The organism is Campylobacter sp. VBCF_04 NA7, from assembly GCF_027737405.1.
Taxonomy (GTDB): Bacteria; Campylobacterota; Campylobacteria; order Campylobacterales; family Campylobacteraceae; genus Campylobacter_B.
In genome coordinates this window covers 1-57,270 of the sequence record NZ_JAOVTT010000007.1, presented here as the reverse complement: position 1 = coordinate 57,270, position 57,270 = coordinate 1, and the positions used below count along the sequence as shown (strand labels likewise).

Genomic DNA, 57,270 nt, shown 5'->3' with positions numbered 1-57,270 from the left:
AGCTTAGTGCTTTGACATAATCAGCGTCCATTTCGTGCGCCTCGTCATCGCCTGCATTTTTCGCGTCTATTTGCGCCTTAAATCTCTCGAATTGATCAAGCGGATCGTTTAGCTCGTTAAATGCGTTTGCAATCTCCTTGCCAGCGATATATAGCTCAAATCTCTCGGCGATTTTTGGATTTTCGTCGCTCCTTCTAGCAAGCGGGCTAATCTCGATAGGAAAATCCACGATAAAGGTCGGATCTATGAGCTTAGCTTCGACATAATTATCGAAAAGTTCGCTTTGCAAGTGACCCAAATCTAGCTTTTCATTGACTTCGAATTTATCGGCTTTAAGCTTTGCTAAAATTTTGTCTTTATCATTTATAATCTCGGAATCCAATCCGCCTATTTCGACCAGCGCGTCAAGGTATTTTATGCGCGCAAAAGGCTTGGTAAAGTCGATTTCAAGCTCATCGTATTGAAGCTTTTTATCAAGCCCTAGCTTATCCATCACAGCCCAGATTAAATTTTGTGTCAGATCCATAACATCGTTATAATCATGCCATGCCCAGTAAAACTCAATGCTGGTAAATTCAGGATTGTGCGTTAAATCCATGCCCTCGTTGCGGAAATTTCTATTGATTTCAAAAACAGCTTCCATACCGCCTACGATTAGGCGTTTTAGATAAAGTTCAGGTGCGATTCGCAGGTATCTATCCACATCAAGAGCGTTGTGGTGCGTGATAAAAGGCTTCGCGTTTGCGCCACCTGCGATTGGGTGCATCATCGGAGTTTCGACCTCCAAAAATCCATGCGCCTCGAAAAAGTTGCGAATTTCACGGATTATGACAGAGCGTTTGATAAAATCACTTCTAACCTCTGGGTTCATTATCATATCGAGGTAGCGTTGGCGGTATCGCATTTCGATATCCACTAGACCGTGGAATTTCTCAGGTAGTGGAGAAATCGCTTTTGAAGCTAGTTTGATATTTGAAGCATGTATCGAAAACTCGCCAGTTTGCGTGATAAAGGCGTATCCTGTAACGGTGATGATATCGCCTACTTCAAGATTTTTCTTAAATTTAGCGTAATCTTCCTCGCCGATACTGTCGCGCGAATAATAAATTTGAATATTTCCGCTTTCGTCTTCGATATTTGCAAATGTCGATTTTCCCGCAACTCTTTTTAGTTTCAAACGCCCTGCTAAAACGACAATCTCATCTGATTTTTTTTCTTCTTTGTTTGCAATATCAGCGAATTTCTCGCGAAATTCTACGATTTTCATATCTCGTTTTAAAAAATGAGGGTATGGATTTACCCCTAAATTTCGCAATTCGTTTGATTTATCTATTCTTTGGATTTCTAATTGTGAGTCGAACAAATTATTTCCTTTTTGCCGCGCAATCAGCGCAAATTCCGTAAAGCTGCATAATATGGCCAGTTAGGACAAAGCCATTTTCTTTGGCGATTTGGATTTGTTTTTTCTCGATACTAGCGTCGCGGAATTCGACGATTTTATTGCAACTTTTGCAGATTAGGTGATCATGGTGTGGTTTATTTGCAAGTTCGAATTTTTTGCCTTGCGCGCCGAAAGTAATCGATGTCGCCATGCCTGATTCTTCGAGCAAATTTAGCGTGCGATACACTGTGGCGATACCTACATTTAGCTCAGGATTTTTCGCCTTGATCTCGCTGTGCAAAGCCTCTGGCGTAAAGTGCGTATTGCTATTATAAAGCGTTCTTAGCAAAACCTCTCTTTGTTTTGTATATTTTAAGCCATTATCGCTAAGTGCTTTTTTAAATTCAAGCAAAAGCGCGTCAAATTCTAAATTTTCGATTTTAGCGTCCATTACAATCTCCCTTCACTTACATTTAAATCCAAGCTTTGATTGATATCAAAAACCTCGTTTGAAATATTGTTTTGAATTTCTGTCGCATTATCTTCGCTTGGGGTTAAAATTTCACTAGCTTTTTGTTCTAAGTTTTGCAAATTTTCTTTGACTACTGGGTCGTCTTTTAAATCCATAATCCACTTGCCCACGCTTAGTAGCACCGGAGCGACTGCGCTAGTTTCGAAAAATTTCTTTGTCTGCTCGTTTAGCATCATAGGACCTCTTGCAAAGGTTACGATAACAGCAAAAATTAAGAAAATTTTAGCCACGCTAAATGCAAATCCGCCGATTCTATCGACAAATCCTAGCCCACTCCATTTAAAGAGTTTTGAGATAATTTCGCCTAAAATCAGGCAGATGATCCACACGCCAAAAAGCACAGCCAAAAATCCGATTAAAGTCTGAGTAGTATCGCCGGAGAAAATTCCATTTGCATTTTGCAATGCAGGGACTTTGCTAGCTATCCACGCACCTGCCATCTCTTTGTAGCGCACAGCGATCCACAAACCACCAATCAAACCTAAAATTCCAAAAATTTCCTTCATAATGCCATTTGTAAGACCCCTTAATCCAAAAAGGATTATCAGGCCCACTACAATGGCGTCAAACCAATTTATACCTTCCATGATTACGCACCCACAACGCCGATAAGCTCTTGTAAATTTGTAGAGTAGCGCAATGCCGTTTCTTTGGCGATTTGATTTGCTCTAATTGCCTTAACCATAGCCTGTGTTTGCGTAATCATACCAGTGCTTTGTTGGTTAAGTTGCATTTGTGAGTAAATTTGATGAACTTTGTTTTCGCGGATTAGGTTGGCAACCGCGTTGTTGTTAATCAAAATTTCATGCACTGCGATACGACCGCCACCAAGCTTTGGAAGCAAAGATTGCGAAATAACCGCAGTTAGCGAAACCGAAAGCATGTTTCGCACTTGAAGTTGCTCGCCGCCGTCGAAGCTATCAATGATACGGTTGATTGTTTGGATTGCTGAGTTTGTGTGAAGTGTGCCAAAAACCAAGTGTCCTGTCTCAGCCGCAGTAATAGCAATAGAAATCGTCTCCCTATCACGCATCTCACCGACTAGGATAATATCAGGGTCTTCACGAAGTGAGAATTTCAAAGCTTGCGCATAAGAGTGTGTATCTGTGCCGATATTTCTGTGAGAAAATAGAGATTTTTTGTTTTGATGCACAAACTCGACTGGGTCTTCAACCGTGATAATGTGCTTGCGCTCTTTTTCGTTGATTTCATTTAGCATAGCCGCCAAAGTCGTTGATTTACCAGATCCTGTCGGACCAGTGACTAAAATCATACCCTTTTCGCGTTTTACAACCTCTTTAAAAATGCTTGGAGCCTTCAAATCATCAAGGCTAGGGATATCGATAGGAATAATACGAAACGCAGCGGCCAAATCGCCGTTCATAGTGTAATAGTAGTTTCCACGAAAGCGTCCGATATTTGGCAACTCAATCGCGAAGTCAAGCTCTTTATTTTCCTCTAAATCGCTTTTTTGTTGATCTGTAATCATCGCATAGCAAATATACTCGATATCACTTCCACTAAGGCTATCCATAGCCAAAGGACGAAGCGTTCCATCTATTCGGATTTGCGGTGCTGAGCGAGAAACTAGGTGCAAGTCAGAAGCTTTATTAAAAACAACTGTCTTTAATAAGGTTTCTATATCTACTAAATTTTTTCTTGGATCTTCCATACTTTTCCTTTCTAATCAATAATTTTAGGCACTACAAAATAATCACCCTCGCTTGAAGGTGCATGCCCTAGGATAATAGAGCGAACATCGCTAGCGCGTGGCTCATCCTCGCGAAACGGAGTTCCGCCCTTTAAAGTAGTTATGGCTACTTCCTCACCATCTAATTTTAATTCGTTTAAAATTTCGACAAAATCTACTACCTTATTTAACTGACCGATAAACTCATTTCGTTTTTCATCAGGGATTTTTAAAGCAGCTAATTTTTCGAGCCTTGATAATAAAATTTCATCTATTATCATAAATTTTCCTTTTCTGATAAATGCGACATTATATCATAAAAATTCTTGTCTTTGGGCATATTTAAATTTTTTTATGCTACAATTACCGCCAAATTTAATCACAAAAGGATACTACTTTGGCTTTAAAAGACGACATCGAAGGCGTTAAAAAAGAAATAGGCACAGAAGAGCAGTTTTTAGAAGGCGTTATCAAAAGCGAAATTTTCATTAAAAAATACAAAAAACCTTTAATCTTTTTCGCTACCCTTATAATGGTGATTTTCGTAGGATACTGGGCGAACGAATTTATCCAAAATTCTCGCATAAACAGCGCGAACGAACTATACTCAGAGCTTTTAGAGGCGCGAGATGACGCAAAACTGGCCAAGCTAAAAGACAAAGATTTCAATCTATACGCGTTATATATGCTAAATCACGGCACAGCCGATGATTTGACAGCTCTTGGAAGCGATAGCAAGGTCGATTACTTGCTAAAAGAGATTATCAGCGTGCAAAACGGCAAGCAAAGCCCGCTTTTGCTTAACGATTACGACGCTATCGTGAAGGGATACGAGCTTTTGAAAACAGGTCAAATCGAGGCCGCAAACGCCGAATTTGACAAAATCGCCATAGATTCGCCAGTGCGAAATTTAGCGTTAAATTTAAAACATTACAAAGGAAATAAATAATGAAAAAATCAATCATATTTACACTTCTGCTTTCGTTTTTATTTTTCGGTTGTTCGACCAAACGCCAGTATTTCGACCCGGGCGATGACAATATCACAGGGGAAATGGCCTTTAATGGCTCGCTTCCAGCAGAAATTATCTATGCTGCCAAAGAGGGCGCCACGCTATCAAACGGCGCAGTTATCACCAAATCAGGCGTAAATGAAAATATCAAACTTAACAAAAACGAGCGATTTTTAGGCGAGTATAATGGAAATTTCATCGCCACAGACACAAACGGCACGACTAGGGTTTTGGGTAGCGATGGCAGTGTGAAATTTGAGCGAGATCTCAAACGCTATGCCCTAAGTGGCGCGATTGACGGCGATGATTTAGCACTTGTGATGAGCGATAATAGCGTAATGCTCTTTCGCCTAAGCTCGGGCGCTATGGTGCTAGATGATAAAATCGGCGACGCATTTGCCATAGATTCACGCACAGCCGCTCCACTTTTTATCAATCAATTAGTAGCCTACCCAGCACTTGATGGCTTAGTAAATATCGTAGAGCGCACAGGTGGTCGCTCTGTGAGGGATTTCGTCGTATCAAATCAACCATTTTTTAACAACATAACCACGCTTCAAGCCCGTGGCGACGACCTTTATGCAGGCACAGGCACAAGGCTAGTTCTCATCAGCCCAAATGGCAACAAAACCTACAATCGCGACATTAGAAATGTCCTATTTGACGGCGATAGAATCTATCTTTTGCTAAAAGACGGCACGGTCGAGCTTTTGGATAAAAACCTAAATTTAATAAAATCTCGCAAATTTACCTTCGCTCAGCTATTAGAGGGTGTATTTAGCGGGGAATACCTTTATATCGTAGAGCGCACAGGTTTTGTTATCCGCACGGATAAAAATCTGCAAAGCGAGGCGATTTTTGAGCTAAATGATGAGATTGACTCTCGCGCATTTAGCGCAAATTCGTCATTTTACTACGATGATAAAGTGCTAAATTTTGCTAAGTAAAATTTCCAATCTCATGGTTAGCCATGAAATTTTGCTTAAAAATTTCAAGACCATAGATTTGAAAATTTTCACTCGCTCCCGCGCATACAGCGCATATTTTGGCGTGGATTTATCTGGGTTTAATACCCTGATTTTCATGCGCGAGGCATCATCTCGCTTCATTATGCGAGATAGCGAATTTTTATTAAATTTAACCGAACAAATTTGCGCAAATTTAGGCAAAACTATCAAAAAACGAGTTTTGTTCCACAACAGCCAAATTTGCTCAAAAAGTAAAAAATTTTTAGAAGAAAACGGATTTAAAACCTATGCTTTTATGTGATATCGGCAACACACATGCCAAATTTTATGATAACGGCACAACCTTTGCTATGGGTATCGATGAGTTTTTGAACTACGAACCAATCGAGAGAGTGTATTGTATAAATGTAAATGCCAGAGTGCAACGCAAGCTAAACAATCCCCTATTTATCGACATTACGCACCATTTCCACATAAACACCACCTACCAAGGGCTAGGAATAGATAGAATAGTCGCATGCAGTATGGTCGAAACTGGCGTCATCGTCGATGCAGGCAGCGCTATCACGGTCGATGTCATGGAAGAAGGCACCCACCTTGGCGGATTTATCCTGCCTGGAATCCACGCTATGCTTCGCACTTATGGCGAAATTTCATCTGTTTTAGATGTCAATCTCTCGACGAAAATTTCCCTAGACTCGCTTCCGCAAAAAACAAGCGACGCCGTGAATTACGGCATTTTCAAACCAACAATCCTAGCCATAGCCGACATTGCTGGCGATAAACGCATACACTTTACCGGCGGGGACGGAGCGTTTTTAATGCGACATTTCAAAAACGGCGTTTATGATAGGGATTTGATTTTCCGCGCTATGAAAAATTTAATCTCACAAAAAGGACTTTTATGATTACGATTGCGCTACCAAAGGGTCGCATTGCCGATGATACACTCAAAATTTTCAAAAGCATTTTTGGGCTAGAATTTGCCTTTGAAGACCGCAAATTAATCATGCAAGAGGGTGATTTTAAATTTCTTTATGTCCGCAACCAAGACATTCCCACCTATGTCGTCGGAGGCGCAGCAGATATCGGCGTAGTGGGGCTAGATGTGCTCGAAGAGCACAAACCAGATGTTTTGCGCCTGCTAGATCTCAAAATCGGCAAATGCAGAGTCTGCGTGGGCGTGCCAAACGAAACCGAGCTTGATTACAACACCCCTGGTATCAAAATCGCAACCAAAATGCCAAATATCACGCGCGAATACTTCGCCACCAAAGCCGTCGCCACTCAGGTCATCAAACTATACGGCTCGATCGAGCTAGCTCCGATTATAGGGCTATCGGACGCTATCGTCGATGTGGTCGAAACAGGCGCTACGATGAAGCAAAACGGCCTTAAAGTCGCCGAGGTCATCATGCACAGCTCAGCGCACCTCATCGCCAACAAAAATAGCTTTGTCATCAAACGAGATGAAATTTTAGATTTGCGCGACAAACTCCAAAGTGCTATCGCCTAAAATTTTAATCTGTCATTGCGAGAATTTTGCGTAGCAAAATTCGTGGCAATCTACGACTTTAAAATTCACAAACGCTCTAATCCGTGTCATTGCGAGACGGCAACGCCGTCGAAGCAATCCAGCACAGCAAGCCGTAACGAAAAATAAAACCAGCTAAATTTTAAAAAATCGTTCAATGCTAAATTTGGGTTGAATTTTGAATTTAAATTTCCCTGGATTGCTTCGAAAACTTCGTTTTCTCGCAATGACAGCAAATTTGCAAAATTTAAATTTTTTACTCATAGATTGCTTCGGCGCTGTAAAACAGCTTCTCGCAATGACAAAATAGGCAAAATTTGCAATTTTTCCCAAAAAATTTTAAAATTAAAAACTAAAAATTTAAAAAAGGAAAAAAATGAAAAACCTAATCCTACCCTGCCTAATCGCGCTAAGCTTCACAGGTTGCGCCTTTTTCGCGCCACGCACCACGCCACTTTGCCCAGACACCACCGCCAGCAAAATGCAGATTTCTAGCTACACAAGACAGAGCAAAGTCGCATATACATATAAATTTATAAATGGTAGCAAGCAATGCAGTGCCAAATCAAATAAATACTTCGCCAACCCAGGCGATGTCGCACTCATCAGCGTTACAAATGGCAGTGTTTCTAGCGCGCAAATACTCTCTCGCAAAATCACCCCGGGCAAAAAAGAGAGCTACACACCGACCAAAATCATCAAAAAACAGCTCCACAAAAACGAAAATATCAAAGCCCCAACCGAGGAAAAAATCAGTTTTTGATAACTTACGCCCGAATTTCGCCCTTTAAATTTAACGAAAAATTAACAAAAAGGGCAAATTTCGCGCCAAAAATTATAAATTTCGCATAAATTTTACGAATTTTATCAGCCAAATTTAGCTTAACTGCAAATTTTTCACTATTAAAAATAATTCTCATTTGTTGCCATATATTTACTCAAATTTAGCTACAATCACCCTATCGAAATCAAACTCCTTTCAATATTTGCGAGGCGCAAGAGCGTCTCGCTTTTTTTTATGCAAAATTCAGCGATTTTGGTTAATACTCGGTAACAAAATGGTTATATTTCAGTAAAATTAAGATTGTTTTAAGCAAATAATTTAGTATTTTGTGCTACTATTACGACCATAACTTTTACAAGGAGTTCAAATGAAATTATTCAAACTTAGTTTAGCAGCTGCATTAGCAGCAGGTGCATTTGCTACATCAGCAAGTGCTGTTGCATTAGAAGATGCAATCAAAGATGTAGATGTAAGCGGTTTCGCTTGGATGCGTATTGATTCTACAAAAACAGATGATGGTCTAAAAACAGAAAACGATCACAGATGGAGATTCAAAAGCGTTGTTAATACAAATGTAAAAATCGATGACAACTTCTTCTTCGTAGCTGGTATTCGCTATGCTCACGACAATGACTGGGCAGAGGGCAGAACAGCTGATGCGGTTACAACAAAATTTGATTTATACCAAGGATACCTAGGATATAAAATCGGTGGCACTACATTCCAACTAGGTCGCCAAAAACTAGGCACATTCTTCACAGATGATATGTTTGGTGATGGTTTGAAAGTCGTTAATCAAGATATCGAGGGCTTAACTCTTGCAGCTCTATATATGGATACATTAGAGAGCGATGGCGATATCGATTTAAATGCGGCAGCAGCAACTCTTGCAGCAGATGGCAAAAGACTAGATCAACACGACCTATGGGGCGTAGCTGCTATCGGTTCTTATGATCCAGTATCTTTCCAACTATGGTATGCTGGCTTAGAGGATGTTGTTGATTTATTCGCAGTTGAAGCTGGTCTAAGCTTCGATGTTACAGAAGATATCAACCTAGGCTTAACAGCTCAATACGCTTACTCAAATTTCAGTGATGAATATGTTGCAATCGGTGCAGATGATGCTGATTTCTTTGGCGTAGAAGCTAGCACAAGCCTATTTGGATTTGATTTAACAGCTGGTTATGTTCAATACGATACAGATTCACAAGTTCATTCAAGAGTATCATTTGAAGACCAAGGCTCTTTCATCAGCCCAGGTGAAGACCTACTTAATTACAGAGATTTCAGAGGCGACAACCACGCTTGGTTCATCACAGCTGCTTATGCTATCGCAGACACTGGTCTAACAATCGGCGATGACTTCGTTAGCGGTGAATTCAACGATGAAGACGCTTGGGAAAATGTTGTTAGAGTTAATTACAAATACAACAAAAAACTTAGCTTCACAACTTTCTGGTCACATGTTAAATATGACGGCAAAGCTGGCGTAAAAGATAGCGAAGAAGATCACATCAGATTCCAAGCTAGATACGCTTTCTAATCATTTACTCTGATTAGTTATAATCCTAGGGCGAGGGCAAAACCTCGCCCTTTTTAAATTCTATCGACAAGGTATCAAATGAAGACTTTAAAACTTTCGTTTTTAGCATGTTTTTGCGCGGGTGCGCTTTTGGGGGCTAATGAGCCAGAAGAAAGCTATGTGTTTGAGGCAAAAGGCGAGTTCGCAAAAGAGCTAAAATCACTCATCGAAAAGCATTCCAAAGACGAAAATATCACAGTCAATGTCTATAAAAACGACGGCTCAAAAGGTGGCGTGCTAAATACTATTAAGCATAGCCCTGCCGCTGCCAAAGAAGAGGGAGCTAAGATTTTCGCTGCTAAATGCGCCTCATGCCACGGCTCAAAAGGCGAAAAGCGCGCTCACGGCGTCTCTAAAAAAATCAAAAATCTATCCGCAGGCGAGATTGCTATGGCTGTGAGCAACTACGGCACAGACCATGAATTTGGCGGTAAAAAAGCGTATTTGATGAACCCTATCGCACTATCTACAACCTCGACAGAGATAGGCTATATCATCGCATTTTTGAAGGGCGACACTTCATTTTTGCCTGGCGGTTCAGGCTCTGCGCGTGGTGGCAATACAGATATTTCGACCACTCCAAGCGAGCAAGGCTCATATCTAAAATAAAGGACAAAAATGAAAGTAGCCGTTATTTTAGCCAATGGCTTCGAGGAAATCGAAGCAATAAGTGTGGTTGATTTACTAAGACGCGCCGGGATCGACGCTAAATTTCTCGGTTTAGAGAAAAAATGCGTTACAGGCTCTCACGGCGTGGAAATCATCGCCGATGATTTGCTCGTAAATTTAGACATTAACGAATACGAAATGATAGTCTTGCCGGGCGGTTTGCCGGGTGCCGAGCATTTGGCAAAAAGCGAAAAACTAGGCGAAATTTTACGCAAATTCGACAAAGCCGGCAAAAAAATCGGCGCAATCTGCGCTGCACCTTGGGCTCTTGGCACAGCCGGTGTTTTAAAGGATAGCTACACATGCTACCCGGGCTTCGAGGGCACGGTCGCGCACGCCGGCTACACCGCTAGCGCAAATGTCATAATAGATAAAAATATCATTACCTCTCGTGGTCCAGCCACTGCAATGGAGTTCGCACTCACAATCGTGCGCGAACTAAAAGGCGAACAGGCTTTTAGCGCACTAAAATCCGAGCTACTTTTTAACTAAAACAAATATTTTCACTAACTCTCAATGACAAATTAGGCAAAATTTACGCTTGATTTGTCATTGCGAGAATTTTGCGTTAGCAAAATTCGTGGCAATCTACAACTTTAAATTTAGAGCATGCGAATTCCGTGTCATTGCGAGGCGACGCAGTCGCCGTGGCAATCCAGTAAAATTCCCTAATCCTAAATCTGTCATTGCGAGAATTTTGCGTAGCAAAATTCGTGGCAATCTACGAATATGAAAATTAAGCTCAGTGTTTTTGCAGAATTTATAAAATTTTGCCTAAAAATTTTAGTATTTATTCAATGTAAAATTCAGGTTGAATTTTGCTTTAAATTTTTCTGGATTGCTTCGCCGTGCAAGCACGGCTCGCAATGACAGCAAATTTAGTGCAAGGAATTTTAAAGTCGTAGATTGCTTCGAAAACTTTGTTTTCTCGCAATGACAAATTAAAGGCAAATAATTGCTTGCTTGCATAACAAATTCGGCGCAGTGTCTGCCAAAACACAACGATAACACAAAGCAAATTCTCCAAATTTCAAAAAGCCAAAATTTAACCCCTTTTTGCTAAAATGAGCGCAAAATCAAAGGACATTTTATGAGCGAATTCACACATTTACACCTACATACAGAATACTCATTGCTTGACGGGGCCAACAAAGTCAGCGAACTAGCCAAAATCCTAGCCGAGCGCGGTGCCAAAGCCTGCGCAATCACAGATCACGGCAATATGTTTGGGGCGATCGACTTTTACCAAACCATGCGCAAAAACGGCATAAAGCCGATAATCGGTATCGAAGCCTATATCCACAACCACGATGATATCGGCGATAAAAGCGACAAAAACCGCTTCCACCTAATTTTGCTAGCCAAAAACGAAATCGGTTACAAAAACCTAATGTATCTTAGCTCGCAAGCCTTTTTAAACGGATTTTACTACTATCCACGCATAAACAAAAAACTACTTCGCGAGCATAGCGAAGGGCTTGTTTGCTCATCTGCCTGCCTTGCGGGTGAGGTTGAGTTTCATCTAAATTTAAGCGAACGAAACCTAAGACGAGGCGCAGGCGGATACGAAGCCGCCAAAAAGGCCGCCGCAGAATACAAAGAGATTTTTGGCGATGATTTTTACTTAGAAATCATGCGACACGGTATCGGCGAGCAACTAAATGTCGAAAAAGATCTAATCCGCATAGCGCGCGAGCTTGATATCAAACTCATCGCCACCAACGACGCCCACTACGCCTACAAAGAGCGCGCCACAGCCCACGATGTGTATCAGTGCATAGCCATGGGCAAAACCATAAACGACGGAGATCGCCTAAAACATGTCGTAAGCGAATTTTATGTCAAATCAGATGAGGAAATGCAAAGGCTCTTTGCCGATATGCCAGAGGTCATCACAAATACGCAAGAAATAGTCGAAAAGTGCGATTTGCACTTTGCTTTCGAGGAAAAGGGCTACGCGCCCACACCGCCAAATTTCAAATTTACCCTCGAATACGCCAGCAAACACGGACTAAGCCTGCCTGAGCCAGAGGCTAGATATAGCTTTGCCAATGATGATTTTTTGTTTGATTATCTATGCCGTGAGGGTTTAAAAGAGAGATTAAAATTTATCGATGAGGCAAAACACCAAATTTACGAAGAAAGATTAAACAAAGAGCTTGAAATCATAAAAAGCATGCACTTCTCAGGCTATATGATTATCGTGCAAGACTTCATCAACTGGGCAAAAGACCACGATATCCCAGTTGGCCCTGGCCGTGGCTCTGCGGCGGGCTCAATTTGTGCGTATGCGCTTCGTATCACCGACCTAGATCCGATACCTTATAACCTGCTTTTCGAGCGATTTTTAAACCCTGCTCGTATCTCTATGCCAGATATTGATGTGGATTTTTGTCAAGCAAGGCGTGGCGAAGTAATCGATTATGTCATAAAGCAGTATGGCAAATACAATGTCGCCCAAGTAGCGACCTTTGGTAAATTGCTAGCTCGTGGCGTAATCCGCGATGTCGCCAGAGTATGCGATATGCCTCTCTCGCAGGCTGATAAAATGGCAAAATTAATCCCAGAAGGCCCTGGCGTAACCCTAACTGGCGTCGGCGATCCAAATAGCGATAAATACAAACCGGGCGCTTATGAGCAAGAGCCAAAAATCGCCGAGCTTTTGCAAAGCGACCCCACAGCCGCGCAGGTATGGGAGTTCGCGCTTCAATTAGAGGGCTTAAACCGCAACGCTGGCATGCACGCAGCAGGCGTGGTTATCTCAAACGAGGAGTTATGGCACAAGGCTCCACTTTTCAAACAAGATAAAGGCGATGACGCGCGTATCGTCACGCAGTATATGAAAAACTACCTAGAAGATGTGGATCTCATCAAATTTGACTTTTTGGGGCTTAAAACTCTCGATGTCATCGACAGCGCGCTAAAACTCATAAAAAGGCGATATGATAAAGACATAATCTGGGAAAAAATAGATTTTAACGACCCTGCGACTTATAAAACAATCCAATCAGGCAACACGCTTGGAATTTTCCAAATCGAGGGCGCTGGCATGCAAGATTTAGCCGTAAATTTAAAGCCAGATAGATTTGAGGATATCATCGCGATGATTTCGCTATATCGCCCAGGTCCAATGGATCTAATCCCGCGTTTTATAGATATCAAACACGGACGCGAGGAAGCCTCGTATATGTTCCCGCAAATCAAGGAAATTTTAGAGCCGACTTATGGAATCATCGTCTATCAAGAGCAGGTCATGCAGCTAGTGCAAACTATCGGCGGATTTTCGCTTGGCGAAGCTGATTTGGTGCGTAGAGCCATGGGTAAAAAGGACGAAAAAAAGCTAGCCCACATGAGAGAGCAGTATTTGGAGGGTGCTAAGACAAACGGCTTTGATGTCGCTAAGGCAAACGAGCTATTTGATATGATTATGAAATTTGCCTCTTATGGATTTAACAAATCCCACGCGGCGGCTTATTCGATGATTACATTTCAAACAGCCTATCTTAAAACCTACTATCCAGCCGAATTTATGGCTGGTTTGCTCACATCTGAGGAGGGAAACACAGATAAAGTTGCAAAATATATCGATGAAGCAAAACGGCTTGGTATCGGGCTAAAACAACCATCAATCAACCAAAGTTTGCGCGGATTTAGCGTAATCGACGATGAGGCAAGTGAATCGGGCCAGTCTATCATCTACGGACTTGGCGCGATTAAGGGCGTGGGTTCGGCTGCGATTGAAAATATCTTAGAGCTTCAAAACGAAAGGCTTTTTGAAAATATCGATGATTTTGCCACCAGAGTGGATAATTTCAAGGTCAATAAAAAGGTCATAGAGTCCCTAACCTACGGCGGTGCGATGGATTGTTTGGGCAAAACTAGGCTTAGCATTATCCAAAACATGGAAAATATCCTAGATGTGATGAAAAAAATCACAGAAATCAAAAAAGACGCTCAAAGCTCGCTATTTGGCGAAGATGAGGAGATGACCGAGGGGATAAAAGTAAGCTTCGTGGAAAATGCTGAGGAATTTGCGCAAAGTGAAATTTTAAAATTCGAGCAACAAACCGTGGGCGTGTATCTCTCTGGCCACCCGCTCGATGATTATAAAGAGCAAATGAGCGGTATAGATTACCTGCTCTCATCGCAATTTGGCGAGATTACAGGCGATAATGCCGAAATTTTAAGCGTTGGGCGGATCGAGGATATCACTACTCGTATCACAAAAACCGGCAAAAAAATGGGAATTTTGACCATTTTGGATTTGCACGGCTCGTATGAACTAGCCGTATTTGACAACACGCTAAAAACTATCGAAAATTTAAGCCCCGCTGAGCTCGAAAAACCATACGCTTTTATGATAAAAATCAGCAAAAGTGCCGCTGGCGAGGGAGCATATCAAGTTTCCTTCCTTTCAATGCTAAGCCTAGAAAACGCCAAAGACGCTGGGTTTAGACCACGCTCTGGCGTATTTTTAGAGGGAAATCCGCTCAAAGTTTTCGAAAGCGAAATTTCGCCTATCGCACACAGTAAATCGAGTGAATTTTATGAAATTTTGCAAAATGAGGGCTCATCAATGAAGCTTTTGTGTGTCGGCAAAATCGAAAGCGTAAATTCTCGCACAACAAAATCTGGCTCGCAAATGGCGAATTTAACCATACTCGATTTATCAGGGAGCTTCGAAGTCGCGGCATTTGGCGATGTGTGCGAAAGCGTGCTAGCCCTAAGCGATAGCGACCTAGAACGCCCGCTGGCATTTTGGGTAAGGCTTGCGAAAAACACAGGAACTTACGGCGGAAAATACCAAATTTACCTAGATGAAATTTTATCGCTCGATGAGGCGCGAAATATCGAAAACTACGCCCCTAGCGAAGCCAAAAGCTATGGCGCCTCTGCGCGCAAAGAGAGGCGAAATTTCGGCGATAACGGCTTTGACAAGGGCGAAAATGCCGCACTTGTGGCCTTGCAACAAAGCAAAAAAGAGCGCGAGGAACAGCGCAAAAAGGCCGTGGATTTCGAGTTTGAAATATGTGCTAGCGAGCTAAACCGCGACAAAATCCAAAAAATCTACTCCCTAGCCTTCAACGACAGGGATTTGAAAAACTCCAAACGGCTAATTTTGCGCGTGAGGTTTGAAAACGAGGTTTTGATATACCCTACCGAATACATCGTCGGCGACGATTTTGGCGAGAAAGTGGGCGAAATTTTAGCTGCGTGAAATTTGCAAAATTTACGAATTTTAAGAATTTTAGAAATTTGAAATTTTGAAATTTAGCCCAAAATTTGGGCTAAATTTATTAAATTTGATTGAATTTGGCTAAGAACGGGCAAATTCCACAATCGCGCGCGCAAGTTCGAGCGTAGCGTCAAGGAAAACCTTATCTGTCTCAATGAGTGGCAAAAACAGCGGGATCTCCGTGCAGCCAGCGATATAAACATCCGCGTCAATGCTATCTAACACGCTTTTAAAAAGCTCCACATATTCTGCGGTTTTGCCAGCTTTCACACCTTTGTAAATGCAATCCATTAACTTAGCTTGATTTTCCTCGCCAAGCTCTACGCTGATTAATCCAGCATTCTCTAAGTGCTCATCATACACCCTAGCCTTTTTCGTGCCAGAAGTAGCCAAAACTGCGATTTTTTTGGCATTTGGATAGCGGGTTTGTATCGTGCTAACTGCGTTTTTTGCGATATGGATTAGTGGCAAATCCACAGCCTCCAAAACCCTTGGCGCAAAATAATGCGCTGTATTGCAAACCATGACAAACGCCTCGCAACCTGCATTTTTAAGGCGAGTTGCGCTTTCGATTAGCTTTGGCGTAGGATCCTCGCCCTCGCCGAAAATACACGCCGTCCTATCCTCGATTTGCGGATAGCTATCGATTAGAAGCGGGATATTTTCTTGATCGCTTCTAGCCCCCGTTAATTCTATCGTTTTTAGATATAAATCAGCACTTGCTAGCGGTCCCATACCGCCGATTACTCCGACTCTGCGCATTTAATTCTCCCATTTTGAGGTATCTAGTTTGCCCTCTGTTTTAGCCACATATAGCGAAGCCACGACATCGCCTGTAACATTCATAGATGTGCGTCCCATATCTAGTATCGCGTCAATGCCTAGTATCATACCATAAGCCACTGCCACGGTTCCAGTTACGCTGATACCTACTGATTCTAGTATCAAAAGTAGCATTAGCGCGCCAGCACCAGGCACACCAGCTGTTCCGATAGCTGCTAGCATAGAAGTGATAATAATCGTAAAATAGTTTTGAGCAGTGAGATCGATACCGCACGCATTAGCGATAAAAAGCGTGCAAACACCCAAATATACGGTCGTTCCGTTCATATTTACAGTCGCACCCACAGGCAAAACAAAACCATAAATCGATTTTGGAATTCCCATTTCCTCATCAGCAGTCCTCATTGTAATCGGAAGCGTGCCGTTCGAGCTTCTGGTAACAAACGCCGTAAGCATAGGCGCGCGAACTTTTTTGAGGAATTTCGCAGGATTTATGCCAATTAGCATACAAACCACGCAGTATATCGCAAACACCTGCACCGCAAGTCCCACATATAGCGCAATCGTAACGGTCAAAAGCGAACTAATCGCGCCAATTCCAGCTTTGTTAAACACAACGAACATTAGCGCAAAAACGCCGATTGGTGCGTATTGCATAACCCAGCGGATAACCTTAAACATAATCTCGCTCATACCATCAAAAAACGCATACACAGTCTCTGCACTACGCGCAATGCGCTCATCGTCGCTACTTTTGCAATACGCTAGGCCAATTCCCACAAAAATACAAAACGCGATAATAGGCAAAATTTCACCCTTAACGATAGCTTCAAACGGATTTGTAGGGATAATATTTAGTAGAATTTGGCTCATCGCAGGAGCATTTGCGCTCTTTTCCACAGCTTTGGCAGCATCTAGCTCCAACCCACTACCAGGGCTGAAAATCAATCCGCACGCCAAACCTATCGCGATCGCAAACAGCGTCGTAATCGCGTAGAAAATTATCGTTTTGACGCCAACTTTACCAAGGTGAGCTGGATCAATCGAACTTGTGCCAATTATCAGTGAGCAGACGATTACAGGCACCATAATCATTTTGAGCATTCGCACAAAAAGATCACCAAACGGCGTTAAAATCGATACCCAAGTGGTATCGCCAACGGTGGCATTTTGCGGTAAAATTATACCCAAAACCGAACCCAAAACAAGCGCAATCATTATGCGCCAAAGTAGGCTTGACTCAAAATACCATGCAAATATACCGCGCTTTTTAGGCGCATTAGCGTCACTTTGCGACATTTTTTCCCCTTTAAAATATAATGTTCTTACGATTTTACAATAAATTTGCATAGAACAAATTTAATTAGGGCTGAATTTATAACGAAAGGTTAAAATTTCATTTGTTTTCTAAATTTTGCACCATAAATTTGGCGAATTTAAAATCGGACAAGGCGGAATAATCCACCCAAGCGACGCTGATCACTGGATTTATGCGATTGAGCTTTACGCAGATGATAAACTCGTAGCCAAAGTCTCGTTAGAACCAGTCGCAAGCAGGGGATTTTTGAGTGCAAGGCTAAATCTAAAAGATATCAAAACCCTCAAAGCAATCTCTCGCTGTAACCTGCACGGAAATTTTACATTTTCGATAAATTTATAACCACTAAGCCCCAAATTCGGGGCTTTGAATTTTATTTTTTAATTTTATATAATCGTTTTTAAAAAGTTTTAAAAAAAGGCTGAAATTGTGTGGTGGTGGGCTCACCAGGACTCGAACCTGGGACCATCCGGTTATGAGCCGGATGCTCTAACCAACTGAGCTATGAGCCCGATTGAATAAATTGGATAAGCTGTAATTTTACAAAAAATTTCTTAAATTTGAGTTAAAGCGCAAAATTTCGCCAAACGCCAAATTTTTTGCCATGCGATACGCAATCCAACCTGCGCACGCAAATTTTGGCACCAAATCATTACACATTATGACGCAAGAACCGCGCACATTTCGGCGCAGTATAATCCACGCAATCCACGCAATCCACGCAATCCACGCTTAAAAATATCGCCCAAATTTCGGCGCAGTATTAGCCCAAACCTAATTTAAGCCCAAACCTAATTTAAGCCCAAACCAAAATCAAGCCCAAAACAAATTTCGGCGCAGTGTTTAAAAACGCAAAAATATTTTAACAAAATTTAACAACAAATTTTAAGGATTAAATTTAAAATTCCCCGCTAAATTCGGCAAATTTAACAAATTTCGCAAATTCGCCAAATTTAATCAGGGAAGGAAGAATTATTTGTTTGCTTTTTCGATATATTCGCCACGCACGGTATCTACGCGGATAACCTCGCCTTCAAGCACATGAAATGGGATTTGCACGACCGCACCAGTTTCAAGGGTCGCTGGTTTTTTGTTGCTTCCTTGTGTATCGCCACGGAAATTTGGCGCAGTTTCGACGATTTTTAGCTCGACTACTTGCGGAACTTCCACGCCGATCGCTTTGCCATTGTAAAACATAATGCTAACCATCATGCCATCAAGCATCCATTTTTTCGCCTCGCCCACATCCTCGTCAGCGATTGCCACTTGCTCGTAGCTCTCTGTATCCATGAATTGGCAATACTCGCCGTCATCATAAAGGTATTGCATATCTTTTTGCTCTAAATTTGGCTCCTCGCATTTATCGCCTGCGTGGAAAGTTTTTTCCAAAACCTTACCGTCGATGAAGGATTTTAGTTTTGCGCGCACGAAAGCAGCACCCTTGCCCGGTTTTACATGTTGATACTCTACGATTTTAAACGGAATTCCATCAACTTCGATTTTAAGACCTTTTTTCAAATCGCCCATTGAATAAGCCATTTTTTCTCCTTAGTTTGGTTGCATAAAACTGCGATTATACTAAATTTAGCTTTAAATTTAGCCAAATTTAATCAAAGTAAAATTTTAAAATCCTCTATATCAAAAAGCAAAATTCTATCATTTTTGATTTTTTCTAGCTCGCCTGAGAACCCAGATTTCGAAAACAGCGCCACCATATCAGGCGCAAGCGCAGAATTTTCGCACTTTGCGAGCAGTTCGTTTAGGACATTTTTTGAGATTTTGCGCTCTTTGTATTTACACTCGCCCACGATTAAAAACCCCTCAAATTTCGCAAAAATATCAATCTCGCTATTTTTATCCCAATAACTCGAAATTTGCGAAATGTCGATATTTAGGTAGTTTGCGAGCAGTTCGCGGCAGAGTATCTCATAGCCAAAACTCGCGTAATTATCGAAATCCTCCCTAATCTCGCCAATGACTTTTTCGTATTCACCCTGCGCCAAAATTTGCAAATTTGGCTCGATAAACCTGAACCAAAACCGCGAGAAATTGTCGTTAAAATGGACTTTGTCTGTGATTTGATAGCGTCTTAAAATTCGTGGCAATTTATCATTTTTATGCAGTTTTACGGGGCGTTTTTCGTGCGATTTTTCTAAATTTAAAAACCCAGCTTCTAGCAAAATTTGCGTGATTTTTTGCGCGGTGAAGCGGGGTAGTATCTTTGCGACACCGATTTTTTTACGATCTGATTTGGCGAATTTCATCAACGCTTGTTTTAGCTCTTTTTCATACTCGCCACCGAAACTAAACCTCTCGCCAATCTCCCTAAAATTCGGCAAAATTTCAGCCTCTATCGCGCTAAATACATCGTCATATTTCGTGCAAATATCAAAAGCATCGAATACGAAGTGAAATTTCAAAATTTCACCCAGTTCCAAATGGCCAAATTTGCTAGCCGTGTGTTTTAACCCTAGAATTTCACCCCTCCTAAAACGGCTAATTTTAGCAAGTTTAGGTATAATTTACAAAATTTTGGAGTAAAAAATGCAAATCGAAAAAATAAAAAATGATTTAATACTAAAAGAAGGAGTCAAATACTTCGATTTCGCCGCGTCTGGGCTAGCGTGCAATAGTGTCGAGCGCGAAATCGAGCGGGTTTTGCGCACTTATGCCAACACGCACTCTCTTGGCGGCGAAAACGCCCACACCACGAGCGAATACTACGAAAACGCGCGCGCCAAAATCAAAGAAATGCTAGGGTGTGCTGGCAAATACTACCTCATCTCGTGCGGATTTGGCGCGACAGCCGCGATTAAGAAGCTATGGGAAATTTTAGGCATTTACCTGCCACCAAACACCAAAAAACGGCTAAATTTGACAAATTTCGCCACTACTGAGCGCGCGAAATTTCCACTAATCGTGATCTCTCCATACGAGCACCACTCGGTCGAAATCAGCCTGCGCCACGCTCTGTGCGAACTCGTGCGCGTGCCACTGGGTGCAGACGGGCTTATGGATTTTGGCAAATTAAATGAAATTTTAGGCGCAAATAAAGGGCGCGAAATTTATGGCGTATTTAGCGCGTGTTCGAACGCCACTGGGATTTTAGTCGATTATAAGCGGGTATTTTTGGCGCTAAAAATGCACGGCGCGAAACTTTTCATCGACGCTAGCGCGCTTGTGGCGCATGATAATGTGGATTTGGGCTTTTGTGACGGGCTGTTTTTTGGCGCACACAAACTCATCGGCGGAGTGGGTGCGTGCGGGATTTTGGCGCTGAAAAAAGAGTTTTTAGAAGGCGCAGAGCCCACATTTGCGGGCGGTGGCGCGGTAAAATACGCTGATTTTAGCACGCAAAACTTCGTCATCGACAAAGAGCGGCTAGAAGAGCCGGGCACGCCGGGGATTACGGCACTCATTAGGGCGTATTTGGCGCTGGATTTGCGCCGCAAGGTGGGATTTGCGGCGATAAAAGAGCGAGAAAGCGCGCTAAATGCGAAATTTATCGATGAAATTTCAAAAATCAAAGAGATTAAAATTTACGGGAATTTGAGCGCGCCAAGGGTGCCGATTTTTGCGTTTAATATGCAGAATTTAGCCTCTGATGCCCTAGCCTCCGTGCTTAGCTCAAAATTCGAAATCCAAACGCGCTCTGGGTGCGACTGCGCAGCGCCGTATGGATTTGATCTGACAGGACTTGCGCCAGATCCCGTAAATCAGACCAAACCAAGCTGGGTGCGAGCAAGCTTCTCGTGGGTCAATGATGAGGACGATATCGCCTACCTCGCCCACGCGCTCAAAGAAATCGTCAAAATCCGCACAAAGATAAATTTCGTAAGCGGAAAATATCGTTGCTAATCGCCCCCGCAAGGCGGAAATACTGCACCAAATTTGAAATAATGATAAATAAAAGATAAAATTCGGTGGGCAAGGATGCCCACCTTACGATACTAATATGGCAATTCCTTTTCTCCGTTTTTATACATGTCATCTTCCATCAATTCGCATTTTGTGCTAAAAATTTTACACCTGCCGTCTCGTTTTCCAAATTTATATTCGCATTCTGATTTTAAACAAGTTCCAAATACACCACTTGTTTCATAAAGATTAAAATCTATTTGATAATCACGAAAAACACCATGTGCAAGTGGTTTTTCATTGTCACTATAAATGTAAAATCCTTCAGTTTCTAAATAATACTCAAAATCTTCTTTACAATGCTCGTTTAGACGACAGCTATGTCTCCCTGTGCATTCATATTCCCTAAAACCATATCCGTTTTCATTATATATCCGCTGTTGTATAGGCTTTTTAAAGCAATTTTTAGCTAATTCTTCTTGATTTATCATTCCACGTTCCATAGCCCAATACATTTTTTTTACAAAATAAATTTCATCTTTTTTTATCTTTCCGTGTTCAAATTCCGTGTAACTTAAAAGCTCTTTTGTATCCTTTAACCACGCCCTTTGATTTCCATGTAGTTTTTTATCTTTATCATAAGCATTTTCTATTATAACTTCAAATTTTTTCATTATCCCATCGTATTTATTTGGTTGTTCAGACCAATCTACTGTTTTGATAGTTCTATTTACATCAACAACTCCTCTTGGCTGTCCCTTGAACTGCTCGGCAAATGCAAAATTCACAAATACAAGCAAAAATGCACTAAATAAAATCTTCTTCATTTTCTTTTATCCTTTTTATGGTTTCTTCTATTTCTTCGACTTTTGCACCATTTTTATCTTTTAGGATTTCCAAGAATTCAATCAATAAGCATTTTTGAATTCTAACCCATAATTTAGCAGGATTTTTATATTTGCATGGATTGAAATTAGTTGGATAGCCTAGTTCATCGCTATGCTCATTTGTATCAATACACCACCTTATAGCAACTATGTTTCTTTTGCTGATTTTATCTTTGCCAACAGCAACATTAAATTCGCTATCATCAAAAAGCATAGTAAATTTATTTTTTTCAAACGGATGCTCAGTATATTTTGCCATTTCCAACTCCTTAATAGAAAAATTCCCGTTATTATGCGCCCCCCCCCCCCTTAATTTTTGCTGAATTTAAGCTTAAAATAAATATAATTTGTTATCGCTTTTAATTTTTGATTATTCTCTTAAAAATTGGCGTAAATGTGTGGTTGGAAAATTTACTATCGTAAATTTTTGGATTGAATTATTTTATAAATTTAACCTTTGGGATTGCTTCGACGGCGTTGCCGTCTTGCAATGACAGATTAAGCAAAATTCTAGGCGCAGTATCCCAAAATTTGCGAAGCGAAATTTGACGAAATTTAAATCACAAAATCACAAACAAAAACAAAATTCCCACGATAATGCGATAAATTCCAAACGGGATAAAGTCAAATTTGGCTACAAAGCTCAAAAATAGCTTGATTGCGATTAGCGCGACCACGAAGGCAACCACACCACCAAGCAGAAAAATCCAAATATTTTGCGAATTTTGCGCGAAGGTGTCGAGGTTTTTGTAAGTATCATACAAAGTCGCCGCAAACATCGTAGGAATCGCTAGTAAAAAGCTAAAACGGGCGGCTAAATTTCGGCTAAGCCCACAAAGAAGCCCAGCGATAATAGTCGCCCCTGAACGCGAAGTGCCAGGCACCATAGCAAAACACTGCGAAAGCCCGATTATAAAGGCTTGTTTGTATGAAATTTCACTGAAATGCTCACTTTCACTCACAGGCGGATTTTTTTTGCGAAGTAGCTCGACCACGATAAAAATCACGCCCCAAATGACAAGCATATACGCGGTCGTGGCGGGCGAAAATAGCGATTTTATCGTCTTATACATCAAAAATCCGATGATCGCTGTGGGGAAAAATCCCACCATTAGCTTAACCCAAAGCGAAAAATCCTGTTTAAGTCGCTCGAAAAACATAAAAACTACCGCTAAAATCGAGCCTAGCTGGATTACGACCTCGAAGCATTTAAGCGTATCGGTTTGCTCCAAACCCAAAAAATGCGACGCCAAAATCATGTGTCCCGTCGAGCTTACGGGCAAAAACTCGGTCAGCCCTTCGACAACGCCTAAAATTATCGCACTAATTATATCCATTGATTATGCCTTGTAAATTTTTTATGTTTTGCGAAATGGTTTTTGGTCTGTAAATCGCACTCACAAGCGCGATATAATCGGCATTAAGAGGCAAAATTTCAGCTAAATTTTGCTCGCTAATCCCGCCAATTATCGCAACTGGAATTTCAAGCTCACGCTTTGCCATTTGCACGATTTCGTGCGGACAAAGCGGGGCTTCTTTTTTGGTGGAGCTTGCAAACATCGCCCCAAACGCAGCGTAACTCGCACCACCCTCTTGCGCCGCTCTCGCTCGCTCTAAATCAGAGTAGCAGCTTACGCCGATGATTGAGCCCGCGCCCAAAAATTCGCGCACATTTTTTATTTCGCCGTCGTCTTTGCCAATATGCACGCCGTGAGCGCGGAGTTTTTTCGCCAAAACGACATTATCATTGATGATTAGCTTCGCGCCGTAATCCTCGCAAAGCGAGATTAGCGAGGCGATGAGAGTTTCGTCTTGGCGCGGGAGTTTGGAGCGATACTGCACGAGTTTGACGCCACTATCTAAAATTTCACGCACCTGCGAAAAAACGCTAGAATTTGGCGTCAAAACATCATCGGTAAGGGCGTAAATTTCACTCATTGATTGACATTTCTATCGTTGGTTTGTTTTGGGTCGGCTCTTCTGTTTTAGGCGCAGGTTGCGCCTCGCTAGGCTCTTTTTTAGGCTCAGAAGGCTTTGATTTTGGCTCATCTTTTATGCCAAAGGCGCATTTGCTTACCTTTGAATATTTTTTGCCAAAAAACCCTTTTTCGCCCTCTATCGCCAAAACGCTAGCCTTCACAAATGCCTCTTTATCGTCGTTTTTAGGCATAGCAAGTCCAGCCCTTACCAAATCTAGCCCCAAATTTGACTTTTCGGTGCTGATATCGCAAATCAGCTCGTTTTTGCCCTCGGCTTTGATTTTTATGAAATATCGCTGGGTTGGGACGATAAATTTTTCGATCATATTTTTTTGATCTTTTTTGAAAGTTTTTAAATCTTTTTTGTCTTTGATACATTTAGCGACTTGCTTTTCGCCAATTAGCGTAACTTCGCTAAATTTGCACATTAGCCTTGTCTTGCCCCGTTTAAAAAGCAATCTATCCTCGTCTTGGACGAAGCCTAGGAATTTCGCCACGATAAAATCGTCATTTCTCGCACATGCACTCGTAACCAAAAGCGATAAAAATATAAAAATCAATTTTTTCATAAAAGCCCTTTAAATAGAAAAAAGCGCAAAATTTAAAAGGCTAAATTTTGCGCCAAATTTGGATTATTTTAGGTTGTATTTTTCTAAAAGTTTGTCGTATGAGCCGTCGCTCTTCATCTCGTCGATTGCTTTGTTGAATTTCTCCACAAGCTCAGGATATTTGCCCTTATCGAAAGCAAAGGCAAATCCGTCGCTTCCGTCAGACTCTCTCATAAACTCCACGATATCGTCGTTTTTCTTCAAATACTCCACGCCCACAGATGAATCCACGCAAAGCGCATCGACCTTTTTGTTTTTTACTAGTAACACGCCAGCAAAGACAGTTTCTGCTGGATTAACATCTGCGCTAGGAATTTCGCGGATTGCGTTTTCTTGGATTGTGCCAAGTTGCGCTGTTAGGCGTTTGCCTTTAAGATCGTCTTTGGTTTTTAGGCTATCGTCGTCTTTGTGTTTGATATATAAATTTTCGACCTCATAGTATGAGTTTGTGAAATCCACAGCGTTTCTTCTCTCTGCTGTCGCGCTCATACCTGATCCTGCTAGATCGATTTTGCCGCTTTTTAGCGCTGGAATTAAGCCATCAAAGCTCATATTTAAAATTTCGATTTTCAAATCGGCTCTTTTTGAAATTTCATTTACCAAATCAATATCAAATCCAGTGATAGTTGAGTTTTCATCTACGAACTCAAATGGCGGATATTCGGCGTTTGTGCCCATTACATAGACATCTTTTGCACAAGCAATTGAGCCAACTAAGCTAGCTGCCAACATAAATTTAAGAAATTTTTTCATTTCTGCTCCTTTTAATGGTTTAAAATTTTATTTAAAAAGTCTTTTAATCTCGGATTTTGCGGATTTTCAAAAACATTTTTAGGCGTATCATCGACTAAAATATTTCCGCCGTCCATAAAAAATATTCTATTTGCCACATTGCGCGCAAAGCCCATTTCATGGGTTACGACAAGCATTGTAATGCCCTCTTTGGCAACCTCTTTCATAAGAGCTAAAACCTCGCCTATCATCTCAGGATCTAGCGCGCTTGTAGGCTCGTCGAAAAGTATCACATCTGGGTTCATCGCTAGACTTCTAGCGATTGCGATGCGCTGTTTTTGCCCGCCTGAGAGTTTGTGCGGGAAAGCCTCCGCCTTGCTCTCTAATCCCACCTTTCGCAAAAGCTCCATAGCCTTTTCTTTGGCTTTTTCTGGGGTATAAATTCCAGCTTTTACCGGGGCTATGGTTAAATTTTGCAAAACATTTTTATTCGCAAAAAGGTTAAAATGCTGAAAAACCATGCTGACTTTTTGGCGAATTTTATTGATATCGGTTTTTTTATCGGTAATGTCTGCGCCACCGATTTTGATACTGCCCTCGCTTGGGGTTTCGAGCAAATTTAAACATCTCAAAAATGTCGATTTTCCACTCCCGCTAGGTCCGATGATTGCGACAATATCGCCTTTGTTTATGGTTTTTGAAATGTTTTTCAAAACACAAAGCTCGCCATAATTTTTGCTTAAATTTGAAATTTCAATCATGTCTATTTAGCCTTGATTCTAAAATTTTAACCAAAAGCGAGAAAAATTTCACACTCGCATAATAAATCACACCCGCGAAAAGTATCGGCTGAACCGTATATAGCGAGGCTTGCAGGCTTTTTGAATAAAATGTCAAATCCGTAATCGCCACAAGTCCCACGACCGAAGTTTCTTTAAAAAGGCTGATAAATTCGTTTGCCAAAGCTGGCAAGATATTTTTTATCGCTTGCGGGAAAACAATGACTTTCATCGCTGTTGAATACGACAGACCCATAGCGCGCGCAGCCTCCATTTGACCGCGATCGACGCTGTTTATTCCACTGCGGACGATCTCACAAACATAGGCTGAGCTGTTAAGACCTAGCGCCACAATTGCGGCGAAAATATTATTTTGCCAAGTCGCAAAAACAACAAAAACAAAAATCATAAGCTGTATGATTATCGGCGTGCCACGGATAATATCAACATACTCGTCGATAATAAAATTTAAAATTTTATTATCCAAAAATTTCAAAAACGCCAAAATAAATCCCAAAACTATACCAAGCGCGATACCGCCACTTGTGAGTATCAGCGTGACGCCATAAGCATTTACAAGCGCCATTTTGCGCGCGTCTGTTAAGTTATCTGGATAGCAAAAATAAATTCCTGCGCAGATGATAATCAACGAAAAAACAATCTTTAAAATTCTCTCGTTCAATCCCCAGCCTTTAAATTAAAATTTAGCCTAAAAGCATACTAAAATTTTGATAAATTTCAAGTAAATTTTGATAAAATCGCACCTTTTAAGGAGTGGAAAATGAGTTATTGGATCTATGCCTCGATCGCTATGTATTTCCTAGCCCTCGTCATCATCGGCAGACACTACTACGACAAAAACGCAAGCCTGAGCGAATACCTCATCGACAATCGCAGATTAAACCCCTTTGTAACCGCACTTAGCGCAGGTGCAAGCGATATGAGTGGCTGGATGCTTCTAGGGCTTCCTGGGGCGTTTTTTGCTACTGGAATTAGCACGGTTTGGATTGCAATCGGGCTTTGTATTGGTGCGTGGTGCGCGTATAAATTTCTCGCAAAAAGGCTTAGAATTTACACCGAAGTCGCAAGCGATAGCATTACAATCCCTGATTTTTTGGAAAATCGTTTTAAAGATAAAACAAAATCTCTTCGCATAATCTCTGGACTTTTGATTATCGTATTTTTCACGCTGTATGTTTCTAGCGGAATTATCGCAGGCGGAAAGAGCTTTGAGACATTTTTCGGGCTAAATTTCGCTTACGGCGCGATTGCAACGATTTGTATCGTTGTGTTTTATACATTTTTTGGCGGATTTAAAGCAGTAGCGATAACAGACGCTTTCCAAGGCGCACTGATGTTTATCGTGCTCATTATGATTCCAGCATTTTCGTTTAATGCTCTACAAATCCCAGATAGTTCGAGCTTTTGGGGCGAGGTATCAAAAATCAGTCCGTCGCATTTGGATCTGTTTGAGGGACAAACTTTTCTTGGAATTTTGGGGCTTTTGTCATGGGGGTTTGGCTATTTTGGACAGCCTCATATCATCGTGCGATTTATGGCGATTAGAAATTCAGCCGAGATGAGTTCTGCGCGCAGAATTGGCATTTCGTGGATGGTTTTTGGACTGCTTGGGGCGATGGCAAGTGGTCTAATCGGCCTAGTGTATTTTCACCAAAACTCCCTATCTATCAGCGATCCAGAGAAAATTTTCCTAGAACTTGGCAAAATTTTCTTCCACCCATTTATCCTTGGCGTGATTATTTCGGCTGTGTTAGCTGCGATTATGAGCACGATTTCTAGCCAGCTTTTGGTCAGTGCTAGCTCGGTTACGAAAGACTTTATTTTCGCATTTTATAAAAAAGAGGTCTCATCAGCCACGCAAACCCTAGTCTCCCGCCTCGCTGTCGTTTTCATCGCGGTGCTAGCTACGATTGCGGCGTTTTTGTGGGACGATAGCGTCTTAAATGTCGTCGGACACGCTTGGGCGGGCTTTGGCGCGAGTTTTGGCGCGGTGCTGCTTTTTAGCCTGTATTCTAAGCACATGAGCGCTTTAAGCGCGCTGTGTGGCATGCTAGTGGGCGGAATCACCGTCATAATCTGGATAATTGCCGATTTATCGGGCTATATTTATTCGCTTTTGCCTGGATTTACATTTTCGATGATTGCCATAATGCTAGTCAATAAATACAACTCCGTGCTAGATAAAATGGCGGACGAGCCAAATTTAAACGAAATTGCAATCGAATTTGAAAAAATGAAAGCACGAAACGAAAGCGAGAAAAAATAATGCTAAATTTGAAAATGGCAAAAGATTTAATCTCAGGCGCAATTTCACAGCCAAATTTAATCGCGCATTGCGAAAATGTAATGGCCGCAATGGGGGCTATGGCGGAGCATTTCGGCGAGGATAAAGAATACTGGCAAGCGATCGGCTATCTGCACGATTTCGACTACGAAAAATTCCCGCACGAGCACCTAGCGCACACAAAGGGGCCACTTTTGGGCGCCGGCGTAGATGAAGCTAGCGTGCGGGCGATACTCAGCCACGGATACGGCATTTGCACTGATGTCGAGCCGATTTCAAATTTAGAAAAAAGCCTATTTTGCGTCGATGAGCTAACAGGCATAATCGATGCCTGCGCCAAAATGCGCCCAAACGGCTTTGCGGATTTAGGCGCTAGCAGTGTAATGAAAAAATTTAAAGATAAAAAATTTGCCGCCAAATGCGATAGAAGCGTGATTTTAAAGGGTTGTGAAATGCTTGGCATGGATATCAAAGAGGTCGTAGAAATCTGCATAAAAGGCATGAGAGAACTGCACCAGGCTTAATTTTCACTGCAAGACGACAAGGCGAAGCGTTAAAACGCTTCGCCAGAGCCGAGCAATCCAATAAATTTGAATAATATCCACTCGTAGCACAAAATTCACAAATTTTGATTATTTTTCAAATTCTTTTTTGATTTTTCGTAAAAATTCTATCAGCTCGGCAGAGCAGTTTTGTTTTATAATAGTAAAGGCTAAAATATTTCCGACAAATAGATAAAAATTTGTCTTTGTTTCTACAATTTTATATAAATCTTCGTATTTTATCTGCGAGAAATCGGCGCTTACATTTTGGTTAAAATCATTTGTCTTTTGGGTAAAATAATCTTCAAAAAATTCAAAAAATGAGTGCTGATTTGCCGATAGTTTATTTGAATAAAATGTTTTTTTGACAAAATAAAAATTTGCGTAGTAATAAAGTCCGCCAAGCCAAATCAAAGCCGCCAAATTTATGAAAAAATTTTCGCTAAAAAATCCTTCTTCTATGAGAAAACAAAAGTCCCAAAATAGCAAATATAAAATCCAAATTCCGAATATTATAAAAATTATTCTAGTTAGCCATTTGCCCTTAATCGAGTTATTAAATTTTTTATATTCGTCAAAAGTAAAAATCGTATCGGTTTTGTATGGCATTTTTGTGTCCCTTGATTTGAAAATTTGCAAATTTGATTATAAGAAATTTTGGCTTAAATTTTTATCTAATTTCCCATTGCAAGGGGCATTTGATGATTTTTAAAATTTATATGAAATTTTAAAATTTCCCAAAACACTGCCCCGAAATTTTAAATTCATAGATTGGCACTAATTTTGCCTGCGTAAAATTTTCGCAATGACAGATTATGCAAAATTTACGCTCAATTTGTCATTGCGAGAAAACGGAGTTTTCGAAGCAATCCAGGGAAATTCAGATAAATTTCAATTCAAATTTCTAACACTCCCTAAATTTTACTGGATTGCTTCGTCGCTTTGCTCCTCGCAATGACACGGAATTCACATGCTCTAAATTTAAAGTCGTAGATTGCTTCGAATTTTTGCTTCGCAAAAAATTCTCGCAATGACAAATTGGAAGTAAAATTTAAGTTGAAGTGTGCTGAAAATTTTACTGGATTGCTTCGCTTTGCTCGCAATGACAGATTATACAAAATTTACAAATTTCGGGGCAGTGTTTAAAAGGTTGCGCTAGCGGGTTATGCTAAATTTAAAATTCTATCAAATTTCGCTTCAAAAGCCTAGCTAAATTTCGCCCAAGCCTCTCGTAGCCCCCAGCTTCTAAGTGGATTTCATCGGGTCGGATTAGCCCCATTTTGCGCCAGCCCTCCCAGCCTCCGTCCTCGCTCATCGCCATATCAAAATCATAAAACATAAGCCCCATATCGCTGGCTAGGTGCCTTATCACGGCTGCGGCGCGCGCAGCGTTTGGCACTTTGGGGCTGCGAGGCGGGGCAACGAGCAGGATTTTTGCCCTGCGCGAGCCTTTGCGAAGCGAGCGCACTAGCCCCCGCAGAGTCGCGTAAAATTTCGCCTCGTCAAAGTTGCTATCAAGGGCATCGTTTGTGCCATAAGCGATGATAAAAAGCTCGTAATCAAGTCGTGCCAAATCCCTAATAAAGGCGTTTTTGCCCCATTTTTGATACACGCTCGAATACGCGCCATTGCTAGCGCAACTATCGGCGAAACTGCCATTTTTGCGGTAAATTTTATACCCGCCAAGCTCCGCGCCCTCGCGCAAAGAGCGGATTTGCACCGGAAAAGCGAGCGTAAAGCGCGTATATTCCCAAGAATTTCGCAAAAGATGATTTATGCGAAATTTCCGCCCATTAGCGTCGATAATCTCGAAAATTTCGCCATTTCCGCCCACTCTATGAAGCACTTCGACCTCAAATTCGCCACTTAGCTTTTTAAGCTCGATTTGCAAACCAGCCCCATTTCTCGCCCTTGCGATGACCCCGCATAGCGGGAAATCCGGGTCTGTATCCCTGCGCGATGAGATGATCTCAAAGCCCTCGTTTTTAAATCTCACTGCCTCACTAGCGTGAAATTTAGGCATTAGCGGGGCGATAAAGCCCACACTATCGTCGCTTCCGCCGAAAAATTCATCTCTAAATGCCTGTATTAGCGCGTCGCTTCCAAGGTGTGAATCGCCCAAAAACTTCACCCCAAAGCCCTGCGCTAGCGCGCCACTAATGCAGAGTAAAACCGCAAAAAGCGCGCGCACAAGGCTATTCAACACTAATCCTTGCTAAAATTTTTTGGGTTATGATTTCGCAGCCTTTTTTGCTGATGTGGATTCCGTCGTCTTGGCGGACGCGAATTTGGCTTTTGCCATTTTTCAAATAGACCTTGTATGCGCCGTTTTCGCACACAAATGGGCTTGTAGGCATGTAAATTTCGCCGAATTCTTTATTTACACTTTTATAGACTTTGTTAATCGCCTCGGTTTTTTGCTCAAATTTTGCTTCGTTCATGCACGGAAGCCCCAGCCACAGCACCTTTGCGCCGTATTTTTCGGCAGTATCGTAAATCTCCCTGACCCTGCTAGCGTAAAATTCGCTCCAAACCTCGCTTCCTACGCTTCGCACAGCTCCATTAATCTTGCGCGGGTGAGTATCGTTCGCACCCAAAAACACCACCACTAGCCCGATATTTTCGTTATTTGCTAGATTTTCGGATAAAACCTGCTGCCAGTTGTGCCCCTTTTTATCGACTAGGCCGGTTGATTGCTTGCTAAGATCAAGCACTTTTAGCCCTGATTTTGGGAAAAATTTCTTAGCACTCATACCCACATACTGCATTAGGCTATCGCCGATAAATAGCACGGTTTGACCGGCTTTAAGCGCGATTTTTTCATTAGATTTTTTTGCAATTTTTGGCGCGAGAGCAGGAGCTGTTTCGTTCGCCTCGCTAGGCTTTGGCGCGGTTAAATTCGCGCTTTTGTTGTTATCAATTTTAGGCAGAGTTGTATCGGTTAGCTTGACTGCTTCGATTTTTTTAAGCTCACGCTCGATGATTGCGTCTTTATCGCTTGGAGCGATAATAGGCGCAGTGTTACTAGCGAGTGTGTAAGTGGCTGTTTGCGGGGAGAGGCTCTCTATTTTCGCCTTTAAATTTGGCGTGAAATTTTGGATTTTTTGGCTAATGTTTGATTGCAATTCGCCCCCAAATCTCAAAGGCGAATTCGCCAAATACTCTTCCAAACCGAAATTCGAGCCAAAGCGCGAATTCGCGTAATAAATCAAGGAATTTTGCGCAAAAAAAGCCAAAATCAAAAATGCCACAACCAACGAAAACAAAAATTTAATCATCTAAAAACTCGCATAAATAAAATTTGGAATTCCACTTGGCATCAAAAGATAAATCGCGCAAAAAACCGCGCCCAAAACTACCCCTTTTAACCAAAATGGCAATCTCTTTAAAAAGCCCTCAATTAGGCGGTTTGTAACCAAAAATTTAGGATAAATCAAAACAAAAATCAAAACAGCCAAAACTAGCAAAATTTCAAATTTGCTCTGATAAAGTGGAGATGAAATAAGAGCCGAGAAAATCGCGCCAATCTCGCTAAAATCAGTGTTTGCGAAAAACACCCACGCAAAACTGACATAGATAAATGTAATCAGCCTAGAAAAGTGTAAATTTAGTGACTTTACTTTGCAGGCGCGTAGGCATTTTAACCACACGCACGCTAAGCCATGTAACGCCCCCCAAATGGCGAAATTTAGCCCCACTCCATGCCAAATTCCAGAGAGCAAAAATGCTAACATTATATTCAAATTCATACGCCAAAACTTCCACATACCGCGCACTTCGACAAATTCGATTATCTCTTTTTTAGCTTTTTTCTTTTTCTTTTTCTTTGCGCCGATTTTGAGCTTTACTGGCAGTTTTTTGCCCCAGCCACAATTCCCGCCAAGCGGGATATAGATGTAATCGCGGATAAAGGTAGAAAGGCTGATATGCCACCTATCCCAAAACTGATCGATATTTCGCGCAGTATATGGCATGTGAAAGTTGCGTGGCAAAGCAAATCCAAGTGCGAGTGCTAGGGCGCGCGCAATGTCGATAAATCCGCTAAAATTAGTATAAATCACAAAAGAATAAAGCAAAATCGCCAACACAATTTTTAGCGCGCTAACCTCGCTAAAATCGTAAATATTGCTAAAAATCTCACCCACAAACGGCGTAAGATGACCGCAAATGACAAGAACTTTAAAAGCGCCGATGATAAAAAGCGCGAGAATTTTATCGCCGTTTTTAAAGCTCTTTTTTTGGTTAAATTGTGGCAAAACTGGATAAATTTTAATGTATCCTTTGGAGTTTTTATGCGCGGCTGCCCTGCCTATGGGGCCCATTACCACGCTTGGGAAAAACGCCAGATAGCAAAGCAAACTCAAAAAATCCGCCCCCTCGCACTGCTTTTTGCTCACGGCCACGAGATAGGTTATCGACATAAAAGTATAGTATGAAATGCCCAGCGGCAGGGCGATTGACTCGATTGGGGAAAGTCCAAAAAAATTTGTAACAATGGCGAAAAATTCTCTAATATGGCTAAAATATTTGAAAAAACACAAAAAACAAATAGAGCCAAAAACTGCCGATAAAATGGCGGAATTGCTGGAATTTCGCCTCAAAAATTTCCCAGCAAAATAGACAAAACACGAGTAAGCAAACAAAATCGCGCCAAATTTTGGGCTTACAGAGCAGACGAAGCCGTAACTTGCAGCCAAAATTAGGATTTTTTGGATAAAGACGCTGTCTTTTTGCGACCAATACAGGGCAAAAAACAGCGTAAAAAGCAAAATAAACTCGGGCGAAAAAAATGTCATTTTGGTTGATTATGAAGCGCGCAGGGCTTTGCACTGCCCTGCTCGCGCCACATTACTCCTATCCTCTCACGATTTTTACAGCTTCCACCATATTTTTTAGGCTTGGTTTTACCTCTTCCCATTTGCGAGTTTTAAGCCCACAATCAGGATTTATCCAAAGCTGACTTTTTGGTAAAACTTCTAAAAGTGCGTTGATTTGCGCTACCATTTCCTCCACACTTGGCACGCGAGGGCTATGTATATCATACACGCCAGGTCCTACTTCTTGTTTATAGCCGACCGATTTAAAAATTTTAAGTAACTCGTTGCCAGAACGCGCCGTTTCTATACTGATGACATCGGCATCCATAGCTTCGATAGTTTTGATAATATCATTAAATTCAGAGTAGCACATGTGAGTGTGAATTTGCGTTTTCGCTTCCGCACTTGACACGGCTAGTTTAAACGCACCGACCGAGAAATTTTCGTACTGGCTGATATTTTCCTTACGAAGCGGATAGCCTTCTTTAAAGGCTGCTTCATCGACTTGGATTATCTTAATCCCTGCAACTTGTAAATCAGAAATTTCATCACTAATTGCCAAAGCTAGTTGCTTGACAACCTCGCTTCTAGGCTTATCATCACGCACAAACGACCAGTTCATAATGGTTACTGGACCAGTTAGCATACCCTTCATAATCTTGCTTGTTTTGCCTTGCGCGTATTTTATCCACTCCACGGTCATCGCCTTTGGACGGCTAACATCGCCAAATAAAAGTGGCGGTTTTACGCAGCGACTGCCGTAGCTTTGCACCCAGCCGTTTGCGCTAAATGCGTAGCCTTTGAGCTGTTCGCCAAAATACTCAACCATATCGTTTCGCTCAGGTTCGCCATGGACTAAAATATCAAGCCCAATCTCTTCTTGAAACGCCACACACTCATCGATATAGGCTTTTATATCTTTTTCGTAGGCTTCCTTGCTAATTAAACCCTTTTTATAGGCGTTGCGAACTTGGCGAAGTTCGGTTGTTTGCGGGAAAGAGCCTATCGTCGTGGTCGGTAAATCGCCGTAAGCAAGGGCTTCGCGCTGAATTTTAATGCGGTCTTCAAATTTATCACTTCGCTCAAATTTTGTTAAATTTTTCACGCGATTTTGCACCGCTATATCGTGGATCAACGGCGAATTTAAGCGTGTTTTGGCAGATTTTTGATTTTCTTCATATTTTTTGATACCGCTGTCGCAGATTGGAATTTTAAAGAAAAGGTGCGTTAAAATGCAGACTTCTTCGAGTTTTTCACACGCAAAACTTAGCCACGATTTAATCTCAGGGCTTAGTTTTTCTTCATATTTTAGCGTAAATGGCACATGCAAAAGCGAACACGAAGTTCCCACATAAAGGCGATCTTTGCTGACATACTGAGATACAAATTCCAAAAATTCTAGCTTTTTATCAATGTCGCTTTTCCATATATTTCGTCCGTCGATTACCCCAGCAAATAGCGTAGTTTTCGCATCTTTTAGGATTTCAAGCTCGGCTTTGATATTTTCTTTACTCGCATAGACAAAGTCTAACCCCACAGCCCAAATGTCCGTTTTAACGACTTCTTTCAAAGCTTCTGTGGCGTGTTCGAAATATGTCATAAATACGATTTTAATGTTTGAAGCGACCGAATTTAGCTTGTTATAAACGGGTGCGATTTTTCCCGTTAGCTCCACGCCCCTATCGGTTACGAAAATCGGCTCGTCGATTTGGACGACGACTTCGCTATCAAGGGCTGAAATCTTGCCTAGAAGCTCGGCGTATTTTTCTACTAGCTCATCAAGTTTAGCTAGTGGTTCGCCCCCGTCCGTGCTTTTTGAAAGTGCTAGATAGGTTATTGGTCCGATTAAATTTATCTTTAACGCGCAACTATCCTTAAAATCGTTGTTTTTAGCGGCTTTGTATTCGTTTAGAATTTTGTCAGCATTTAGGCTAAATTTTGTGTTTTTGCTGATTTCAGGCACGATGTAGTGGTAGTTTGTGTTAAACCATTTTGTCATTTCCATTGCCACGGCATCTTTGTTTCCACGCGCCATCGCAAAATACTGCTCCATGCCACTCAAAGATGCAAATCTTTGGGGCACTGCGCCAAAAAGCACGCTATTATCAAGCATTAAATCATAAAATGAGAAATCATTTACGCTAATTAAACCAGTCCAAGCATCAAGCTGATATTTTATGTGGCGATCTTTTAGTTCGTCTGCTACCTTTTCTAGTGCGCCAAATTCGCACTTTCCTGCCCAAAAACTCTCTAATGCTTTTTTTAATTCTCGTTGCTCGCCAATGCGCGGAAAACCTGTGATATAACTTTTCATTTTTATCCTTTTTGTTTTAAAATTTTATAAATTGTATTGAGAAAAAGTCTGAATTTTGCGCCGCTAGCGCGGCATGAATATGCGTGAATAAATGATTAGCCCTAGAAAAACACCGATAATATCAAGTCGCCATGGGACAGTGCATTTATTGCTTCCTTTAAATTTCAAATTAATCTGAGCATTTTAGCCTTATTTTGCTTTGATATAGATAAAATTTTGAAATTTTAATTTTCACAAACACTGCCCCAGAATTTTGCACTAAATTGCAAGGAAATGCGAAGCATTTCAGTAAAAATAAAACCAGCTAAATTTAAAGCGAAGCTTTAAATTTAGCCACTTCTAAGGTTTTACAGGGGTGGGGGTTGGTAAGGGGGAGGGTAGCGTCTCCTAAAAAGCGCGCCCTCCCCCTTACAGAGAATTTCACGGTGCAGGTTAAATTCAAAAAATCGTTCAATGCTAAATTTAGGTTGAATTTTAAATTTAAATTTTACTGGATTGCTTCGCTCGTTACACTCGCTCGCAATGACAGCAAATTTATCGGTGGGAATTTTTTACTCGTAGATTGCCACGCAAGCAAGACTTGCTCGCAATGACAATAGCTAGCGTTGCAAATTTAAAATTTTACTCAATAAACCCGCTGGCTAGCACGCGGTCTTCTTCGTCGTAAAAAACCGCCAGCTGTCCCCCAGCTACGCCATTTGCTGGCTGAGAGAGCGTGCCACTAACCCCGCCACGCTCATTTAGCGCGATTTTTACAGGGATTTTTGTGCTTCGATATCTAAGTTTTACGCCCAAATTTGGCGCATTTAAAATTTCATCTACGCTCACAAATGCGTTTAAATTTCGCGTCGAAAACTCGTAAGTATCGAGCTCATCGCGCCCGCCGACGATAATTTCGTTATTTTGCGCATCGATTTTGAGCACGAAATGTGGCTCATGCGCGCCGTCTATGCGAAACCCGCGCCTTTTGCCGATTGTATAGTGCATATAGCCCTCGTGAGTGCCGATGATTTCGCCATTTGCGTTTTTTACCACGCCCGGGGTTTTGGTGTTTGTGTGGCGCTGTAAAATTTCGATATATGTTTTATCCACGAAGCAAATCTCGCTACTTTCGCTCTGTGCGGCAATTTCGATGAGCTCTGGATACGCGCTAGCCTTGGCTTTGACCTCGCTTTTAAGCATTTCGCCAAGCGGGAAAATCATAAATTTTAGCGATTCTGGGCGGATATTCGCCAAAAAATAGCTTTGATCTTTGCTCTCATCGCGCGCCTTTTTTAAAAGTCCGTTTTCCACGCGCACATAATGCCCAGTGGCTAGGCGTTCGCAGCCGTTTTTATGGGCAAATTCCAAAAGCTTGCCAAGCTTGATTGTGCGGTTACACAGCGCGCAGGGATTGGGCGTAAGGCCGTTTTGGTATGTGCGCACAAATGGCTCATAAACCTCGCGCCTAAACTCATCTTGCAAATCCAAAATATGCGTTTTTATCCCCAAAAACTCCCCTACTTTGCGCACTTTTTCGATATTTTTCTCGTGATAGCCCGGCTTTTCGTGTAGCTTCATATAGCAGCCCTCGATCTCGTGCCCAGCGTCCTTTAAAAGCTTCGCGCTCATCGAGCTATCCACGCCCCCGCTTAGGGCGACCATGATTTTCAAATTTTCTCCTTTTTGATATGCTCTATTATCTCTTCTATGCTAGAACAGAGCCTAAATCCCGCCAAATCACCCTCATCAATCGTTCCCAAAGCTAACATTGAGCTTTTGAAAAACTCCACCAAAGGGGCGTAAAATTTGGCGTCGTATAGATAAATTTGGGCTGATTTAAAGCCTGTTTGTTTGAGTGTTAATACCTCAAACAGCTCGTCCATCGTTCCAAACCCGCCCGGGAAAATGACGAAAATTTCGCTATTTGCGATGAGCGCACCTTTTCTAGGGGCAAAGGTTTTGAAATGCACATCGTGAGTCAAAAACGCATTGCTTTTTTGCTCGAAAGGAAGTTTAATATTAAAGCCCACGCTTGGGGCTTTTGCGCGAGCAAATGCGCCTTTGTTTGCCCCGCGCATTATGCCTCCACCGCCACCTGTGATTACAGCATATCCCATATCAGCGAGCGCCGCGCAGAGTTTTTCTGCGTCTTTGACATATTGATTGCTCGCATTTAGCCTCGCTGAGCCAAAAATCGTAACGCCTGGTTCCATGAAATTTAGGCTATTTTTCGCCGTTCTGATATCTTGTAAAATTTCTCGTATTTGCATTGTGTGATTAAAATTTAGATTAAATTACTAAGCTTTCCTAGAAAGCCACCGAAAGCACCGCGCTTTGGCAAAGCTTCAAGCCCAAGTGCCACCAGCGTCCTGCTTACGCTATCACGAAGCGCGATACTAGCCTTGCAAAACGGGCGCGAAATGCTGAAAAGCTCCCTGTTTTGGGCGTTTATAAAGACATATTTATCATAAGGCATGAAGCCAACTAGCCCAAATTTCACCTCGCCCAAATTCTTTTGCGCCACAGATTTTAGATTTTCGAATATCCCCACAGCCTCGTCCTCGCAAGAGGCGAAATTCATCAAAAACAAAATCTCTTTTTGTGGCAAATTTAGCGATTTCAAAAACGCGTAAGTGTTGCTGATAGCGCAGGGTTCGTTCGCGCACACCACAATCGGCTCAGTGTCAAATTCTACTAGTTTTTTCGCATAATCTAGCGAAGCGTCGATTAAGATGAAATCAAACATATCCGCGCCAAGCGTTGCGCCCAAAAAGCTCTCTATCGCACCATCTTCGCTTAAAAACACGCCGTCATTTGGCGCAATCAGCGTCAAATTTGGCAAAATTTTAAGCCCCTTAGCCTGAGAGTTTGCGAAAACAAAAATTTGGTTTTTGTCGATTTTAGCGTTTAAGATTATCTCTTGGTTATTAAAATTTGGCACTTCTAGCACAGCCACAGCGTATCCTGCGTTAGCTAAAATTTGAGCGAAATTCGCCACAATTTGGCTCTTGCCAACTCCCCCTTTTGCGCTTAGAAATGTTAGAATTTTATTTTTCATACCAAACCTTTTTCAATCATACTTCCAAGTGGATAAATCACGCTTATGCGCTCTGCTGCGCCCCTGTGCGGCACGATTAAGCGCTCGTTTCGCCTAACTTTCGCGCTAGAATACAAAATGTCAATATCTAGCGTGCGCGGGGCGTTTTTGAAGCTTCGTTTGCGCCCAAATTTAAGCTCGATTTTTTGCATAGTTTTTAGCATTAAATTCGGCGCGAGCGAGCTTTGCACGCACAGCGTAGCGTTTAAAAAATTGCTCTGCTCTAAAAACCCAAATGGCTTGTTTTCTAAAATTTGCGACGAGGCACAAACGAAAAAATTCGGATTTTTTTGTAGCAGATGATACACACGCTCGAACCTCGCCCTGCTGTCGCCGATGTTTCCGCCAAGCCCTAAAATATAGCAAAATTTAAAATTCTCTTTTTTTGGGAATTTGCGCGGAAAATTCGGGCTTTTTATGACCCTCACAGCCTCATTTAGCCTTAAAAATCCGTTTTTTTGCGCTAGAATTTGCATTATTCGCTCATGACCTCGCAACCATTTTTTGTCACGATTACGGTATCTTCGATCCTCACGCCAAACTCGCCTTGTAAATAAATCCCAGGCTCTACGCTAAAAATCATACCCTCTTCCAAAATCGCTTGCGAGCGCGGGCTAATAATCGGCAGTTCGTGGATATCCACGCCCACGCCATGCCCTGTGGAGTGGAAAAACTGCGCCCCGAAGCCCTCGCTTGCGATATAATCTCGCGCGATTTTATCTATTTCGCGCGCAGCGACACCGGGTTTTACGGCGTTTATGGCGCGTTTTTGGGCTTCTTTGACAATGGCGTAAATTTTATCTTTTTTCGTATCGCCAAAATTTTGATTTTTGCTAAAATTTATGCCGTTTTGTGCGCTAAATTTTGCTGTTCTTGTGCGATCCGAGCAGTAGTTTTTATACCTCACCCCAGCGTCCAATAAAAGCAAATCGCCGTCTTTTAGCCTCTCATCGCTAGGCAGAGCGTGAGCCTTGGCGGCGTTTTGGTTAATCGCTACGATTGGCTCGAAGCTAAGGGCTAAATTTCCGTTATCTTTGAAAATCAAAGTCGCGTTATAAAATAGCTCTTTTTCGCTCATACCAAGCCCATTTTCGCTCACAAATTTGGCAAATTCATCAAATTTCTGCGCGCCGATTGCAGCAGCTTTGCGCAAAATTTCAAGCTCATTTTCGCTCTTTATCGTGCGACGAATTTGACTAAAATTTGGCTTTGGGATAAAGTGCGTTTTTAAATTTTTACTTAGTGCGTTAAATGCGCCAAAACTAAAATCATTAGGATCAAAAATCACAGCTCTCACCTTGTAAGAGCGCAAAATTTTACGCGCAGAAAGGGTTAAATCCGAGCTTTGCACGATTTGCACATTTTTGGCTAACTCGCTAGCTTCGAGGCTGTATCTAGCGTCTGTGATAAAAAACCGCGCGCCATTAAGAGCTAGAAATATGCAGTTATCGCACGCATATCCACACTCCCAAAATACGGCGTTAGTATCCCTTAAAATGTAGTTCATCTGCTTTGATTACGCCTCTTTTTTCGCCTCTTTTGCAGCCTTGATTTGCTCGAAAATTTGAAGCATACCAATCATCGCTAAATGGTATCCCACAGGGCCAAAACCGATGATTTGACCAGCTGTAACAGGGGCTATCATTGATTTTTCGCGGAATTCCTCTCTGCGGTTGATGTTTGAGATATGCACCTCGATCGTAGGCAACGCCACAGCCATAAGCGCGTCTCTCATAGCGATTGATGAGTGAGTGTAGGCGGCTGGGTTGATGATGATTCCATCGCATGTGCCGTAGCACTCTTGGATTTTATCGACTAGCTCGCCTTCGAAATTGCTTTGGAAAAACTCGATTTCTACGCCACTTTGCTCTGCTACGACTTGCATTTGTCTGTGGATATCTTCCATTTTCATACGGCCGTAAATCCCTGGCTCGCGTAGTCCTAGAAGGTTGATATTTGGTCCTTGGATTACCATAATTTTCATTTTTTGTCCTTTTTAAAAAAATTTAATCGTTCATTATAGCCAAATATTGCTTATTTTTGACTATCTTAAATTTTTACTAATTTATTGTAAAATATTTCATCACAAATCACAAGGATTAATTATGAAAATTTTAAAGGCGAAGTGGATTTTAACCTGCGATGAGAAATTTAAAATTCACCGCGATAAAGCCGTAGTTTTCGACGAAAAAATAGAAGAAATTTTAAAACCAAATGAAGCTAGGGAAAAATACCCCGAGGCTGAATTTATCGATTGCGGAAGCGATATCGCTATGCCAGCGTTTATCAACACTCACACGCATTTAGAATTTAGCGCGAACCGCACGCACCTAATCTACGGCGATTTCGTAAAATGGGTCGCCTCTATCGTAAATGCCAGAGAAGAGCTCTCCAAACAGGCCTTAGAAACGATAATCGAAAAAGAAATTTTAACCATGATGAAATCAGGTGTGGCTACAATCGGCGAAATTTCTAGCTTTGGCACAGAGACTCAAATTTGCGCCAAATCACCTGCGCGCTTCGTGTTTTTCAACGAAATTTTAGGCGCAGATAAAAACACAATCGACGCAAATATAGATAAATTTAGCGAACGCTTCACAAGGTCCGCTGAGCTTGTAAGCGATCTGTTTATCCCGGCAGTCTCCGTGCATGCACCATACTCCACGCACCCAGAAATCACGAAATTTGCCACTGATTTTGCCCGCGATAACGAGCTTTTGATGAGTTCGCATTTCATGGAGAGCAACCACGAGCGCGACTGGCTCAAACACGGCAAGGGCGCGTTTAAAGAGTGGCTTGGGGCATTTTTGCCAAACCCAAAACCATTTTATTCGCCAAAAAGCTATATCGAGTATTTCAAGGGCGTGCGCACGCTCTTTACGCACTGCGTCTTTGCAGATCTCAAACTTTTTGATAAAAAACTCCACTCTATCACGCACTGCGCGGTCTCAAACCGCCTTTTAGGCAGGGATAGATTAAAGCTAACTAGCGTTATCAAAAACGGCTATTTATTTTCTATCGGCACAGACGGGCTAAGCTCGAATATCAGCCTAAATTTCCTAGACGAGCTTAGGGCAAATCTCTTTGTGCATGATGGATTGGAGCTTAGCAAGCTTGCGCGCGAACTTTTGCTAGGTGCGACAAACCGCGCGGCAAAATCGCTGGATTTGAATTTAGGCGAACTAAGTAGTGGCAAAATCGCAGATATCGCCGTATTTGAGGGATTTGAGTGCGATGAGAGCCAGCTAGCGTTACAGCTGATTTTACAGAGTAAAAACGCAAAATCACTATATATCAAAGGCAAAAAATGCAATTTCTAAAAAACCTTTTTACGCCCATTTTAGCGGTGCTTGGCTTTATAAATAAATATTTTAAATCAATGATATTTTTGCTCATTGTGTTTTTGATTTTTAGCGGAGATAAGAGCGCGCAAAGTCCAAATGCAAATTTAGCCACGATAAATTTGACCGGCGCGATTATGGACGATAGCCAAATTTTAGAAAAAATCAAAGAAATCGAAAACAACGGCGCAATCAAGGGCGTTTTGCTCATCATTGATAGCCCAGGCGGAGCTCTAAGCCCAAGCGTAGAAATCTCACAAGCGATAAAATCCCTAAACGCCAAAAAGCCAGTCGTAGCATACGCCAAGGGCGCAATGGCGAGCGGAAGCTATCTTAGTGGCGTGTGGGCTAGTAAAATTTACGCAAACCCGGGCTCGTTTATCGGCTCAATCGGCGTGATTATGCAAGGGCTTGATGTTTCGAATTTAACCGAAAAAATCGGCATTAGCGAGCAGGTCGTAAAGGCCGGGGAATTTAAAGAGGCTGGAACCATGATGAGGCCGTGGAGCGAGGCTGAGAGGGAAAGTCTGCAAAATTTGGTAAATCAAAGCTACGAGCTATTTGCGCGCGAAGTGGCAAGTGCGAGAAAGCTTAAATTCGACGAGCGCGAAATTTGGGCGAACGCTAGGGTATTTTTAAGCGCGCAGGCCAAAAAACTAAGCCTAATCGACGAGGTCGGCTCACTGCAAAGCGCCAAAACAGCGTGCGAAAAGCTAAGTGGCGTATCAAATCCAATCTGGCTAGAACCAAGCCCGTATGAAAAAATGCTAAATAAACTCGCCACACAGGGCTCTGCGATGATTTATAATCTTGCGGGCGCGCGTTTAATGGCGTTTTAAGGGCTTTTTGCGCATGCTGATAATTCGCAAGATAATTTTCGCGGTTTTGATTTTTATGGCTATCGTTACGACCGCGGTGTTTTCGATGTTTGTTTATAATGTCTTTTTCTCTGACGAGAAAAGCCCTAGCGAAATTTTATTTGAAAAAAAAGAAATCAAACGACTTTAAAGGAGAAAAAATGCCGCTGCTTGATAGTTTTTTAGTAGATCATACCAAGATGAAAGCCCCTGGCGTGCGGCTCGCCAAAAAAATGACCACAAAGGGTGGCGATAGGATTTGCGTTTTTGATTTGCGATTTTGCAGGCCAAATTTAGAGATTATGAGCGAGCGCGCCACACACACGCTCGAACACCTTTTTGCGGGCTTTATGAGAGCGCATTTAAACAGCGCTGATGTCGAAATCATCGACATTTCGCCAATGGGGTGCAGGACTGGATTTTATATGAGTTTAATCGGCGAACCGCGCGAAGAGGAGATAATTCATGCGTGGAAAAGCTCCATGCGCGATGTGCTAGCAGTAAAATGCCAAAGCGACATACCAGAGCTGAATAAATTTCAATGTGGCACCTGCGAAATGCACTCTTTGCAAGGCGCCAAGCAAATCGCACAAAATGTGCTAAACAAGGGCATTTGCGTCATCAAAAACGACGAAATCAAACTTGATTTATCTTTGGTGAAGTAAATCTGCAAATCTCTCATCAAAAGCGCGCTTTGCTCGCGCAATAACCCAGCTAAATTTAAGGCTTTGCTTAAAATTTAGCTGATTTTATTTACAAAACACTTCGACTTTATCTGCAAACAGAATTACAAGTGTTAAAATTTGTAAATTTTAAAATTTATATTTGAAAAATTAAAAGACACCCTAGGGTATCTTAAAATCATTGAAGATCTTGGGTGATTTTGGCCAACCAAGCTTTTATGCGACCTTCTGTGAGGGCGCTTTGGTTGTCGTTATCGAGGGCAAGACCTACGAATTTGCCGTCTTTTATGGCTTTGCTTGCGCTAAATTCATAACCCTCGGTCGGCACTGCGCCTATGATTTTTGCGCCAGCGGTTTTAAATCTGGCATACAACTCCGCCATTGCGTTGCAGTATGCGCCAGAATAGCTCGAACTATCGCCCATGCCAAAAATCGCCACTGTTTTGCCGGCTATGTTAATCGCAAGCGAATCAAAATCAAAGCTCGCCCAATCGTCTTGGAGTTCGCCATCGTTCCAAGTAGAGCTTCCTACGATGAGCGCGGTGTAGTTTGCGAGGTCCGCTGGCGTGATATCTGCTACATTTTTGATTTCATTTACTATGCCTAAATTTTCGCTTATGAGTTTCGCGGCTGCTTCTGTGTTTCCCATCGAGCTACCGTAGATAATGCCTATCATTTAAAATCCTTTATAAGCTAAATTTCGAGGATTTATATTACTAATTTTGCTATGAATTTATACTTAAATTTGATGATTAATTCGCATACAAATCGCGCAAAAATACGAAAATTGGATTTCGCAAAAAGTGCGATAAAATCGCGGTTTGGTTAAATTTAGCAAATTTTAAAAGGGCTAAATTCGGGGTTTCGCAAAAGCTAAATTTCACCCAAAATTTCAGCGAGAAATTTGGGCGAAATTTTAGATTAATCGTTTTTGTCTTTGTCACAACAAAATGTATTTTTCAGCCCGAAAATCTTGCAATACTCGCAAAATACACAGCTCACGCTTCGTTTTGCGCACACAAGCGGGATATTGCGTTTTTTGACTTCGCTTTTTATTTTTTTCATCGTGTTGTGGTTTAAAAAACTAGTTAGCATTACCACACAGTCGGTATTTTGCGGGATTGGTTTGCGATTGACGCGATTTTCGTTGCGTGCGTCCCAATGCTCGATATGCGTCGCGCCAAGATTGTGCAAAACAGCCTTTATCGGAGTGATTTCATCCGCGCCTATTACTAAAACACTCATTTTATCCCCTTTTGTGTTGATATTGGTTATTATAACACAAAAAATTTAAAACTTTCTGATAATGGATATAAAAATCTCAGAATTTTTATAAATTTAAAAAGGCTAAATTTGGGGAAATTTGAAGGGATAAAGAAAAAAGGTTGCGGTAAATTTACCGCAACCTGCGAGATTAAATCTCGTCTGAATAATCAGAATTTGCTAAGCGTTTTAGCTGTCTGTATCGTTTTTGAGAGTCTTGTTTGTTTTTAGCATAAAGCTCGTCAGCGTGCTCTGGGTTGTTTTTCCTTAGAGCGTTGTAGCGAACTTCGTTCATCAAAAAGCTCTCGTATAGATCCCAATCAGGCTCTTTTGAGCTGATTTTTAGTGGGTTTTGACCAGCGTCTGCTAAGCGTGGATCGAAGGTATAAGTTGGCCAGTAACCGCATTTTGTCGCAAGCTCAGCTTGTGCGCCAGAGTGGTTTAGACCGCCTTTGATACCATGAGCGATACAAGGGCAGTAGCAGATGATGAGTGATGGACCATCATAAGCCTCTGCTTCCAAAATCGCTTTGATTGTAGCAGCTTGGCTAGCGTTTGAGTTGATTTGAGCTACGAAAATATTTCCGTAAGTCATAGCGATTTGTCCCAAATCTTTCTTTTGAACTGCTTTTCCGCCAGCTGTGAATTGAGCGATAGAACCGCGGCGGCTAGCTTTTGAGCTTTGGCCACCTGTGTTTGAATAAACCTCAGTGTTTAGAACCAAAACATTTACATTTTCGCCACTAGCTAAAACATGATCAAGTCCGCCGTATCCGATATCATAACCCCAGCCGTCGCCACCGATAATCCATTGTGATTTTTTGCTTAGGTAAGATTTTCTCTCTAAAATTTCACTAACGCCCTTAACGCCTTTGTTTTGCTCTAAAATCGGGATTAGTTTGTCTGTAACTTCGCGAGATTTTACAGTGTCGTTGCGATTTTCGATCCAGTCATTGTATAGAGCTTTTAGCGCGTTTGGAGCTTCGTCCATTGTATTTAGCATAACATCTTCGATTTTATGGCGAATTGTCTCTGTTGCTACCTTCATACCAAGGCCGAATTCTGCGTTGTCCTCAAATAGTGAGTTTGCCCATGCAACACCGCGTCCGTTTGCGTCTTTGCGGTATGGAGTCGAAGGAGCAGAACCGCCATAAATCGAGCTACATCCTGTCGCATTTGCTACGATCATGTGATCGCCAAATAATCTTGTGATAAGTGTGATATATGGAGTCTCACCGCAACCTGGGCATGCGCCGTGGAATTCGAAATATGGTCTAGCAAAGCCGACATTTTTGACATTGTTTTTCGGTGCCAAATCATCTTTGTAGCGAACATTTTCAAATAAATAATCAGCGCTTGTTTGCTCGCCTTTATCCATTTCTTCGCCAAGCGGAACCATAACCAAAGATTTCTCTTTGCTTGGGCAGTTTTCAGCACACAATGCACAACCGGTGCAATCTAGCGGGCTTACTTGAATTTTATATTTCATACCTGCAAAATCTTTGCCTTTTGCGTCAAGTAGGTGCTCTTTTGTGTATTGTGGAGCGTTTGCTACATCGTTTTCATCTAGCAAGAACGGTCTGATTACAGCGTGTGGGCAAACGAACGCGCATTGGTTACATTGGATACAATTTGCCTCGATCCATTTCGGCACAAGCACGCCTACACCGCGTTTTTCGTATTTTGTAGTGCCTGCTTCAAATGAGCCGTCTTCGTGTCCGATAAATGCTGATACTGGCAAATCATTTCCTCTGGCTGCATTTACAGGTTTTACGATTTTTTCGACGAATTCTGTGCCTTTGTATCCTACGCTATCAGATTTTACTTCGTCTTTCAAATTTGCCCATGCAGGATCGACTGGGACTTGGACTAAGCCGTCAGCGCCCTTATCAATCGCATCGTAGTTCATTTGCACGATTGCGTCGCCTTTTTTAGCGTATGATTTGTATGCAAATTCCTTCATATATTTTTGAGCTTCTTCAAACGGAATAATTTTTGCTAGTTTGAAAAATGCTGATTGCATAATGGTATTTGTGCGGTTGCCTAGTCCGATTTCGTGGGCTAGTTTAGTAGCGTTTAAAATGTAGAATTTAACATTTTTTTGCGCTAGGATTCTTTTTACTTTGTTTGGTATTTTTTTGATAGTTTCCTCTGCGTCCCAGATTGAGTTTAAAAGGAAAGTTCCGCCGTTTTTAATACCGTCGATTACATCGTAAATTTCAAGATACGCTGCTACTGAACAGGCTACGAAATTTGGATTTGAAACTAGGTAAGTTGAGCGGATTGGTTTTTTACCAAATCTTAGGTGTGAGCGTGTGTAACCGCCTGATTTTTTGCTATCGTAAGCGAAATATGCTTGCGCATAAAGATCTGTTTTATCACCGATGATTTTGATTGAGTTTTTGTTCGCACCGACTGTGCCGTCTGCGCCAAGTCCGTAGAAAAGACACTCGATTTCATCTGCTTCGCCAAGAGAAATTTTCTCGCCGACTTTTAGTGATAGGAAGGTGACATCGTCTTCGATACCCACAGTGAAGCCATTTTTTGGTTGGTCTGATTTTAGGTTGTCAAATACAGCGATCATTTGAGCTGGATCGACATCTTTTGAGCTTAGGCCATAGCGTCCGCCGATGATTAGTGGAGCTTTTTTGCTACCATAAAATGCTGATTTGATATCTAGGTATAGTGGCTCGCCGATACTTCCTGGCTCTTTTGTTCTATCTAAAACGCAAATTCTCTCTACTGATTCTGGTAAAACAGCAAATAGGTGTTTTACGCTAAATGGTCTGTAAAGATGAACTTTGATAACGCCAACTTTTTCGCCTTTTGAATTTAGATAATCAACTACCTCTTCAAGAGTTTGATTGACTGAACCCATTGCGACTATGACTCTTGTAGCGTCTTTTGCGCCATAGTAAGTGAAAGGCTTATACTCTCTGCCTGTGATTTTTGAAATTTTTTCCATATAATCAGCTACGATATCTGGCAAAGCGTCGTAGAATTTGTTTGTTAGCTCTCTTGTTTGGAAGTAAATGTCATCGTTTTGCGCAGTTCCGCGAGTTTTTGGGTGCTCTGGGTTTAGTGCATTATCACGGAAAGCCTTAACTGCGTCATAATCGAGCAATTTGTCAAATTCAGCATAATCCATAACCTCGACTTTTTGAATTTCGTGACTTGTGCGGAAGCCGTCAAAGAAGTGTAGGAAAGGAACGCGACCTTTAATCGCTGCTAGGTGAGCGATACCGCCTAAATCCATTACTTCTTGCACGCTGTCGCTTGCTAGCATAGCAAAGCCTGTTTGGCGACATGCATAGACATCTTGGTGATCACCAAAGATAGAAAGAGCTTGCGCTGCAAGGGCTCTGGCTGCTACATGGATAACGCCTGGTAGCATTTGACCAGCGATTTTATACATATTTGGAATTTTAAGTAGTAAGCCTTGTGAAGCTGTGTAAGTTGTAGTAAGCGCACCAGCTTGTAGTGAGCCATGCACTGTTCCAGCGGCACCTGCCTCGCTTTGCATTTCTACGACTTTAACTGGCATACCAAAAAGGTTTTTCATGCCTTTTGCAGCCCACATATCTGTATAATCAGCCATTGGTGAGCTAGGTGTGATAGGGTAAATTCCTGCAACCTCGGTAAAAGCGTAAGAAACATAAGCCGCGGCTTCGTTTCCGTCCATAGTTTTCATAACTTTTCCCATAATTTCTCCTTACTGTTCGGGATTGTGTAAAACCTGTAAATTTTAGCTAAAAGTTGCTTAATTTGTTGTAAGTAATTAAAATAAAAATAGAATTTTATGGATACAAATTCAACTGAATTTAAGTAAAAGGAGTAAAATTTACTCCTCTTTTTTGCGCTCCCAAACGCGCTTTTTACCGAAGGTTACGACATTATCGGTTAGCTTCATCCAATCAAGCCTAATAGCAAAAAGCTCAGGGTTCATTGCCTTGGCCACGGCAAATCTTTTGAAGTAAATTTTAGCTTCGTTTTCATCTGCGCTACGAATTTTGCCCTTAAACTGAATTCCTTTAATCCTAGAAATGATTTTGGTATCCAAAGCAATCGTGCCAGAGACGAAACGATTGGTAAAAAGCGCTTTGATATGCGTAGAATCCTCATGCCCTGAAAAAATCAAGGTCTTATTATCTTTATCGTAAGCGTAAAATGCGTTCGAGCAATACGGCAGATTTTCGACTAGCACGGCGATTGACATAAGCTTCATTTTGCTTAAAAATAGGTCAAATTTATCCATAAATCCCCCTGTAAAATTTAAAATTTCAAAAATTTGAGTAATTATACCTACATTTTCTTTTATGCGCTATAATTTCGCGCTAAATTTAGGAGAAGTTATGGAAAATTATAAAAAAATAAAAGAGATGTTTTTAATGCAACAACGCCTAAACGACGAAACTAACGGCGTGGGCTGGGAGGACGGATACACCAAAAACGGCAAACTAATCAACTGGAAGCGTTGCATTTATATGGAGTGTGCTGAGCTAATCGATAGCTTTGCGTGGAAGCATTGGAAAAACATCGCCGCAGCCCCTGATATAGATAATATCGTCATTGAAATCGTGGATATTTGGCACTTTGTGATGAGTTATGTTTTAGAACAAAACAAAAATTTAAAGAGCATTGATGAGATTGCTAGCGAAGTAATCAGCGTAAGTGCGTTTAGAGAATTTAGCGCGCACCGCGCAAATATCGAGGATTACTCGATTTATGAAATCGTAAATGATATCGAGCTTTTGATCCATGAGACGAGCGGATTTAATTTTAGCGTGGGTTCGCTTTTGCAGGATTATTTCAGAGTGGCGATTAAGTGCGGGGTAAATTTGGAGGTGCTTTTCGCCAAATATATCGGCAAAAATGTGCTAAATAAATTCCGCCAAGACAACGGCTACAAAGAGGGCAGCTACCGCAAAATTTGGAACGGCAAAGAGGATAATGTCGTTTTGGTCGAAATTTTAAATAGTGGCGTTTTGGAAGTGGGCGAAATTTACGCAAATTTAGAAAAAGCCTATAAAAACAGCGAAATTTAAAGAAATTTAATGGGTAAAATTTTTCGCCTTTCAATCAAAGATTTTTTTACGAAAAAATTCATCACCCTTTCGCTTTTGCCGTTTTTTTGCGCGCTTTTGGTGCTTGGGTATTTTATGTATTTTGGCGGAAGTGAGATTTTTGCCCTGCTCGAAGAGGGAGCAAAAAGCGGTGATTTTAGCTTTTTGGACGAGGAGCGATTTCCGCTGATTGCAAAACTGCTAGCTTATGGCGCGACAAAATGGATAATCAGCGTGATTTTTTACACCTTTGGGACATTTTTGGTGCTAATGCTAAGCGTGTTTTGCGCGCTTTTTATCGCTGGATTTCTTACGCCGATTGTTACAAAAGAGATAAATTTAAGACACTACCATTTAGAGCGCGCCGATGAGCCAAATTTGGGGCGAGTGCTAACCCTAATGGCGATTGAAATTTTAAAATTTATTGGAATTTTACTGCTTTGCTTGCTACTTTTAACAGTTCCCTTAATAAATCTTTTTGTGATAAATATACCATTTTTTTATATTTATTATAAACTCATTTTAATCGATGTCGCTTCAAACACCCTAGATAAAAAAAGCTTTGAGAAGTGCTATAAAAAGGGCGGTGGGTATAAATTTATGCTTAGCGTATTTTTGTTTTATTTAGCGTGTTTGATTCCGCTCGTGGGTCTGTTTTTCCAGCTGTTTTTTATCATATACTTATCGCATATAATATTTTTATCGCAACTAAAATTTAAAAAAATTAATGCAAATCAATGAAATTTATGCCAAATTTCTATAAAATAGCGGTTTAGTTTATTTCAAAGGATTTCTCATGAAAACTGGCAATGTCTATATCTGCAATATCTGCTCACTCAAAAGTAGCGATGACGAAAACGCTGTATTCATCAAAGCCCACAAAAACGGCGAAACCGTGCATATTTGCACCGCCTGTATGCCAAGCGTAATACACGGCTCTGGTATGATTGTAAAAAGCAATGCTGAGCTAGAATCTGAATTTTTCGAAGAGTTTAAAAAACACACAAAATAAAAATTTGGCAAATTTTAAATTTGCCAAATTTAGCCTAAAATCCCTTTAATTTTTTTAGCTCTGGATCGATTACGAGTTTGTTGCCCTCGCTATCGACGGCTACATAGGTTACTTCTGCGCTTGTTACATGCTGGCAAATGCGAGAGCGCGACTCTTTGCAATACCTCTCGGCTGTGACATTTACCAAAACCGTAATCGAAGTGTTGCCGATTTTGGTCACGGTTGCGTGGCAAGTGACTAAATCTCCCACGAAAACAGGCTGTTTGAAAATCACCTCTTTCATCGATATCGTGACCACGCGCTCAGGCGCGAACTCCCTTGCTGCGACCGTTCCAGCCAAATCAATCTGCGATAAAATCCACCCGCCAAAGATATTTCCGGCTGGGTTAGTATCTGTTGGCATAGCGATGATTTTTATAACTGCTTCGCCCATGTGTTCCATATTTTCTCCTTATTTGTAAATTTAAGTTTGGCATTGTAGCAAAGCCAGATTAAATAAAAAGTTACTAAAACTCTCTTAAAAAAAATTTTGCTAAAATTAGCCAAAATTTTAAAGGGAAAAATTATGAATAATTTCGATCGATTAAATGAATTGGTGAGCGAAACGAAGGCAAATTTAAACGCACTTTATGCAAATTTAGATAGCGAAATCATAAAACAAGGTCTGCAAATTTGCGAATTTAGCGACACGCAAAGCGCGAAAATCACGATTTTAAGGCGTATTGTGGATTTAAAAGAAGAAGCGATGATGCAAGAATTTCGCCGATTAGGCTATGACGCGAACAAACAAAGCCTGCTACGCGAAAAAATGTATGATTATGTCAGGCAAATACACTCTGACATGCACGCCGCGCTTATCGCAAAAATTGAAGAGGAAAAAATTTTAAATCCATTTTATTTAGAACTTATCAAAAGCGTGCATAAAATCGGACTTGTAATCAATCAAATGCAAAAAAGCTGGCAAAAACTCATCATCGACACTAACAACAAACGCTTAGAGATGAATTTCGCCAGTATCGCGGACGCCAAAGAGTATCTTTTTGAAAACGAGCTTTTACAGCGCACGCCACACGATGAAATTTGCGATCGTTGCTATGGCGCGATTATCCAAGATAGCGAAGGCAAATTTGTCATGGCGCCCTATGCTGTGGCGTTTGAAGAGGATAGCAAGGAGCTAATCGGCACATTTAATAAAGCTATTTTAGAACTCGAAGAATTAGCAAGTAACGCCGAGGAGCGGGCATATATCTACTACCTAGCCAAACTTCGCACAGCCTTTGCCGAGCGCAACAATGTCTTTGTAATCGGCGCGTGGCGGGACGCTGAAATGGCGTGGATGGAGACCAAATCCCCGATACAAATCGGCCACCCGCTTGAATACTACGAGGATAACTACACACACGCAGTCGCGCTAGAATGGGACATCAGACTATCTCAACCAACTAGGTTTGACGCGGATAAATTTAAGGCCGAAATAAGTGCTAGTTTTGATAAAATTTACAAACAAATCGGCGCAAATAGCCCTGTAATGCGCTCGCTCGTGCTTTCAAATATTGATAAAACTCAGCTTTATATCTCCACGCCGATGATTTATTATGGTGCGGATTTAAATGGGCTATTTTCAGCCCAAGTCGTGCCAAATGACGAATTCGTCAGCACAAACTGCGGAAAGAAAATTTTCGCATTTGTAAATTTTGTCTATGAAAGTGCCAAAGCCAAGCCATTTATGAAAATTTCATCGCAAATTTTTGATTTAGATTATCTAAATTTTGGGCGCGAAATTTTATTCAAACAGCCTAAAATTTGGCGTATGGTCTATGAAATCTCCACAATCGGCCACGAGTTTGGCCATATATTTTTCATCGACGAGGACACAGAGTCGCTGATGAATAAATCAGGCGCTTTCAAGCTCGTCGAAGAATACAAGGCCACCACGGGCGGATTAATCAACTTCTTTTTCAACGAAAAACCAGAAATGCGCCTACCGGTCCTTGACGAGCTAATCCGCCGTAGCGTGGGGCTCATCGCGTGGCAAAGGGTAAATGATGTGAGGCCGTATTATTGCGAGGGGCTAATTCATCTGACGCTACTATTCCGCGCTGGCGTGCTGAAATTTGACGGCGCGAAGCTCGCGGTCGATTTCAGCGAAGCGGGGTATGAGAGATTTAAGGAAATTTGCTTGAAAAATTACGAAATTTTAGCGAGCACTTATTACAAAAAGCTCGACGCTTACGACTTTTTGGACGGATTTGTCGAAAATACTAGCGGCGTGTATCTGCCAAAAGACGCGGTGTGTAGGGAGTTTGTGGAGTATTACTACGCGCTTTATGAAAAAATCGGCAACGAAATCGATGAAAGTGGCGAGCGTGAAAAATGGGTAAATTAGGGTCAAATTTAGCCTTTTTGAGTTTTTAAACACTGCGCCCGAGATTTGAAATTTGCAAATTTGTCATTGCGAGGAGCGACAGCGACGAAGCAAAACAAGCGTAGCGGTGGCGTGCGTAGCACGGCAGGTTTGGACGAGCCGTAGGCGAAGTCAATTTACAAGTTTAAAATTTAAAGTATGCGAATTTGCTGTCATTGCGAGCTTTCGTAGAAAGCGAAGCAATCCAGTAAAATTTAAAGCAAAATTCTACTTAAATTTAGCATTGAATTATTTTTTAAATTTTAAGCAAAATTTTGCTTTTCTCGTAAGGGGGAGGGCGCGCTTGTTTGCTCTGCTTCGCGCGTTGCGCTCGCAAGAAACCTGCTTCGGCTTCCGCCTCGCACCGCTACGCTGGTTTTGGAGACGCTACCCTCCCCCTTACCAACCCCCACCCCTGTAAAACCTTAGAAGTGGCTAAATTTAGAAAAACGAAGTTTTTCTAAATTTAGCTGATTTTATTTTTCGGAAATGCTTCGCATTTCTTTGAAATTTCAAACCATAAAAAAACCAGGGATTGCTCCCTGGATAGGGTTAAATTTTAAAAATTTGGCAAAATTTTAAATTTTGCCAAATTTAACTAAAACGCAATGCTAAGCGCCATTTGTGCGCTTACACCTTCTTGTTTGCCAGCGTATCCTTTTACGCCAGCGTCGAATTTAAGCGTTTCGGTTTTGTATTGATAGCCGATTTCGCCAATTCCTGTTAGGCCTTTTAGATCTGGGCTTAGTATCTCGCCTGTGCTACCATTTGGCACGATAAATCGTCCTCCTGCTTCTGAGCTAAACTCATATTCGCCAGCCAAACCAACGAAGAATTTATTATGCTCATCTATTTTGAAGTTATCTTGCAAGCCGGCTCTAATCTTGTGTGATTGTAGGGCGTCGAAGTGAGTATCATCGCCATCTATTTTGATATCGGCTGCGTCTATATGAGTGTAGAAATATCTAGCGTAGAAATCTAGGTCGTTGCTTTCGCTTAGCGAGACGATTTTGCCGCCACCTACATGCACAGCATAGTATGTAGAGTCTATACCCCAATCATAGTATTTGCTAACGCCGTTGAAATTTAGAGTGCCGTCGAAATTCGTAGTTAGCTGGCCTACTCTAAATGAGCCCTCATAGTATGAGCCAGTGGTGTTTTCTTGTTTGCCAAATGCGCCCACACCAGCGTAGTATGCGTCCCCGCTACCCTTAGTGCCGTCATCTAGGTAGGCATCATAATCTACATTGCCGTATTCGATGAAAATACCCATTGTAAATTCGCCCTTGCTATTTGGTGCTTTGCCTGCAAGACCTGCGTTTGCGTTAAAGCCCAAACTATCTACATGAGAGCCTGTGTTGTAGCGTTTGTCGTAACCCTCAAAGATAACATAAGGGAAAAGCTCGGTATATCCATCAGGTATAATGCGCTCTAAGTGGTTTGAGATGAGATACGAACCCTCCCAAACAGCCGCCATACCAGCAATCCTTGCTTCGTTGAAAATTTTGGTTTGGTCAGTTGGCGTAATCGGTGTCGTTTTATCCACAGATAAATCTAAGGAATTTGTTACATCTATCATTAAAATTGAACCGATTTGATAGTTTGCACTTTTTGGCTTATTATTTGCCAATTCGTTATTACCGTCAAACAAATGCGCTCTACCGCCTTGTTTCTCCAAATCATCCAAATTATCGACATATATCATTACATTTGAATTTGATAAGTCCGTATTAGAACCGTCACTTAGTTTGACAGCAGTTGTGCCGACGCCCGGATTTTTAGGCAAGTAGAAATTGATTTTTTCAAAATTTTGCACATCTTTTACTGTGATTTTATCCATTTCGATAGTATTGCTTGAATCTTTACCTATGTTTAGGGTATTTCCGCTTGGGTCGCTACCACCGATTGTGACATTGCTTAAATCAAGCGGTTTGCTCGGGTCTTTTGGATCGATTGTGATTGTGTTATCTATGATATCACCTCCGAATTTTGTAAATTCCTCATCTCCAAGCGAGTTTTTCAACTCCTCTTCCATCTCGTTTTCAGCCGTGATATAGATATGGTTTTTGTCGCTATCGGCAAACATACCTTGTAAATTTCTAGTGTAAGTTTGGCTATCAATTATGCGGTATTCTTTATTTGTTTGGATGACATTGATTGCGGTTGAGCCGTCTTTTATAGTTTTAGTCTCTTTGCCGTAAGCGTAGTTTTTAAGATCGTTGAAATTTACATTTTCTGCACTATCTGCACTACTAGTGTGAGCGATGAGATACGCTTTTTGATTTGCACTTAATCCATAACTATTCTCTGGATTATATGTGGTGTCATTGATTTGAATTTCAGCCTTGCTTAAATCAGTATTATCATCAGCTGTTAATTTTAAAGCTGCATTATCAGCAGAAGTCGTTTTAGTAATATCGCCTGTAAAATTCATAACCTGAAAGTTAGCTACATTTCCAGCTTCTAGCTTAGTAGAATTTACATTTAGAGTATTGCCTGTGCCATTGTTTCCGCCATAGATTGTTCCTGTAACTTCACCTTTTTCAAAGTTTGCGATATTGTTATTTGTATCTCCTGATTGGCTATATCCTACATAAATATTACCATCTACTTTATCGCCTTTTATGTTGATAGTATTATTTGAAACTTCGCCGCTACTGCTTTTTCCTACATAGATATTTGTAGCTTTTACATTTGTTACATCTAGTGTATTGTTTGAAATATTTCCGCTATTGCTATTAGCTAAGATGAAATCCCCTGTTATTGTTATGTTCTCAGGCATTGTATAGGTAGCGTTTTCTAAATTTGCAGAATCTGATTTAGCTACTGTTAAAGAGCCTGTTATTTTTTGATTATCTGCATTAATTAATTTAGTTGTAGCTATATCTATGCTTCCGCTATCAGTCTGAGCTAGTGTAATATCTGCTATTACACTAGTATTGTTTAAATCAACAGTGTTGTTTGAAACTTTACCTGATATAGAATATCCACCTATGATTGTAGCGTTACTTAAATTTGCACCTTGATTGATATAGATATTGTTGTTATTTACATCTTCGCTATCGCTATATCCGCCATAGATTGTTTTTCCACCTAAATCACCAGCGTTTGCTTCTATAAAGATATGGTTATCTTTGTTATCAGGTTTGTCAAATTTGGCAAATTCATCGGTATCAAATTTATCGTTTTCCCAAGTTTCTTTGAATTCTTTTGCACCTGTTATATAAAGATCTTGTTTATTTTCGCTTACAAACATAC

General features: G+C 41.4%; 57 protein-coding genes, 1 tRNA gene and 1 pseudogene (1 of these 59 only partly in view). 23 read left to right on the top strand and 36 right to left on the bottom strand.

The window, feature by feature from the left end; all coding sequences use genetic code 11:
- The 5 genes in view from lysS to gatC are tightly spaced (at most 11 nt apart) and all read right to left on the bottom strand, a layout consistent with a single transcriptional unit that may run on beyond the window.
- A protein-coding gene (gene lysS, locus OFO00_RS06645; protein WP_270865391.1) for a lysine--tRNA ligase crosses the window boundary here: on the bottom strand, window positions 1-1,363 show its 5' portion. Its footprint begins 131 nt before the window's first position; the window shows 1,363 of its 1,494 coding nt (coding positions 1-1,363); the start codon lies at window positions 1,361-1,363; the stop codon falls past the left edge of the window.
- Window position 1,364: 1 nt separating this feature from the next.
- The gene (locus OFO00_RS06640; RefSeq protein ID WP_270865390.1) at window positions 1,365-1,832 is read right to left on the bottom strand and encodes a Fur family transcriptional regulator; all 468 of its coding nucleotides are present in this window, start codon (window positions 1,830-1,832) and stop codon (window positions 1,365-1,367) included.
- Window positions 1,832-2,500 (bottom strand): CvpA family protein, encoded by a 669-nt coding sequence (locus OFO00_RS06635; protein ID WP_270865389.1) that lies wholly within the window; start codon window positions 2,498-2,500, stop codon window positions 1,832-1,834. The genes OFO00_RS06640 and OFO00_RS06635 overlap by 1 nt, the downstream gene beginning before the upstream one ends.
- 2 nt (window positions 2,501-2,502) lie before the next feature.
- On the bottom strand, window positions 2,503-3,585 hold the full coding sequence (locus OFO00_RS06630) for a type IV pilus twitching motility protein PilT (protein WP_270859742.1): 1,083 nt from the start codon (window positions 3,583-3,585) through the stop codon (window positions 2,503-2,505).
- Window positions 3,586-3,596: 11 nt separating this feature from the next.
- Window positions 3,597-3,884: an Asp-tRNA(Asn)/Glu-tRNA(Gln) amidotransferase subunit GatC gene (gatC, locus tag OFO00_RS06625; protein WP_270859743.1), complete on the bottom strand. Its 288-nt coding sequence runs from the start codon at window positions 3,882-3,884 to the stop codon at window positions 3,597-3,599.
- Window positions 3,885-4,000: 116 nt separating this feature from the next.
- On the opposite strand from gatC, the gene OFO00_RS06620 reads away from it, so the two are divergent.
- From OFO00_RS06620 to OFO00_RS06595, 6 genes are all read left to right on the top strand, one after another.
- Window positions 4,001-4,552, top strand: a complete 552-nt coding sequence (locus OFO00_RS06620; RefSeq protein WP_270865388.1) for a hypothetical protein — start codon at window positions 4,001-4,003, stop codon at window positions 4,550-4,552.
- A complete protein-coding gene (locus OFO00_RS06615; RefSeq protein WP_270865387.1) occupies window positions 4,552-5,562 on the top strand; it encodes an L-seryl-tRNA selenium transferase in 1,011 nt (336 codons plus the stop codon). Before OFO00_RS06620 ends, OFO00_RS06615 begins: the two co-directional genes overlap by 1 nt.
- Window positions 5,552-5,884 (top strand): hypothetical protein, encoded by a 333-nt coding sequence (locus OFO00_RS06610; protein WP_270862751.1) that lies wholly within the window; start codon window positions 5,552-5,554, stop codon window positions 5,882-5,884. The genes OFO00_RS06615 and OFO00_RS06610 overlap by 11 nt, the downstream gene beginning before the upstream one ends.
- A complete protein-coding gene (locus tag OFO00_RS06605) occupies window positions 5,871-6,491 on the top strand; it encodes a type III pantothenate kinase (protein WP_270865386.1) in 621 nt (206 codons plus the stop codon). The genes OFO00_RS06610 and OFO00_RS06605 overlap by 14 nt, the downstream gene beginning before the upstream one ends.
- Entirely contained in the window at window positions 6,488-7,099 is a 612-nt protein-coding gene (gene hisG / locus OFO00_RS06600; RefSeq protein ID WP_270865385.1) for an ATP phosphoribosyltransferase, read from the top strand. Before OFO00_RS06605 ends, hisG begins: the two co-directional genes overlap by 4 nt.
- 394 nt (window positions 7,100-7,493) lie before the next feature.
- Window positions 7,494-7,880 carry a hypothetical protein gene (locus tag OFO00_RS06595; RefSeq protein ID WP_270865384.1) on the top strand — a complete coding sequence of 129 codons (387 nt, stop codon included), beginning with the start codon at window positions 7,494-7,496 and terminating at the stop codon, window positions 7,878-7,880.
- Between the two features lie 4 nt (window positions 7,881-7,884).
- Here the strand turns inward: OFO00_RS06595 and OFO00_RS06590 are convergent, their stop codons facing one another.
- Entirely contained in the window at window positions 7,885-8,037 is a 153-nt protein-coding gene (locus OFO00_RS06590; protein ID WP_270865383.1) for a hypothetical protein, read from the bottom strand.
- A 231-nt stretch (window positions 8,038-8,268) separates the two neighbouring features.
- On the opposite strand from OFO00_RS06590, the gene OFO00_RS06585 reads away from it, so the two are divergent.
- The 4 genes from OFO00_RS06585 to dnaE all read left to right on the top strand — a co-directional run bounded on the left by OFO00_RS06585 (window position 8,269) and on the right by dnaE (window position 15,370).
- Window positions 8,269-9,444 carry an OprD family outer membrane porin gene (locus tag OFO00_RS06585; RefSeq protein ID WP_270865382.1) on the top strand — a complete coding sequence of 392 codons (1,176 nt, stop codon included), beginning with the start codon at window positions 8,269-8,271 and terminating at the stop codon, window positions 9,442-9,444.
- 78 nt (window positions 9,445-9,522) lie between these two features.
- Complete coding sequence (locus tag OFO00_RS06580; protein ID WP_270865381.1) at window positions 9,523-10,092, top strand: cytochrome c; 570 nt, start codon at window positions 9,523-9,525, stop codon at window positions 10,090-10,092.
- Between the two features lie 9 nt (window positions 10,093-10,101).
- Window positions 10,102-10,644, top strand: a complete 543-nt coding sequence (locus OFO00_RS06575) for a DJ-1 family glyoxalase III (protein WP_270865380.1) — start codon at window positions 10,102-10,104, stop codon at window positions 10,642-10,644.
- Between the two features lie 598 nt (window positions 10,645-11,242).
- Complete coding sequence (dnaE, locus tag OFO00_RS06570) at window positions 11,243-15,370, top strand: DNA polymerase III subunit alpha (RefSeq protein ID WP_270865379.1); 4,128 nt, start codon at window positions 11,243-11,245, stop codon at window positions 15,368-15,370.
- A gap of 99 nt (window positions 15,371-15,469) precedes the next feature.
- Here the strand turns inward: dnaE and OFO00_RS06565 are convergent, their stop codons facing one another.
- The gene (locus OFO00_RS06565) at window positions 15,470-16,150 is read right to left on the bottom strand and encodes an aspartate/glutamate racemase family protein (protein ID WP_270859755.1); all 681 of its coding nucleotides are present in this window, start codon (window positions 16,148-16,150) and stop codon (window positions 15,470-15,472) included.
- Window positions 16,151-17,470, bottom strand: coding sequence for a dicarboxylate/amino acid:cation symporter (locus tag OFO00_RS06560; protein ID WP_270865378.1), 1,320 nt, complete (start codon window positions 17,468-17,470; stop codon window positions 16,151-16,153).
- A gap of 115 nt (window positions 17,471-17,585) precedes the next feature.
- Here OFO00_RS06560 and OFO00_RS06555 point away from each other — a divergent pair, with 115 nt between their 5' ends.
- The gene (locus tag OFO00_RS06555) at window positions 17,586-17,831 is read left to right on the top strand and encodes a desulfoferrodoxin family protein (RefSeq protein ID WP_270865377.1); all 246 of its coding nucleotides are present in this window, start codon (window positions 17,586-17,588) and stop codon (window positions 17,829-17,831) included.
- A gap of 93 nt (window positions 17,832-17,924) precedes the next feature.
- Here the strand turns inward: OFO00_RS06555 and OFO00_RS06550 are convergent.
- Window positions 17,925-18,001 (bottom strand) — tRNA-Ile (locus tag OFO00_RS06550).
- Window positions 18,002-18,093: 92 nt separating this feature from the next.
- Between OFO00_RS06550 and OFO00_RS06545 the strand changes: the two genes are divergently transcribed.
- Complete coding sequence (locus OFO00_RS06545) at window positions 18,094-18,225, top strand: hypothetical protein (RefSeq protein ID WP_270865376.1); 132 nt, start codon at window positions 18,094-18,096, stop codon at window positions 18,223-18,225.
- A 236-nt stretch (window positions 18,226-18,461) separates the two neighbouring features.
- Here the strand turns inward: OFO00_RS06545 and efp are convergent, their stop codons facing one another.
- Both efp and OFO00_RS06535 read right to left on the bottom strand, forming a co-directional pair.
- Window positions 18,462-19,028, bottom strand: coding sequence for an elongation factor P (efp, locus tag OFO00_RS06540; protein ID WP_270859759.1), 567 nt, complete (start codon window positions 19,026-19,028; stop codon window positions 18,462-18,464).
- A gap of 71 nt (window positions 19,029-19,099) precedes the next feature.
- Complete coding sequence (locus tag OFO00_RS06535; protein WP_333721410.1) at window positions 19,100-19,927, bottom strand: DUF234 domain-containing protein; 828 nt, start codon at window positions 19,925-19,927, stop codon at window positions 19,100-19,102.
- Window positions 19,928-20,033: 106 nt separating this feature from the next.
- On the opposite strand from OFO00_RS06535, the gene OFO00_RS06530 reads away from it, so the two are divergent.
- Window positions 20,034-21,347, top strand: a complete 1,314-nt coding sequence (locus OFO00_RS06530; protein WP_270865375.1) for an aminotransferase class V-fold PLP-dependent enzyme — start codon at window positions 20,034-20,036, stop codon at window positions 21,345-21,347.
- Between the two features lie 92 nt (window positions 21,348-21,439).
- On the opposite strand, the gene OFO00_RS06525 is transcribed toward OFO00_RS06530, so the two are convergent.
- The 8 genes from OFO00_RS06525 to OFO00_RS06490 form a co-directional block, all read right to left on the bottom strand.
- Window positions 21,440-22,174 carry a hypothetical protein gene (locus OFO00_RS06525; protein WP_270865374.1) on the bottom strand — a complete coding sequence of 245 codons (735 nt, stop codon included), beginning with the start codon at window positions 22,172-22,174 and terminating at the stop codon, window positions 21,440-21,442.
- Window positions 22,155-22,493: a hypothetical protein gene (locus OFO00_RS06520; protein ID WP_270865373.1), complete on the bottom strand. Its 339-nt coding sequence runs from the start codon at window positions 22,491-22,493 to the stop codon at window positions 22,155-22,157. The genes OFO00_RS06525 and OFO00_RS06520 overlap by 20 nt, the downstream gene beginning before the upstream one ends.
- Window positions 22,494-22,794: 301 nt before the next feature.
- Window positions 22,795-23,571: an undecaprenyl-diphosphate phosphatase gene (locus tag OFO00_RS06515; protein ID WP_270865372.1), complete on the bottom strand. Its 777-nt coding sequence runs from the start codon at window positions 23,569-23,571 to the stop codon at window positions 22,795-22,797.
- On the bottom strand, window positions 23,558-24,172 hold the full coding sequence (thiE, locus tag OFO00_RS06510; RefSeq protein ID WP_270865371.1) for a thiamine phosphate synthase: 615 nt from the start codon (window positions 24,170-24,172) through the stop codon (window positions 23,558-23,560). The genes OFO00_RS06515 and thiE overlap by 14 nt, the downstream gene beginning before the upstream one ends.
- Window positions 24,165-24,782, bottom strand: coding sequence for a hypothetical protein (locus OFO00_RS06505; protein WP_270865370.1), 618 nt, complete (start codon window positions 24,780-24,782; stop codon window positions 24,165-24,167). Before OFO00_RS06505 ends, thiE begins: the two co-directional genes overlap by 8 nt.
- Window positions 24,783-24,845: 63 nt before the next feature.
- Entirely contained in the window at window positions 24,846-25,574 is a 729-nt protein-coding gene (locus tag OFO00_RS06500) for a basic amino acid ABC transporter substrate-binding protein (protein ID WP_270865369.1), read from the bottom strand.
- A gap of 11 nt (window positions 25,575-25,585) precedes the next feature.
- Window positions 25,586-26,314 (bottom strand): amino acid ABC transporter ATP-binding protein, encoded by a 729-nt coding sequence (locus tag OFO00_RS06495; RefSeq protein ID WP_270865368.1) that lies wholly within the window; start codon window positions 26,312-26,314, stop codon window positions 25,586-25,588.
- Window positions 26,307-27,014 carry an amino acid ABC transporter permease gene (locus OFO00_RS06490; RefSeq protein ID WP_270859767.1) on the bottom strand — a complete coding sequence of 236 codons (708 nt, stop codon included), beginning with the start codon at window positions 27,012-27,014 and terminating at the stop codon, window positions 26,307-26,309. The genes OFO00_RS06495 and OFO00_RS06490 overlap by 8 nt, the downstream gene beginning before the upstream one ends.
- Before the next feature lie 99 nt (window positions 27,015-27,113).
- Between OFO00_RS06490 and putP the strand changes: the two genes are divergently transcribed.
- Together putP and OFO00_RS06480 are read left to right on the top strand one after the other, a co-directional pair.
- The gene (gene putP, locus OFO00_RS06485; protein WP_270865367.1) at window positions 27,114-28,619 is read left to right on the top strand and encodes a sodium/proline symporter PutP; all 1,506 of its coding nucleotides are present in this window, start codon (window positions 27,114-27,116) and stop codon (window positions 28,617-28,619) included.
- Window positions 28,619-29,161, top strand: coding sequence for an HD domain-containing protein (locus OFO00_RS06480; RefSeq protein ID WP_270865366.1), 543 nt, complete (start codon window positions 28,619-28,621; stop codon window positions 29,159-29,161). The genes putP and OFO00_RS06480 overlap by 1 nt, the downstream gene beginning before the upstream one ends.
- A 108-nt stretch (window positions 29,162-29,269) precedes the next feature.
- On the opposite strand, the gene OFO00_RS06475 is transcribed toward OFO00_RS06480, so the two are convergent.
- The 11 genes from OFO00_RS06475 to aroQ all read right to left on the bottom strand — a co-directional run bounded on the left by OFO00_RS06475 (window position 29,270) and on the right by aroQ (window position 41,373).
- Entirely contained in the window at window positions 29,270-29,788 is a 519-nt protein-coding gene (locus OFO00_RS06475) for a YcxB family protein (RefSeq protein WP_270865365.1), read from the bottom strand.
- Between the two features lie 565 nt (window positions 29,789-30,353).
- Entirely contained in the window at window positions 30,354-31,382 is a 1,029-nt protein-coding gene (locus tag OFO00_RS06470; protein WP_270865364.1) for a GDSL-type esterase/lipase family protein, read from the bottom strand.
- Window positions 31,375-32,457 carry an SGNH/GDSL hydrolase family protein gene (locus OFO00_RS06465; RefSeq protein ID WP_270865363.1) on the bottom strand — a complete coding sequence of 361 codons (1,083 nt, stop codon included), beginning with the start codon at window positions 32,455-32,457 and terminating at the stop codon, window positions 31,375-31,377. Before OFO00_RS06465 ends, OFO00_RS06470 begins: the two co-directional genes overlap by 8 nt.
- Window positions 32,458-33,975: an MBOAT family O-acyltransferase gene (locus tag OFO00_RS06460; protein WP_270865362.1), complete on the bottom strand. Its 1,518-nt coding sequence runs from the start codon at window positions 33,973-33,975 to the stop codon at window positions 32,458-32,460.
- A 58-nt stretch (window positions 33,976-34,033) separates the two neighbouring features.
- Entirely contained in the window at window positions 34,034-36,310 is a 2,277-nt protein-coding gene (gene metE, locus OFO00_RS06455; protein ID WP_270865361.1) for a 5-methyltetrahydropteroyltriglutamate--homocysteine S-methyltransferase, read from the bottom strand.
- A gap of 621 nt (window positions 36,311-36,931) precedes the next feature.
- Window positions 36,932-37,963, bottom strand: a complete 1,032-nt coding sequence (gene mnmA / locus OFO00_RS06450; RefSeq protein WP_270865360.1) for a tRNA 2-thiouridine(34) synthase MnmA — start codon at window positions 37,961-37,963, stop codon at window positions 36,932-36,934.
- Window positions 37,960-38,562 carry a TIGR00730 family Rossman fold protein gene (locus OFO00_RS06445; RefSeq protein WP_270865359.1) on the bottom strand — a complete coding sequence of 201 codons (603 nt, stop codon included), beginning with the start codon at window positions 38,560-38,562 and terminating at the stop codon, window positions 37,960-37,962. The genes mnmA and OFO00_RS06445 overlap by 4 nt, the downstream gene beginning before the upstream one ends.
- A gap of 14 nt (window positions 38,563-38,576) precedes the next feature.
- Window positions 38,577-39,350 carry a nucleotide-binding protein gene (locus OFO00_RS06440; protein ID WP_270859777.1) on the bottom strand — a complete coding sequence of 258 codons (774 nt, stop codon included), beginning with the start codon at window positions 39,348-39,350 and terminating at the stop codon, window positions 38,577-38,579.
- Window positions 39,347-39,865 carry a 2-amino-4-hydroxy-6-hydroxymethyldihydropteridine diphosphokinase gene (folK, locus tag OFO00_RS06435; protein ID WP_270865358.1) on the bottom strand — a complete coding sequence of 173 codons (519 nt, stop codon included), beginning with the start codon at window positions 39,863-39,865 and terminating at the stop codon, window positions 39,347-39,349. Before folK ends, OFO00_RS06440 begins: the two co-directional genes overlap by 4 nt.
- Window positions 39,865-40,896: a M24 family metallopeptidase gene (locus OFO00_RS06430; RefSeq protein WP_270865357.1), complete on the bottom strand. Its 1,032-nt coding sequence runs from the start codon at window positions 40,894-40,896 to the stop codon at window positions 39,865-39,867. The genes folK and OFO00_RS06430 overlap by 1 nt, the downstream gene beginning before the upstream one ends.
- Window positions 40,897-40,905: 9 nt before the next feature.
- On the bottom strand, window positions 40,906-41,373 hold the full coding sequence (aroQ, locus tag OFO00_RS06425) for a type II 3-dehydroquinate dehydratase (protein ID WP_270859780.1): 468 nt from the start codon (window positions 41,371-41,373) through the stop codon (window positions 40,906-40,908).
- Window positions 41,374-41,494: 121 nt separating this feature from the next.
- Between aroQ and mqnF the strand changes: the two genes are divergently transcribed.
- From mqnF to luxS, 4 genes are read left to right on the top strand one after another with little or no spacing between them, the layout of a single operon-like run.
- Window positions 41,495-42,709 carry an aminofutalosine deaminase family hydrolase gene (gene mqnF, locus OFO00_RS06420; RefSeq protein ID WP_270865356.1) on the top strand — a complete coding sequence of 405 codons (1,215 nt, stop codon included), beginning with the start codon at window positions 41,495-41,497 and terminating at the stop codon, window positions 42,707-42,709.
- A complete protein-coding gene (gene sppA, locus OFO00_RS06415) occupies window positions 42,697-43,569 on the top strand; it encodes a signal peptide peptidase SppA (RefSeq protein WP_270865355.1) in 873 nt (290 codons plus the stop codon). Before mqnF ends, sppA begins: the two co-directional genes overlap by 13 nt.
- Window positions 43,570-43,582: 13 nt before the next feature.
- Window positions 43,583-43,738, top strand: a complete 156-nt coding sequence (locus tag OFO00_RS06410; RefSeq protein WP_270859783.1) for a hypothetical protein — start codon at window positions 43,583-43,585, stop codon at window positions 43,736-43,738.
- 10 nt (window positions 43,739-43,748) lie between these two features.
- Complete coding sequence (gene luxS / locus OFO00_RS06405) at window positions 43,749-44,252, top strand: S-ribosylhomocysteine lyase (RefSeq protein ID WP_270862793.1); 504 nt, start codon at window positions 43,749-43,751, stop codon at window positions 44,250-44,252.
- 196 nt (window positions 44,253-44,448) lie between these two features.
- Here the strand turns inward: luxS and fldA are convergent, their stop codons facing one another.
- From fldA to OFO00_RS06385, 4 genes are all read right to left on the bottom strand, one after another.
- Window positions 44,449-44,946 (bottom strand): flavodoxin FldA, encoded by a 498-nt coding sequence (gene fldA / locus OFO00_RS06400; protein ID WP_270865354.1) that lies wholly within the window; start codon window positions 44,944-44,946, stop codon window positions 44,449-44,451.
- 245 nt (window positions 44,947-45,191) lie between these two features.
- Window positions 45,192-45,515, bottom strand: coding sequence for a DUF2325 domain-containing protein (locus OFO00_RS06395; protein WP_270865353.1), 324 nt, complete (start codon window positions 45,513-45,515; stop codon window positions 45,192-45,194).
- A 169-nt stretch (window positions 45,516-45,684) separates the two neighbouring features.
- Window positions 45,685-49,236, bottom strand: coding sequence for a pyruvate:ferredoxin (flavodoxin) oxidoreductase (nifJ, locus tag OFO00_RS06390; RefSeq protein WP_270865352.1), 3,552 nt, complete (start codon window positions 49,234-49,236; stop codon window positions 45,685-45,687).
- 138 nt (window positions 49,237-49,374) lie between these two features.
- Window positions 49,375-49,788, bottom strand: coding sequence for a hypothetical protein (locus OFO00_RS06385; RefSeq protein WP_270862801.1), 414 nt, complete (start codon window positions 49,786-49,788; stop codon window positions 49,375-49,377).
- 97 nt (window positions 49,789-49,885) lie between these two features.
- Here OFO00_RS06385 and dut point away from each other — a divergent pair, with 97 nt between their 5' ends.
- The 3 genes from dut to OFO00_RS06370 are packed head-to-tail and all read left to right on the top strand — an operon-like array spanning window position 49,886 to window position 51,608.
- Window positions 49,886-50,578: a dUTPase gene (dut, locus tag OFO00_RS06380; RefSeq protein ID WP_270859920.1), complete on the top strand. Its 693-nt coding sequence runs from the start codon at window positions 49,886-49,888 to the stop codon at window positions 50,576-50,578.
- Between the two features lie 9 nt (window positions 50,579-50,587).
- Entirely contained in the window at window positions 50,588-51,337 is a 750-nt protein-coding gene (locus OFO00_RS06375; protein WP_270865351.1) for an EI24 domain-containing protein, read from the top strand.
- Between the two features lie 55 nt (window positions 51,338-51,392).
- On the top strand, window positions 51,393-51,608 hold the full coding sequence (locus tag OFO00_RS06370; RefSeq protein WP_270859918.1) for a hypothetical protein: 216 nt from the start codon (window positions 51,393-51,395) through the stop codon (window positions 51,606-51,608).
- Between the two features lie 34 nt (window positions 51,609-51,642).
- Here the strand turns inward: OFO00_RS06370 and OFO00_RS06365 are convergent, their stop codons facing one another.
- On the bottom strand, window positions 51,643-52,050 hold the full coding sequence (locus tag OFO00_RS06365) for an acyl-CoA thioesterase (RefSeq protein ID WP_270862798.1): 408 nt from the start codon (window positions 52,048-52,050) through the stop codon (window positions 51,643-51,645).
- 123 nt (window positions 52,051-52,173) lie between these two features.
- On the opposite strand from OFO00_RS06365, the gene ciaB reads away from it, so the two are divergent.
- A complete protein-coding gene (gene ciaB / locus OFO00_RS06360) occupies window positions 52,174-53,994 on the top strand; it encodes an invasion protein CiaB (RefSeq protein WP_270865350.1) in 1,821 nt (606 codons plus the stop codon).
- A 616-nt stretch (window positions 53,995-54,610) separates the two neighbouring features.
- Here ciaB and OFO00_RS06355 read toward each other — a convergent pair.
- Window positions 54,611-57,270: pseudogene (locus tag OFO00_RS06355) on the bottom strand (hypothetical protein); the annotation flags it as partial.

Bases quoted from the DNA above. Each gene is read 5' to 3' on its own strand.
- OFO00_RS06640 (WP_270865390.1), bottom strand. From the start codon at position 1,832: ATGGACGCTAAAATCGAAAATTTAGAATTTGACGCGCTTTTGCTTGAA.
- OFO00_RS06635 (WP_270865389.1), bottom strand. From the start codon at position 2,500: ATGGAAGGTATAAATTGGTTTGACGCCATTGTAGTGGGCCTGATAATC.
- OFO00_RS06630 (WP_270859742.1), bottom strand. From the start codon at position 3,585: ATGGAAGATCCAAGAAAAAATTTAGTAGATATAGAAACCTTATTAAAG.
- gatC (WP_270859743.1), bottom strand. From the start codon at position 3,884: ATGATAATAGATGAAATTTTATTATCAAGGCTCGAAAAATTAGCTGCT.
- OFO00_RS06615 (WP_270865387.1), top strand. From the start codon at position 4,552: ATGAAAAAATCAATCATATTTACACTTCTGCTTTCGTTTTTATTTTTC.
- OFO00_RS06605 (WP_270865386.1), top strand. From the start codon at position 5,871: ATGCTTTTATGTGATATCGGCAACACACATGCCAAATTTTATGATAAC.
- hisG (WP_270865385.1), top strand. From the start codon at position 6,488: ATGATTACGATTGCGCTACCAAAGGGTCGCATTGCCGATGATACACTC.
- OFO00_RS06595 (WP_270865384.1), top strand. From the start codon at position 7,494: ATGAAAAACCTAATCCTACCCTGCCTAATCGCGCTAAGCTTCACAGGT.
- OFO00_RS06590 (WP_270865383.1), bottom strand. From the start codon at position 8,037: ATGAGAATTATTTTTAATAGTGAAAAATTTGCAGTTAAGCTAAATTTG.
- OFO00_RS06585 (WP_270865382.1), top strand. From the start codon at position 8,269: ATGAAATTATTCAAACTTAGTTTAGCAGCTGCATTAGCAGCAGGTGCA.
- OFO00_RS06580 (WP_270865381.1), top strand. From the start codon at position 9,523: ATGAAGACTTTAAAACTTTCGTTTTTAGCATGTTTTTGCGCGGGTGCG.
- OFO00_RS06575 (WP_270865380.1), top strand. From the start codon at position 10,102: ATGAAAGTAGCCGTTATTTTAGCCAATGGCTTCGAGGAAATCGAAGCA.
- dnaE (WP_270865379.1), top strand. From the start codon at position 11,243: ATGAGCGAATTCACACATTTACACCTACATACAGAATACTCATTGCTT.
- OFO00_RS06565 (WP_270859755.1), bottom strand. From the start codon at position 16,150: ATGCGCAGAGTCGGAGTAATCGGCGGTATGGGACCGCTAGCAAGTGCT.
- OFO00_RS06560 (WP_270865378.1), bottom strand. From the start codon at position 17,470: ATGTCGCAAAGTGACGCTAATGCGCCTAAAAAGCGCGGTATATTTGCA.
- OFO00_RS06545 (WP_270865376.1), top strand. From the start codon at position 18,094: ATGCGATACGCAATCCAACCTGCGCACGCAAATTTTGGCACCAAATCA.
- efp (WP_270859759.1), bottom strand. From the start codon at position 19,028: ATGGCTTATTCAATGGGCGATTTGAAAAAAGGTCTTAAAATCGAAGTT.
- OFO00_RS06530 (WP_270865375.1), top strand. From the start codon at position 20,034: ATGCAAATCGAAAAAATAAAAAATGATTTAATACTAAAAGAAGGAGTC.
- OFO00_RS06525 (WP_270865374.1), bottom strand. From the start codon at position 22,174: ATGAAGAAGATTTTATTTAGTGCATTTTTGCTTGTATTTGTGAATTTT.
- OFO00_RS06520 (WP_270865373.1), bottom strand. From the start codon at position 22,493: ATGGCAAAATATACTGAGCATCCGTTTGAAAAAAATAAATTTACTATG.
- OFO00_RS06515 (WP_270865372.1), bottom strand. From the start codon at position 23,571: ATGGATATAATTAGTGCGATAATTTTAGGCGTTGTCGAAGGGCTGACC.
- thiE (WP_270865371.1), bottom strand. From the start codon at position 24,172: ATGAGTGAAATTTACGCCCTTACCGATGATGTTTTGACGCCAAATTCT.
- OFO00_RS06505 (WP_270865370.1), bottom strand. From the start codon at position 24,782: ATGAAAAAATTGATTTTTATATTTTTATCGCTTTTGGTTACGAGTGCA.
- OFO00_RS06500 (WP_270865369.1), bottom strand. From the start codon at position 25,574: ATGAAAAAATTTCTTAAATTTATGTTGGCAGCTAGCTTAGTTGGCTCA.
- OFO00_RS06495 (WP_270865368.1), bottom strand. From the start codon at position 26,314: ATGATTGAAATTTCAAATTTAAGCAAAAATTATGGCGAGCTTTGTGTT.
- putP (WP_270865367.1), top strand. From the start codon at position 27,114: ATGAGTTATTGGATCTATGCCTCGATCGCTATGTATTTCCTAGCCCTC.
- OFO00_RS06480 (WP_270865366.1), top strand. From the start codon at position 28,619: ATGCTAAATTTGAAAATGGCAAAAGATTTAATCTCAGGCGCAATTTCA.
- OFO00_RS06475 (WP_270865365.1), bottom strand. From the start codon at position 29,788: ATGCCATACAAAACCGATACGATTTTTACTTTTGACGAATATAAAAAA.
- OFO00_RS06465 (WP_270865363.1), bottom strand. From the start codon at position 32,457: ATGATTAAATTTTTGTTTTCGTTGGTTGTGGCATTTTTGATTTTGGCT.
- OFO00_RS06460 (WP_270865362.1), bottom strand. From the start codon at position 33,975: ATGACATTTTTTTCGCCCGAGTTTATTTTGCTTTTTACGCTGTTTTTT.
- metE (WP_270865361.1), bottom strand. From the start codon at position 36,310: ATGAAAAGTTATATCACAGGTTTTCCGCGCATTGGCGAGCAACGAGAA.
- OFO00_RS06445 (WP_270865359.1), bottom strand. From the start codon at position 38,562: ATGCAAATACGAGAAATTTTACAAGATATCAGAACGGCGAAAAATAGC.
- OFO00_RS06440 (WP_270859777.1), bottom strand. From the start codon at position 39,350: ATGAAAAATAAAATTCTAACATTTCTAAGCGCAAAAGGGGGAGTTGGC.
- folK (WP_270865358.1), bottom strand. From the start codon at position 39,865: ATGCAAATTCTAGCGCAAAAAAACGGATTTTTAAGGCTAAATGAGGCT.
- OFO00_RS06430 (WP_270865357.1), bottom strand. From the start codon at position 40,896: ATGAACTACATTTTAAGGGATACTAACGCCGTATTTTGGGAGTGTGGA.
- aroQ (WP_270859780.1), bottom strand. From the start codon at position 41,373: ATGAAAATTATGGTAATCCAAGGACCAAATATCAACCTTCTAGGACTA.
- mqnF (WP_270865356.1), top strand. From the start codon at position 41,495: ATGAAAATTTTAAAGGCGAAGTGGATTTTAACCTGCGATGAGAAATTT.
- sppA (WP_270865355.1), top strand. From the start codon at position 42,697: ATGCAATTTCTAAAAAACCTTTTTACGCCCATTTTAGCGGTGCTTGGC.
- OFO00_RS06410 (WP_270859783.1), top strand. From the start codon at position 43,583: ATGCTGATAATTCGCAAGATAATTTTCGCGGTTTTGATTTTTATGGCT.
- luxS (WP_270862793.1), top strand. From the start codon at position 43,749: ATGCCGCTGCTTGATAGTTTTTTAGTAGATCATACCAAGATGAAAGCC.
- fldA (WP_270865354.1), bottom strand. From the start codon at position 44,946: ATGATAGGCATTATCTACGGTAGCTCGATGGGAAACACAGAAGCAGCC.
- OFO00_RS06395 (WP_270865353.1), bottom strand. From the start codon at position 45,515: ATGAGTGTTTTAGTAATAGGCGCGGATGAAATCACTCCGATAAAGGCT.
- nifJ (WP_270865352.1), bottom strand. From the start codon at position 49,236: ATGGGAAAAGTTATGAAAACTATGGACGGAAACGAAGCCGCGGCTTAT.
- OFO00_RS06385 (WP_270862801.1), bottom strand. From the start codon at position 49,788: ATGGATAAATTTGACCTATTTTTAAGCAAAATGAAGCTTATGTCAATC.
- dut (WP_270859920.1), top strand. From the start codon at position 49,886: ATGGAAAATTATAAAAAAATAAAAGAGATGTTTTTAATGCAACAACGC.
- OFO00_RS06375 (WP_270865351.1), top strand. From the start codon at position 50,588: ATGGGTAAAATTTTTCGCCTTTCAATCAAAGATTTTTTTACGAAAAAA.
- OFO00_RS06370 (WP_270859918.1), top strand. From the start codon at position 51,393: ATGAAAACTGGCAATGTCTATATCTGCAATATCTGCTCACTCAAAAGT.
- OFO00_RS06365 (WP_270862798.1), bottom strand. From the start codon at position 52,050: ATGGAACACATGGGCGAAGCAGTTATAAAAATCATCGCTATGCCAACA.
- ciaB (WP_270865350.1), top strand. From the start codon at position 52,174: ATGAATAATTTCGATCGATTAAATGAATTGGTGAGCGAAACGAAGGCA.